At 57.7% G+C, this 56,257-nt stretch carries 55 protein-coding genes and 2 pseudogenes; 33 read left to right on the top strand and 24 right to left on the bottom strand.

The features are described 5' to 3' along the window. Positions 1 to 603, top strand: a complete 603-nt coding sequence (locus tag EDF70_RS30035) for a hypothetical protein (RefSeq protein WP_165932090.1) — start codon at positions 1 to 3, stop codon at positions 601 to 603. Positions 604 to 801: 198 nt separating this feature from the next. On the opposite strand, the gene EDF70_RS21370 is transcribed toward EDF70_RS30035, so the two are convergent. Beyond that, entirely contained in the window at positions 802 to 1,512 is a 711-nt protein-coding gene (locus tag EDF70_RS21370) for a response regulator transcription factor (protein ID WP_132277722.1), read from the bottom strand. After that, positions 1,509 to 2,747: a sensor histidine kinase gene (locus EDF70_RS21365; RefSeq protein WP_132277720.1), complete on the bottom strand. Its 1,239-nt coding sequence runs from the start codon at positions 2,745 to 2,747 to the stop codon at positions 1,509 to 1,511. Before EDF70_RS21365 ends, EDF70_RS21370 begins: the two co-directional genes overlap by 4 nt. Positions 2,748 to 2,988: 241 nt before the next feature. On the opposite strand from EDF70_RS21365, the gene EDF70_RS21360 reads away from it, so the two are divergent. The 5 genes from EDF70_RS21360 (at position 2,989) to EDF70_RS21340 (ending at position 8,376) form a co-directional block, all read left to right on the top strand. Next, on the top strand, positions 2,989 to 3,996 hold the full coding sequence (locus tag EDF70_RS21360) for an ABC transporter substrate-binding protein (RefSeq protein ID WP_132277718.1): 1,008 nt from the start codon (positions 2,989 to 2,991) through the stop codon (positions 3,994 to 3,996). Positions 3,997 to 4,078: 82 nt separating this feature from the next. Next, positions 4,079 to 5,539: a sugar ABC transporter ATP-binding protein gene (locus EDF70_RS21355; protein WP_132277716.1), complete on the top strand. Its 1,461-nt coding sequence runs from the start codon at positions 4,079 to 4,081 to the stop codon at positions 5,537 to 5,539. After that, positions 5,536 to 6,477, top strand: coding sequence for an ABC transporter permease (locus tag EDF70_RS21350; protein ID WP_132277714.1), 942 nt, complete (start codon positions 5,536 to 5,538; stop codon positions 6,475 to 6,477). The genes EDF70_RS21355 and EDF70_RS21350 overlap by 4 nt, the downstream gene beginning before the upstream one ends. After that, positions 6,474 to 7,421: an ABC transporter permease gene (locus EDF70_RS21345; protein ID WP_132277712.1), complete on the top strand. Its 948-nt coding sequence runs from the start codon at positions 6,474 to 6,476 to the stop codon at positions 7,419 to 7,421. The genes EDF70_RS21350 and EDF70_RS21345 overlap by 4 nt, the downstream gene beginning before the upstream one ends. A gap of 37 nt (positions 7,422 to 7,458) precedes the next feature. Next, positions 7,459 to 8,376 carry an SMP-30/gluconolactonase/LRE family protein gene (locus tag EDF70_RS21340; protein WP_132277710.1) on the top strand — a complete coding sequence of 306 codons (918 nt, stop codon included), beginning with the start codon at positions 7,459 to 7,461 and terminating at the stop codon, positions 8,374 to 8,376. Between the two features lie 352 nt (positions 8,377 to 8,728). Here EDF70_RS21340 and EDF70_RS21335 read toward each other — a convergent pair whose 3' ends face one another. The 8 genes from EDF70_RS21335 to EDF70_RS21300 are packed head-to-tail and all read right to left on the bottom strand — an operon-like array spanning position 8,729 to position 17,799. Continuing rightward, positions 8,729 to 9,619 carry a ribokinase gene (locus EDF70_RS21335; RefSeq protein ID WP_132277708.1) on the bottom strand — a complete coding sequence of 297 codons (891 nt, stop codon included), beginning with the start codon at positions 9,617 to 9,619 and terminating at the stop codon, positions 8,729 to 8,731. Positions 9,620 to 9,631: 12 nt separating this feature from the next. After that, entirely contained in the window at positions 9,632 to 11,449 is a 1,818-nt protein-coding gene (locus EDF70_RS21330; RefSeq protein ID WP_132277706.1) for an ABC transporter ATP-binding protein, read from the bottom strand. A 4-nt stretch (positions 11,450 to 11,453) separates the two neighbouring features. Further along, the gene (locus EDF70_RS21325) at positions 11,454 to 12,395 is read right to left on the bottom strand and encodes an ABC transporter permease (RefSeq protein WP_132277704.1); all 942 of its coding nucleotides are present in this window, start codon (positions 12,393 to 12,395) and stop codon (positions 11,454 to 11,456) included. Continuing rightward, on the bottom strand, positions 12,395 to 13,369 hold the full coding sequence (locus tag EDF70_RS21320) for an ABC transporter permease (protein WP_132277702.1): 975 nt from the start codon (positions 13,367 to 13,369) through the stop codon (positions 12,395 to 12,397). The genes EDF70_RS21325 and EDF70_RS21320 overlap by 1 nt, the downstream gene beginning before the upstream one ends. Then, positions 13,366 to 14,346, bottom strand: coding sequence for a nucleoside hydrolase (locus EDF70_RS21315; RefSeq protein ID WP_132277700.1), 981 nt, complete (start codon positions 14,344 to 14,346; stop codon positions 13,366 to 13,368). Before EDF70_RS21315 ends, EDF70_RS21320 begins: the two co-directional genes overlap by 4 nt. Beyond that, on the bottom strand, positions 14,343 to 15,305 hold the full coding sequence (locus EDF70_RS21310; RefSeq protein WP_132277698.1) for a nucleoside hydrolase: 963 nt from the start codon (positions 15,303 to 15,305) through the stop codon (positions 14,343 to 14,345). The genes EDF70_RS21315 and EDF70_RS21310 overlap by 4 nt, the downstream gene beginning before the upstream one ends. Positions 15,306 to 15,340: 35 nt before the next feature. Then, entirely contained in the window at positions 15,341 to 16,222 is an 882-nt protein-coding gene (locus tag EDF70_RS21305; protein WP_132277696.1) for a dihydrodipicolinate synthase family protein, read from the bottom strand. Positions 16,223 to 16,248: 26 nt separating this feature from the next. Next, a complete protein-coding gene (locus EDF70_RS21300; RefSeq protein WP_132277694.1) occupies positions 16,249 to 17,799 on the bottom strand; it encodes an ABC transporter substrate-binding protein in 1,551 nt (516 codons plus the stop codon). A 130-nt stretch (positions 17,800 to 17,929) separates the two neighbouring features. Here EDF70_RS21300 and EDF70_RS21295 point away from each other — a divergent pair, with 130 nt between their 5' ends. Continuing rightward, positions 17,930 to 18,823, top strand: a complete 894-nt coding sequence (locus EDF70_RS21295) for a LysR substrate-binding domain-containing protein (RefSeq protein ID WP_132277692.1) — start codon at positions 17,930 to 17,932, stop codon at positions 18,821 to 18,823. 381 nt (positions 18,824 to 19,204) lie between these two features. Here the strand turns inward: EDF70_RS21295 and EDF70_RS21290 are convergent, their stop codons facing one another. Both EDF70_RS21290 and EDF70_RS21285 read right to left on the bottom strand, forming a co-directional pair. After that, entirely contained in the window at positions 19,205 to 19,687 is a 483-nt protein-coding gene (locus EDF70_RS21290) for a pyridoxamine 5'-phosphate oxidase family protein (protein WP_132278035.1), read from the bottom strand. Between the two features lie 92 nt (positions 19,688 to 19,779). After that, on the bottom strand, positions 19,780 to 20,196 hold the full coding sequence (locus EDF70_RS21285; RefSeq protein ID WP_132277690.1) for an NUDIX domain-containing protein: 417 nt from the start codon (positions 20,194 to 20,196) through the stop codon (positions 19,780 to 19,782). A 188-nt stretch (positions 20,197 to 20,384) separates the two neighbouring features. On the opposite strand from EDF70_RS21285, the gene EDF70_RS21280 reads away from it, so the two are divergent. Together EDF70_RS21280 and EDF70_RS21275 are read left to right on the top strand one after the other, a co-directional pair. Further along, positions 20,385 to 22,067, top strand: a complete 1,683-nt coding sequence (locus EDF70_RS21280; protein WP_132277688.1) for an FAD/NAD(P)-binding protein — start codon at positions 20,385 to 20,387, stop codon at positions 22,065 to 22,067. A 21-nt stretch (positions 22,068 to 22,088) separates the two neighbouring features. Continuing rightward, entirely contained in the window at positions 22,089 to 22,859 is a 771-nt protein-coding gene (locus EDF70_RS21275; protein ID WP_132277686.1) for an MOSC domain-containing protein, read from the top strand. Positions 22,860 to 23,681: 822 nt separating this feature from the next. Here EDF70_RS21275 and EDF70_RS21270 read toward each other — a convergent pair. Next, positions 23,682 to 23,978 (bottom strand): BON domain-containing protein, encoded by a 297-nt coding sequence (locus EDF70_RS21270; protein WP_132277684.1) that lies wholly within the window; start codon positions 23,976 to 23,978, stop codon positions 23,682 to 23,684. Between the two features lie 172 nt (positions 23,979 to 24,150). On the opposite strand from EDF70_RS21270, the gene EDF70_RS21265 reads away from it, so the two are divergent. The 5 genes from EDF70_RS21265 to EDF70_RS21245 all read left to right on the top strand — a co-directional run bounded on the left by EDF70_RS21265 (position 24,151) and on the right by EDF70_RS21245 (position 31,287). Further along, positions 24,151 to 24,354 carry a hypothetical protein gene (locus EDF70_RS21265; RefSeq protein ID WP_132277682.1) on the top strand — a complete coding sequence of 68 codons (204 nt, stop codon included), beginning with the start codon at positions 24,151 to 24,153 and terminating at the stop codon, positions 24,352 to 24,354. Positions 24,355 to 24,910: 556 nt separating this feature from the next. Then, entirely contained in the window at positions 24,911 to 28,348 is a 3,438-nt protein-coding gene (locus EDF70_RS21260) for a response regulator (protein WP_132277680.1), read from the top strand. Beyond that, on the top strand, positions 28,345 to 29,178 hold the full coding sequence (locus EDF70_RS21255) for a CheR family methyltransferase (protein WP_245519270.1): 834 nt from the start codon (positions 28,345 to 28,347) through the stop codon (positions 29,176 to 29,178). The genes EDF70_RS21260 and EDF70_RS21255 overlap by 4 nt, the downstream gene beginning before the upstream one ends. Before the next feature lie 20 nt (positions 29,179 to 29,198). Continuing rightward, entirely contained in the window at positions 29,199 to 29,744 is a 546-nt protein-coding gene (locus tag EDF70_RS21250; protein WP_245519269.1) for a chemotaxis protein CheB, read from the top strand. A 1-nt stretch (position 29,745) separates the two neighbouring features. Continuing rightward, a complete protein-coding gene (locus EDF70_RS21245) occupies positions 29,746 to 31,287 on the top strand; it encodes a response regulator (RefSeq protein WP_132277674.1) in 1,542 nt (513 codons plus the stop codon). A 214-nt stretch (positions 31,288 to 31,501) separates the two neighbouring features. On the opposite strand, the gene EDF70_RS21240 is transcribed toward EDF70_RS21245, so the two are convergent. After that, positions 31,502 to 31,759, bottom strand: a complete 258-nt coding sequence (locus EDF70_RS21240) for a hypothetical protein (RefSeq protein ID WP_132277672.1) — start codon at positions 31,757 to 31,759, stop codon at positions 31,502 to 31,504. 132 nt (positions 31,760 to 31,891) lie between these two features. On the opposite strand from EDF70_RS21240, the gene EDF70_RS21235 reads away from it, so the two are divergent. From EDF70_RS21235 to EDF70_RS21220, 4 genes and pseudogenes are all read left to right on the top strand, one after another. Continuing rightward, positions 31,892 to 32,869 carry a L,D-transpeptidase gene (locus EDF70_RS21235; RefSeq protein ID WP_132277670.1) on the top strand — a complete coding sequence of 326 codons (978 nt, stop codon included), beginning with the start codon at positions 31,892 to 31,894 and terminating at the stop codon, positions 32,867 to 32,869. 80 nt (positions 32,870 to 32,949) lie between these two features. Then, the gene (locus EDF70_RS21230) at positions 32,950 to 33,585 is read left to right on the top strand and encodes a glutathione S-transferase (RefSeq protein ID WP_132277668.1); all 636 of its coding nucleotides are present in this window, start codon (positions 32,950 to 32,952) and stop codon (positions 33,583 to 33,585) included. Between the two features lie 44 nt (positions 33,586 to 33,629). After that, a pseudogene (locus EDF70_RS21225) lies at positions 33,630 to 34,049 on the top strand (glutathione synthase); the annotation flags it as partial. Between the two features lie 218 nt (positions 34,050 to 34,267). Beyond that, positions 34,268 to 34,498, top strand: a complete 231-nt coding sequence (locus tag EDF70_RS21220; RefSeq protein WP_132277664.1) for a hypothetical protein — start codon at positions 34,268 to 34,270, stop codon at positions 34,496 to 34,498. A gap of 162 nt (positions 34,499 to 34,660) precedes the next feature. Here EDF70_RS21220 and EDF70_RS30725 read toward each other — a convergent pair. Further along, positions 34,661 to 34,759 (bottom strand): annotated as a pseudogene (locus EDF70_RS30725) (DUF2934 domain-containing protein); the annotation flags it as partial. A 161-nt stretch (positions 34,760 to 34,920) separates the two neighbouring features. Between EDF70_RS30725 and EDF70_RS21210 the strand changes: the two are divergent. The 6 genes from EDF70_RS21210 (at position 34,921) to EDF70_RS21185 (ending at position 40,478) form a co-directional block, all read left to right on the top strand. Beyond that, positions 34,921 to 35,682 (top strand): SDR family oxidoreductase, encoded by a 762-nt coding sequence (locus EDF70_RS21210; protein WP_132277660.1) that lies wholly within the window; start codon positions 34,921 to 34,923, stop codon positions 35,680 to 35,682. 148 nt (positions 35,683 to 35,830) lie between these two features. After that, positions 35,831 to 36,298 carry a large conductance mechanosensitive channel protein MscL gene (gene mscL, locus EDF70_RS21205; RefSeq protein ID WP_132277658.1) on the top strand — a complete coding sequence of 156 codons (468 nt, stop codon included), beginning with the start codon at positions 35,831 to 35,833 and terminating at the stop codon, positions 36,296 to 36,298. Between the two features lie 274 nt (positions 36,299 to 36,572). Continuing rightward, positions 36,573 to 36,803 carry a hypothetical protein gene (locus EDF70_RS21200; RefSeq protein ID WP_132277656.1) on the top strand — a complete coding sequence of 77 codons (231 nt, stop codon included), beginning with the start codon at positions 36,573 to 36,575 and terminating at the stop codon, positions 36,801 to 36,803. Between the two features lie 92 nt (positions 36,804 to 36,895). Next, positions 36,896 to 37,300, top strand: a complete 405-nt coding sequence (locus EDF70_RS21195) for a cupin (RefSeq protein ID WP_348639729.1) — start codon at positions 36,896 to 36,898, stop codon at positions 37,298 to 37,300. A gap of 63 nt (positions 37,301 to 37,363) precedes the next feature. Continuing rightward, positions 37,364 to 38,653: a DUF763 domain-containing protein gene (locus EDF70_RS21190; RefSeq protein ID WP_132277654.1), complete on the top strand. Its 1,290-nt coding sequence runs from the start codon at positions 37,364 to 37,366 to the stop codon at positions 38,651 to 38,653. 184 nt (positions 38,654 to 38,837) lie between these two features. Beyond that, positions 38,838 to 40,478 carry an alpha-glucosidase gene (locus EDF70_RS21185; protein WP_245519268.1) on the top strand — a complete coding sequence of 547 codons (1,641 nt, stop codon included), beginning with the start codon at positions 38,838 to 38,840 and terminating at the stop codon, positions 40,476 to 40,478. A 21-nt stretch (positions 40,479 to 40,499) separates the two neighbouring features. On the opposite strand, the gene EDF70_RS21180 is transcribed toward EDF70_RS21185, so the two are convergent. After that, positions 40,500 to 42,155: an alpha-amylase family protein gene (locus EDF70_RS21180; protein WP_132277650.1), complete on the bottom strand. Its 1,656-nt coding sequence runs from the start codon at positions 42,153 to 42,155 to the stop codon at positions 40,500 to 40,502. Positions 42,156 to 42,904: 749 nt separating this feature from the next. On the opposite strand from EDF70_RS21180, the gene EDF70_RS21175 reads away from it, so the two are divergent. The 3 genes from EDF70_RS21175 (at position 42,905) to EDF70_RS21165 (ending at position 46,258) form a co-directional block, all read left to right on the top strand. Then, positions 42,905 to 43,774 (top strand): TIGR02587 family membrane protein, encoded by an 870-nt coding sequence (locus EDF70_RS21175; RefSeq protein WP_132277648.1) that lies wholly within the window; start codon positions 42,905 to 42,907, stop codon positions 43,772 to 43,774. 7 nt (positions 43,775 to 43,781) lie between these two features. After that, complete coding sequence (locus tag EDF70_RS21170) at positions 43,782 to 44,192, top strand: hypothetical protein (protein ID WP_132277646.1); 411 nt, start codon at positions 43,782 to 43,784, stop codon at positions 44,190 to 44,192. Between the two features lie 491 nt (positions 44,193 to 44,683). After that, positions 44,684 to 46,258, top strand: coding sequence for a catalase (locus EDF70_RS21165; protein WP_132277644.1), 1,575 nt, complete (start codon positions 44,684 to 44,686; stop codon positions 46,256 to 46,258). Positions 46,259 to 46,575: 317 nt separating this feature from the next. Here EDF70_RS21165 and EDF70_RS21160 read toward each other — a convergent pair whose 3' ends face one another. From EDF70_RS21160 to EDF70_RS21150, 3 genes are read right to left on the bottom strand one after another with little or no spacing between them, the layout of a single operon-like run. Further along, complete coding sequence (locus EDF70_RS21160; RefSeq protein ID WP_132277642.1) at positions 46,576 to 47,148, bottom strand: hypothetical protein; 573 nt, start codon at positions 47,146 to 47,148, stop codon at positions 46,576 to 46,578. Between the two features lie 40 nt (positions 47,149 to 47,188). Beyond that, entirely contained in the window at positions 47,189 to 47,479 is a 291-nt protein-coding gene (locus EDF70_RS21155) for a hypothetical protein (protein ID WP_132277640.1), read from the bottom strand. A gap of 26 nt (positions 47,480 to 47,505) precedes the next feature. Further along, complete coding sequence (locus EDF70_RS21150; protein WP_132277638.1) at positions 47,506 to 49,569, bottom strand: prolyl oligopeptidase family serine peptidase; 2,064 nt, start codon at positions 49,567 to 49,569, stop codon at positions 47,506 to 47,508. A 270-nt stretch (positions 49,570 to 49,839) separates the two neighbouring features. On the opposite strand from EDF70_RS21150, the gene EDF70_RS21145 reads away from it, so the two are divergent. Beyond that, on the top strand, positions 49,840 to 50,466 hold the full coding sequence (locus EDF70_RS21145) for a TetR/AcrR family transcriptional regulator (RefSeq protein WP_132277636.1): 627 nt from the start codon (positions 49,840 to 49,842) through the stop codon (positions 50,464 to 50,466). Between the two features lie 33 nt (positions 50,467 to 50,499). Here EDF70_RS21145 and EDF70_RS30665 read toward each other — a convergent pair whose 3' ends face one another. From EDF70_RS30665 to EDF70_RS21130, 4 genes are read right to left on the bottom strand one after another with little or no spacing between them, the layout of a single operon-like run. Continuing rightward, complete coding sequence (locus EDF70_RS30665; RefSeq protein ID WP_281033629.1) at positions 50,500 to 50,805, bottom strand: SDR family NAD(P)-dependent oxidoreductase; 306 nt, start codon at positions 50,803 to 50,805, stop codon at positions 50,500 to 50,502. After that, positions 50,727 to 51,206 (bottom strand): SDR family NAD(P)-dependent oxidoreductase, encoded by a 480-nt coding sequence (locus tag EDF70_RS21140; protein WP_207908286.1) that lies wholly within the window; start codon positions 51,204 to 51,206, stop codon positions 50,727 to 50,729. The genes EDF70_RS30665 and EDF70_RS21140 overlap by 79 nt, the downstream gene beginning before the upstream one ends. A 15-nt stretch (positions 51,207 to 51,221) precedes the next feature. Further along, entirely contained in the window at positions 51,222 to 51,977 is a 756-nt protein-coding gene (locus tag EDF70_RS21135) for an SDR family oxidoreductase (protein WP_132277634.1), read from the bottom strand. Then, a complete protein-coding gene (locus EDF70_RS21130) occupies positions 51,974 to 52,804 on the bottom strand; it encodes an SDR family NAD(P)-dependent oxidoreductase (RefSeq protein WP_132277632.1) in 831 nt (276 codons plus the stop codon). Before EDF70_RS21130 ends, EDF70_RS21135 begins: the two co-directional genes overlap by 4 nt. 112 nt (positions 52,805 to 52,916) lie before the next feature. Between EDF70_RS21130 and EDF70_RS21125 the strand changes: the two genes are divergently transcribed. The 5 genes from EDF70_RS21125 to EDF70_RS21110 all read left to right on the top strand — a co-directional run bounded on the left by EDF70_RS21125 (position 52,917) and on the right by EDF70_RS21110 (position 55,948). Then, positions 52,917 to 53,849: a LysR family transcriptional regulator gene (locus EDF70_RS21125; protein WP_132277630.1), complete on the top strand. Its 933-nt coding sequence runs from the start codon at positions 52,917 to 52,919 to the stop codon at positions 53,847 to 53,849. Between the two features lie 131 nt (positions 53,850 to 53,980). Next, positions 53,981 to 54,364: a hypothetical protein gene (locus tag EDF70_RS30205; RefSeq protein WP_207908285.1), complete on the top strand. Its 384-nt coding sequence runs from the start codon at positions 53,981 to 53,983 to the stop codon at positions 54,362 to 54,364. A 27-nt stretch (positions 54,365 to 54,391) separates the two neighbouring features. Continuing rightward, the gene (locus EDF70_RS30200) at positions 54,392 to 54,910 is read left to right on the top strand and encodes a hypothetical protein (RefSeq protein WP_207908284.1); all 519 of its coding nucleotides are present in this window, start codon (positions 54,392 to 54,394) and stop codon (positions 54,908 to 54,910) included. A 307-nt stretch (positions 54,911 to 55,217) separates the two neighbouring features. Continuing rightward, positions 55,218 to 55,517 (top strand): hypothetical protein, encoded by a 300-nt coding sequence (locus tag EDF70_RS21115; RefSeq protein WP_132278033.1) that lies wholly within the window; start codon positions 55,218 to 55,220, stop codon positions 55,515 to 55,517. Then, positions 55,517 to 55,948, top strand: a complete 432-nt coding sequence (locus EDF70_RS21110; RefSeq protein ID WP_132277628.1) for a type II toxin-antitoxin system VapC family toxin — start codon at positions 55,517 to 55,519, stop codon at positions 55,946 to 55,948. Before EDF70_RS21115 ends, EDF70_RS21110 begins: the two co-directional genes overlap by 1 nt. Positions 55,949 to 56,131: 183 nt before the next feature. Here EDF70_RS21110 and EDF70_RS21105 read toward each other — a convergent pair. Further along, positions 56,132 to 56,257: integrase core domain-containing protein (locus EDF70_RS21105; protein ID WP_165932087.1), on the bottom strand; the 126-nt coding region annotated here is incomplete at its 5' end.

Raw genomic sequence — 56,257 nt, 5'->3', positions numbered from 1 at the left:
GTGAAGGAAAGCGAGGTGGCTCAAGCCTTGCGCGAGGTTGCCCAGCCCTTCCCCGGTCGCGGGATCGATCTGTTCGGTGAGAATACCGAAATTGTTGCGGAGTTTTTCAAGCAGCTGAACGCGCATATCCTCGGCGCGATCGACCTCCCCGAGAAATGCATAGGCTCCGACCAGCCAACAGCAGCAGGCGACAAAATCCCCCTCTTCTTTGCAAACATCGCTGTTGCGATGGACAAGCGGCCCGACAGCGAGCTCTCGCTCAATAGCGTCTCTTTTCCTACGCAAACGATCGTCATGCTCAAAGCCGAAACATGTTGTCAGCAGGAGTGCGGCATCAAGCTTGTCCGTTCCAGCAAAGAACGTGTAGGCCTGCTGCGTCTGCGACCAGCAGTGCGCGTTTGGATCGTCCGTGGGTCATTGAGCATGGAAACAATGACAAGCGAGGACTTTGGAAACTCCTGTCGCATCGCGGTCAGGGATGTTTCGATATCCAGTCCGGGAAACAGAAGGTCGATGACAATCAGCACCGGTGGTGCGCCACGCCGCGATGCCTCCAAAACATCGTTAAAGGTTCCCGCTTCTACGATCTCTGCGTCTGGATAAATCTGACGTATGAGTTGCGAAAGACCGCCCCGGAATACGGGATGATCATCCCCGATGACAACACGTTTGTTAGGCACTATCTGCACTCCCCCCAGATTGCGAACCCGCAAGTCGCGTGATCTTATGTCATATGACGACAGTTCGTTGCATTAGCACATATGTGTTATTGACCGGTGGAGGTTCGACAATCTGTTCCGATCAGTCCGCATCGTCCTGCAGGTCGCGTTCGGCGCGCTCCACCGCACTTGCATTGAGGACGCGCCGCATCAATGCGACAGCAACCGCACGCGTGCGAAGATTGTAACGGCTCTCGTCATCGCCAGTCTCCTGATAGACCTCGAGTTTTTCATAGAGCTGCTGTAGACGGTTCTGCACGGTACGCAGCGACAGCTTTTTTCGGCTTGCGATGGTCTTGTCGGTCAGCCCCAGCGCAACGTCGACAAGAATCTCGTATTCGGCATCGCTCAGCCCGTGTCCTGACCCCATGCCTTTCTGCTGGATGCCACGCACTTCGCGGTCGATCACGCATTGCGATTCCAGAAATACGCTGCGCAAAGCCAGTTTCAGGCGCTCTTCCGATGTCGATTTCAGCACATACCCGTAGGTCGCGCCTTCCGGAACGATACGCGAAACACCGCGGACATAGGCCTCATCAGAATAGTTGGACCAGAACAGGATTTTTGTATCCGGTCTTTCCCGCCAGATGGTGCGGGCGGCCTCTATGCCGTTGCGCTCGCTCATCTGCAGGTCCATCACAATGAATTCAGCGCGCAGCTTTCGCGCCTCGATCTCGCCCAGCCGACCGTTTTCGCTCTCCAGCACCGCATCGCATTCGGGTAGCGCCGTGCGCACCGCTTCATTCAGATAGGAGCGATGCAACGCATCGTCCTCCACGATGAGAACCTTCATTCTGCCGCCTCCGTCTTCAGCGCATGCCTCAACGGAAGTGTCACCTTCACCATCGTTCCCTGCCCGCCCGGATGTGCCGCCATCTCCAATCGCGCAGAGATCAGCCTGGCCCGCGTCTTCATATTGTCGATACCCCGACCTGGCAGATCGCGATGCGATACCAATCCGCCTCCGTCATCACTGACTTCAAGGGAAATCGCGCCTTCGTCGGCACTCAACGTCACGATTACCGTGTTCGGCTGTCCATGGCGGATGGCGTTGTTGACCGCCTCCTGCACGATGCGAAACAGCGCAGTCGCAACGGTTCGGTCGAGATCGACAAGCGCCTCGCCGGCCAGATCGATCACCCGCCAGCGTACCGGCAGCCCGCTTTCGCGCACCGAGCGCTCCAGATGATTTTCGATAGCCTCCGCCACACCGAATAGCTGAAGCACCGTGGGCTTGGCCTCCTCGATGATCTGACGCAGATCATGCATACATTGCTGCAAGGCGCGACAGAACGGCACCAGTGTATCGCCGTGTATGGTGCCTTTTCCGGTCAGCCGCTCGATGCGGCGGGTGAGGCGTGTCAGATCGGCCAGCGTCTGGTCGTGCAGATCCATGCCGATGCGTTGCCGCTCCGCCTCCAGCGCCTCGGTCAGCTTCAAGGCCCCCAACCGCAACCCCTCTTCACGTGCTCTTGCCTCGGTTTCGATCACGGCCGAAAGCTTGGCCTGTTCTGCGGCCCTCAGCGCGAAGAAATAGGGCGCCAGAAGATCCGCCACCGCGCGCGCCTTTTCGACATCCTCCCTATCGTACCGATCGCGCTGTCGCGACGAACAGCTCAGCGCGCCGATGACATCGCCTTGCGCCTTCAAGGGAACATGTACCCGACTGCGCAGCGAAAGCTCGACGATCGGGCTGGAAAAGGCACCTACGAAGTGAAAACGCGGATCGCTGCACGCATCGGTCGCCAGAAGAAAATCCACTTCGCCGGCCAGCAAGGTGCGGATCGGGCTGCCGCTCAGGAGCGCCGGCGGCTGCCTGCTCCAGGCGGTTTCGAGCCCGCTTTCATAGGCGATATGGTATTTGCCGTGGACCATCTTGATGCAGACATCGAGATGGTCGTGCGGAATGATATGCCGGATTTCCTCGGCCACCGCCTGGATGATCGAATTGAAATCCAGTTGCCCAGCCAACAGCCTGGAAATGCCGAGATAACGGTCGAACAGCGCATCGCGCCCGAGATCGATCATGGTTTGGACCTCCTCCGAGTCCTTGAACGTCATTTAGCGCCAGCTTTTTCAGCTTGTCCTGCGGGAACCCGCAGATCATTGACGTGCTCCCGCAAAAGCGGTGCTCGTATGCGCCTATACAACGTGAAAATTCTCCTCCATTCTCGATTTACTGAGCAAGAGGGGCTCAGGGCAATGATTATCTCCGAACAACCGTTGAGGAGCGGCCCGGAGATTTTTTGGGAGCTTTTGGGAGGAAATCATGACCATCAGAATGATGCTGGCGGCATCCGTCGCCTTTGCTTGCCTTGGCGGCACCGCTTTCGCCGATACGTCGTCCAAGAAAATCGCGCTTTCCAACAACTATGCCGGCAATTCCTGGCGTCAGGCCATGCTGACAAGCTGGGACAAGATCACCAAGGAAGCCGTTTCCAAGGGTGTGATTGCTGCCGCCGATCCGTTTACCACGGCAGAAAACCAGGCGACCGAACAGGCGGCGCAGATCCAGAACATGATCCTGCAGGGTTATGATGCGATCGTCATCAATGCCGCTTCTCCGACGGCGCTCAATGGCGCCATCAAGGAAGCCTGTGATGCCGGCATCACCGTCGTTTCCTTCGACGGCATCGTGACCGAGCCCTGCGCATGGCGCATCGCCGTCGATTTCAAGGCGATGGGCGAAAGCCAGATCGATTATCTCGCCAAGAAACTGCCCAAGGGCGGCAATCTTCTCGAGATTCGCGGCCTTGCGGGCGTTTCCGTCGATGACGAGATCCATGCCGGCATCGAGTCCGGCGTGAAAAAGAACCCGCAGTTCAAGGTGGTCGGTTCCGTCAATGGCGATTGGGCGCAGGACGTTGCCCAGCGTGCCGTTGCCGGTGTTCTGCCGAGCCTGCCGGAAGTGGCGGCCGTCGTTACCCAGGGCGGCGACGGATATGGCGCAGCACAGGCCTTTGCCGCGGCCAAGCGCCCGACCCCGACCATCGTCATGGGCAACCGCGAGGATGAACTCGTGTGGTGGAAAAGCCAGAAGGACAAGGACGGTTACGAGACCATGTCGGTCTCCATCGCGCCCGGCGTCTCGACGCTCGCCTTCTGGGTCGCCCAGCAGATCCTGGACGGCAAAGAGGTCAAGAAGGACCTCGTCCTGCCCTTCCTGCGGATCGACCAGGACAATCTGGAGGATAACCTGAAGAACACCCAGAAGGGTGGCGTGGCGAATGTCGAATATTCGCTCGAGGATGCCCAGAAGGTCATCGCCGGCAAGTAACGCCATCTCCAAGCTGCCGGGGCGAAAGTGGATGCCCCTCGCCCCGGCACGGCCTTGCGACAGACCAACCGATAGCGATCGCATGACAGACCCTTTGAAACGCGAAGAGGTGGTGGCCGCGCGTGCCATCAAGGTCACCTTCGGGGCCGTAAAGGCGCTCGATGGCGCCGACCTCGTGATCCATTCCGGCGAATGTGTCGGGCTCGTCGGCCATAACGGCGCCGGCAAATCGACCATCGTTAATGTCATCAATGGCGGGCTTGAACCGCATGACGGTACGCTGACCTATGGCGGCCAAGCCGTTCACGGCATTTCCGCCGCCCGCACCAATGGCGTGCGTTGCGTGTTTCAGGAATTGTCCCTCTGCCCCAACCTGACCGTCAATGAAAATGTTCGTATCATGCATGCGGAACTGAAAGGCTGGAACTGGCGCGCCCGTGCCGGCGAACTGGTCGTCGCACAACTACAGAAAATCTTCCCCGGCCACGCCATCGATTGCGATAGCACCGTGGACGACCTGTCGATCGCCGAGCGGCAGATGGTGGAAATCGCCATCAGTTTTGCCGGCCTCAACCAGCGGCCGAAACTCGTCATTCTCGACGAACCGACCTCTTCGCTGGATGCCGGCCTTGCCGCCCAGCTGATGGCGTATATCCGCACCTTCATCGGCGACGGCGGCTCTGTCCTGCTGATCTCGCATATTCTCGGCGAAATCCTGTCCACATCAGACCGCATCGTGGTGATGAAGGACGGCCGTGTCGTCGCCGATCGCGCAGCAAAGGAATTCAACACCCACAGCCTTGTCGAGGCCATGGGCAATGTCGTGCGCGAGCAGGAATTTTCGCGCAAGACCACCGAGCAGACGGGTTCTCCGGTTCTTTCCATGCCGCCGCCTCGCGGACACGGCATCGCTTTCAAAGCCTATCGCGGCGAGATGATCGGCCTTGCCGGACTTGGCGGCCACGGCCAGACCGACGCGCTGCTGGATCTTTATCTGGAGCACAACAGCAACTGGTGGCCGACGCGCAAACGCGACATCGCCTTTGTTGCCGGCGATCGCAGCCTCAACGGCACGTTTCCACTCTGGAGCATTCTGAAAAACCTGTCGATCGCCTCGCTCAGTCAGCTGTCGTCGCGAAAAATAGTCGATCGCGCCCGTGAAGACGCGCTTGGCGCGGGCTGGAAACAGCGCATCGAAATCCGCACGCCTGACATCGCAAACCGCATCCTGTCGCTTTCGGGCGGCAACCAGCAAAAAGTGCTGTTTGCCCGCGCGCTGGCAACCACGGCCTCAACGGTGCTGATGGATGACCCGATGCGTGGCGTCGATATCGGCACCAAGCAAGAAGTTTACGAGATCCTCCGCTCCGAGGCTGCCAAGGGCCGTACCTTCATCTGGTATTCGACGGAAATGGACGAAATCCGGCTTTGCGACCGCGTTTATGTCTTTCGCGAGGGGGTGATCGTTGCCGAACTGGTTGGTGATGAGATCAGCGAAAAGAACGTACTTGCCGCATCCTTCAGTGAAGGAGAAGCGGCATGAAGCTTTCCTCCGGCACGATCCGCCTGATCATTCCGGCCGCATCGCTGGCATTGCTTCTGGCCGCCGTCTTTTACATGCAGCCGCGGGCGATGAGCTATACCGGCCTCAACCTGCTGTTCAATCTTGCGGTGCCGATCGCACTGGCAACGATTGCGCAGATGCTGATCATGTCAGTCAACGATCTTGATCTGTCGATGGGCACATTCGTCAGTTTTTGCGCCTGCGTGGCAGCCACCGTTTTGCAGACCTCGCCGCTTCTCGGCGTGCTGATCTTCATCGGCGCAATCGCCGCCTATGCCGGCATGGGCGTGCTCATCCACGTTCGCGAACTGCCGTCGATCGTCGTCACGCTCGGCATGAGTTTCGTCTGGGGCGGCCTTGCCGTCCTCATTCTGCCTTCGCCCGGCGGTACCGCCCCCTCCTGGGCGCGGGCGATCATGACCGCCAAACCGCCGCTCGTGCCAATGGCCATCGTCGCCAGCATCCTGATCGCCGCCGTGACCCACTACATCGTCATGCGCTCGTCCTTCGGCGTGCTGATGCGCGGCACCGGCGGCAATGACCGCTCGGTGGAACGCGCCGGCTGGTCGGTGATCGGCATCCGCGCCGCCACCTATGCGCTGGCCGGACTGTTCGCCATCCTCGCCGGCATCGCGCTGGTCGGCCTCGCGACCTCCGCCGATGCCAATATCGCTCTGCGCTACACACTGCTGTCGATTGCGGGCGTCATTCTCGGCGGTGGCGAATTCGTCGGCGGCAAGGTTTCGCCGATCGGCGCCGTCATCGGCGCGCTGACGCTGACGCTTGCCGGCTCATTCCTCTCCTTCATGCGCATATCGCCGGATTGGCAGATCGGCGCGCAGGGCGCGATCCTGATCGTCGTGCTGGCACTGCGCCTTGCCCTCAACCGGCTGGAAAAGCGGGAGAAACATCAATGACGATACAAAAATTCATCACCGAAAAACCCTGGATCTGGTCATTTTCCGCCACCATCACCGTCTGGATCATCACCGTCCTTTTCACCGGCGGCGCCAGTTCTTTCGGACTGTCACAGGCAGCACTGACATTCGCTGCTTTTTCAGTCATCGTCGGCATCGGCCAGATGTTCGTCATCACGCTCGGGCCGGGCAATGTCGACCTCTCGGTCCCCGCCACCATGACGCTTTCGGGTACACTGGCACTGAAACTGATGGATGTGCAGGACGGCATGATCATCGTCGGTCTGCTGGCCTCGATCGGCGTTGGCCTGGTCATCGGCTTGGGCAATTACATCCTGATCAAGCTCCTGCGCATTCCGCCGATCATCGCCACGCTGTCGATGAGTTTCATCGTTCAGTCGGTGGCGATCTGGAGCAATCGCGGCCTGCGCATCAAGCCACCGGAAACGCTCGCGAGCTTCACGACATCAGGCCTGTTCGGCATTCCCAACATCGCGCTTGTGGCGCTGGTTCTGTCGGCTATCGCCTGGGTTCTGCTGGAAAAATCCATCTATGGGCGCTGGATCTCGGCGATCGGCCAGAGCCGATTCGCCGCCCGCATGGCGGGTATTCCCGTCGATGGCACGCGACTTGTCACATACATGCTCTGCGCGGTGCTGGCTTCCGTCTGCGGTTATCTGCTCGCCAGCTTTTCCGGCGGCGCCGCGCTCAACATGGGCTCGGAATACCTGCTGATGTCGATCGCCGTGGTGGTGATCGGCGGAACCGCGGTTGCCGGAGGCAATTCCAACATTCCGGGCATATGGGGCGCATCGCTCTTCATGTTCCTGGTGGTGTCCATGCTCAATACTTACGGTTTCGGCGCTGGCATCCGCCTCATGCTCACCGGCTTCATCATCATCGCGGTCATCCTGCTTGCCGGCGGCAAGCGCTCGAGCCGCTGATCACCCGTTTCGAACATATCGATTGGACTTAAAGACCATGCCGCAGCCATCTTCCATCTACGAGATCCATGACGACCGTTTCCGCCACCTGATTGTCGGGACGTCGGATCTGGAGGAACTTTATTCCGACTGCCGATGGGCTGAAGGGCCAGTTTGGTTTGCAGATCTCGGCTGCCTGATCTTCAGTGATATTCCCAATCAGCGCATGTTGCGCTGGACGGAAGGCAGTGGCGTATCGACCTATCGCTCGCCGTCAAACTTCGCCAATGGCAACACGCGCGATCGGCAAGGCCGGCTTGTCACCTGCGAACATGGCGGCCGGCGCGTGACCCGCACCGAAATCGACGGTTCGATCACCGTGCTGGCCGACAGCTATCAGGGCAAACGCCTGAACTCGCCCAACGATGTGGTCGTCAAATCTGATGGCAGCGTGTGGTTCACCGATCCCACCTACGGCATCAAGTCAGACTATGAGGGATATCGCGCCGAGCCGGAGCAAGCGACACGCAACGTCTACCGGCTTGATCCGGCAAACGGCAGACTTGATGCCGTCATCACCGATTTCGGCCAGCCCAATGGCCTTGCGTTTTCGCCGGACGAAAAAACGCTTTACGTTGCGGATTCATCCTCCAGCCACGACACCAGCGCGCCGCGCCACATCCGCGCCCTAGATATGGCCGAAGACGGTCATGTCTCCAACAGCCGCGTGTTCTGCGAACTCGACAACGGCCTGCCGGATGGATTTCGCCTCGATGTTCACGGCAATCTGTGGACCAGCGCAGGCGATGGCGTGCATTGTTTCGGGCCGAATGGAAAGCTGCTCGGAAAAATCCTTATTCCGCAGACGGTCGCCAATATCACCTTCGGCGGGCCACGCAAAAACCGCCTGTTCATAACGGCAACGCGGTCGCTGTATGCCGTCTACACCGCGACCAACGGCAGTTCTATCGGATAAATGCTCCATGGCCGCTTCGCTTTTATCCGCCGTCAGGGCCGGGAAGCGGATAGAAGACGAGCTTCGGTTGCTTGCAGGGCGGGACAGGCAGCCGCCAGCGCGGCTTTCCAAAGGGCGGCCTCCCGCTGGCGGCCAGCAGGCAGTCACTCACCAATTCGTCACGGATCCATCCCGACGCTTCAGGTGCGTGGCCTCCCAGAATTCGAAACTCTGCCTTGCCAGCAACTCTTCGTTCACCTCGATACCAAGGCCCTAATGCGCTGCTCGCCAATCATATTGGCGCATTAGTGTCGATGTCGATCCCCATCAGACGTTGAACACATTTTTTAAGAGTCCTCACAGATGGGAAGCGTTAAGATCTCGTATCGGTGAGAGCAAGCTGTGTTTCTTGAAATGATGGGATGCTGCTTTGGCTCCCTGCCCGAGAGCACGCCAAACCAGCGGCAACCGATGCTCTTTGCATGGCCACCTTCAATGGCAGGTCGCGATCAAGCGCAGACGCCAGTACTCCGACAAAACAATCGCCAGCCGCCGTTGTATCCTGAACATATACCGACATAGCAGCGATGCGGACATTTTCTCCAAAAGCACACGCTTCCGCGCCATCACCGCCGAGTGTACGCAGAACACCGGTATCGAGGTGCGCAGACAGTGCTTCCGCCGAAGGGCCGCAGCCAAGCCAACCGGCCAGTGCTTCCGCCTCATCCTCGTTGACCACGACAAGATCACACAGCGACAGAACCTGTTGCGACAAGGGAAAGGCAGGCGCCAGATTGAGGATCGAGGTCGCCTTCACGGCAAGCGAACGGCGGATCAGCTTTTCCACCTCGGCGACATCATTTTCCATTTGCAGGAGAACGATGTTCGCCCGCGCGAGCAGGCCTTCCTCCACCATATCCGAAGACGCCGCCAGATTGGCGCCGCTTGCGACAACGATCATGTTGCGGCCATTGGCGTCGATATGGATCGAGGCATTGCCGGTTGGCTCCGTGACACGCGCAACCCGGCTGATATCCGTGGCAGCGGACAGGTTCTGCAAGCCAATCTTGGCCAGGCTATCATCGCCGACAGCACCGACCATGACCACCTCGGCGCCATCACGCGCCGCCGCCAACGCCTGATTGGCGCCTTTGCCACCGGATTCGGTACGAAACTTTTTGGCAAGCAGCGTCTGGCCAGGTTGCGGCATGTCTTCGACCTCGTAGACGAAATCGACATTGATGGAGCCGAAGGTGATGATCATGGCATGTTCCCCTTACGCGACCTGCACGAAGTGACCTTCGCCGGCTTCTTCATAAGTGCGCTTCGGGGCTACATAATCGGCGGCGCGGAACGGGCTTTTGATCTCGTCATTGGAGATGCGGCGCGTCTGCCGACGTGACGGATCAGCGATCGGCACCGCTGCCATCAGCCGCTTAGTGTAGTCGTGCTGGGGGTTTTCAAACACGGCCTGACGCGGGCCGATCTCGACGATTTCACCGAGATACATGACCGCGACGCGGTGGCTGATACGCTCCACAACGGCCATGTCATGGCTGATGAAGAGATAACCGAGGCCAAGCTTTTCCTGCAGGTCGAGCATCAGGTTGATGACCTGCGCCTTGACCGAGACGTCGAGCGCCGAAACGGACTCATCGGCGATCAGCAGTTTTGGCTCCAGAGCAAGCGCACGGGCAATGCAGACACGCTGGCGCTGGCCGCCGGAAAACTCGTGCGGGAAACGATCCGCCATCGAAGCGGCAAGACCGACACGCTCCAGCAGCTCGCCGACACGCTGGCGGGCATCCGATGCCTTGACCAGACCATGGCTGATGATCGGCTCGGCAATCGCCTGACCGACACGAATGCGCGGATTTAGGCTTTCGAACGGGTCCTGAAAGATCATCTGTGCTTCACGGCGAATATCCGTCAGTTCCGATTTTCCGGCTTTCAGCACGTTTTTGCCGTCGATCTGCACTTCACCGGAGACAGGGTCCGTCAAACGAATGATCGAGCGTCCAGTCGTGGACTTGCCACAGCCGCTCTCGCCGACCAGCGACAGGGTTTCGCCCTGACGCAGTTCCAACGACACGCCTTCAACGGCATGGATGCGGCCGATCGTTTTGCGCAAAAAGCCCTGCTTGACCGGGAAACGGGTGATTAGGTTGTCGACCTTGAGGATCGGTGGCTGATTGCGCTTGACGGTGTCTTCGGTCGGCTTGACCGGATGGATTTCGCCCGTTGCCATGTCGACATGCGGGAAGCGCAATGGCCGATCCTTGCCCGTCATCGAGCCCAACTGCGGCACGGCTGACAGAAGCGCGCGGGTATACGGATGTTTGGCGCCGGCAAACAGGTCATGCGTGGTGCCGGTCTCAACCTGTTCGCCGCGATACATGACGACGGTGCGATCGGAAATTTCCGCGACCACACCCATGTCGTGGGTTATGAAGATAACGGACATGCCCTCCTCTTCCTGCAGCGTCTTGATCAGCTCGAGGATCTGCGCCTGGATGGTGACGTCGAGCGCCGTGGTCGGCTCATCGGCGATCAGCAGCTTTGGATCGCAGGCAAGGGCGATGGCAATAACGACGCGCTGGCGCATGCCGCCCGAAAAATTCATCGGGTACTCATTGAGGCGCGATTTTGCCGACGGAATACGCACCTTTTCCAGAAGCCGCACGGCTTCCGCCTGTGCTTGGGCTTGCGACATGCCGCGATGCTGGCGCAGAACCTCGGTGATCTGATCGCCGATCTTCAGCACCGGATTGAGCGAGGTCATCGGTTCCTGAAAGATCATGCCGATGCGGTTGCCGCGGATTTTCTGCATGTCGTCGAGCGGGATCGACAGAAGGTCCTTGCCCTCGAACTCGATCTTGCCGGTGACGCGCGAATTGCCGGGCGACAGAAGCCGCATGATCGACATGGCGGTGACGCTCTTGCCGGAGCCGCTTTCGCCGACGACTGCGACAGTTTCCTTCGGTGCGATGTCGAAGCTCACGTTGTTGACGACATTGCGCCACTCGCTGCCGACCCGGAAGGCCGTGTTGAGGTTGGAAATCTTGAGAATTGGACCAGTGTTGGTATTGCTCATGATCTTAGCCCTCACGACGCGGATTGAGGATGTCGCGCAAGGAATCGCCGATCAGATTGATCGCGACGATGAGCAACAGAAGCGCGATGCCCGGAAAGAAGCTGATCCAGTAATCACCGGACAACAGATATTCGAAACCGTTCGAAATCAGCAGGCCGAGCGACGGTTCGGTGACCGGCAGGCCGATACCGAGGAAGGACAGCGTCGCTTCCAGCATGATCGCGTACGCGACACGCATGGTGGCGACGACGATCAGCGGCGGCAGGCAGTTCGGCAGGATATGCCGGAACAGGATGCTGCGATCCGGCAGCGCCATGGAGCGGGCGGCATCGACATAGGCGCGCTTGCGCTCGATCAGCGCCGAACCGCGGATCGTGCGGGCGTAATAGGCCCATTGGGTCACGACCAGCGCCAGAATGATCTTGTCGACGCCCTGTCCAAGGATGGCGAGAAAGATCAGCGCGATCAGGATTGCCGGAAAGCTGAGCTGGATATCGACGATACGCATCAGGATCGAATCCGTGCGGCCACCGACATAAGCACTTGTGAGGCCGATCGACGCGCCGATGACGAGCGCGATGGCGGCACTGGAGAGACCGACGAGAATACTGGTGCGCAGGCCGTAGAGAATGGCGCTGAACAGGTCACGGCCCTGCGTATCGGTGCCGAGCAGATAGGTCATGCCCGACATGCTTTCCGAACCGGGCTGCAAACGCCCGTCGAGAATATCCAGCTGCGCCAGATCATACGGGTTTTGCGGCGCGATCAGCGGCGCAAAAACGGCGGCGAGAATGAAGATCGTTACCAGCACGATGCCGAGCAGCGCCAGCTTGTCATGCAGCAGGGCATAGATGACTTCGCGGGTAGGAGAGCGCGAGGCGGATTTCGCGCCGCTGTTGGCGGCTGTATGCACCGAAGTGGTCGAGGTCGAATTGTTGTCGGTCATCACGAGTTCCCCTCAAGACGGACGCGGGGATCGACGATTGAATAGAGGATGTCGACCAGCAGGTTGATGACGCTGAACATCACGACAGTGATCATCAGGTAGGCGAGGATGACGGGGCGATCGAGAACGCCGATGGCGTCTATGATCAGCTTGCCCATGCCCGGCCATGCAAAGATGGTCTCGGTGACGACGGCAAAGGCAATCAGAGAACCGAGCTCGAGCCCGATGACGGTGATGAGCGGGATCAGCGTGTTCTTCAGCACATGCACGGTGACGATACGGCGTTCCGTCAGGCCTTTGGCGCGCGCGAAGCGGACGAAATCCAGCTGCATGGTTTCCATCACGCCGGCGCGGGTAAGGCGGATGACCAGCGAGATCTTGAACAGCGCCAGATTGAAGGCCGGCAGAAACAGATGCGACAGGCCATCCCACGTGAACACCGAGAGCGGCACGCCGAGCATATTGACGGTATCGCCACGGCCGGAAGACGGCAGCCAGCCGAGATAGACACTGAAATACATGATCATAACCAGACCGATCCAGAAGGTCGGCAGGCTGAAGCCGAGGATCGAGAAGGTCATGATCGACTTGGAAATGAAACCTTTCGGCTTCAGGCCGGCATAAACACCCAGCGGAATGCCGATGACCAGCGCCATGAACAATGCGACGAAGGCCAGTTCCAGCGTTGCCGGCATACGGTTGAGGATCAGCGTCAGGGCCGGCTGATTGAACACGAAGGAATTGCCGAGGTCACCGGACAACGCGCGGGTCAGGAAAAGCCAGTATTGTTCCCAGACCGGCCGATCGAGGCCAAAGGACTGGATGACCTGAAGACGTTCCGCCGGCGTCGCCGTCGAACTCAACAGCACGTCAACCGGATTGCCGACCAGATAGAGGCCGGCAAAGACCAGAACCGACATGACGAGGAGTGTGAGCACGGTCTGCAGCGACCGGCTTAAGAGATATCCGCTCATGCGTTTGAGCCTCCCAGAGTTTGTCCGTAGAGCGCCACGTCGCCATGGCGGGCAATGCGCTCGATCAGCAATTCGATGAACCCGGTTTCGTCGACATCGGTGACGACGGTGGCATTGGCCGGCCGATCCATCTTCTTGTAGAAATCGGCATAGGTATAACCCATCGTCAGGCCTGTGACCTGGACGCCGACAAAAGCCTCGCGGCTGGTGAACAGTTCGGGGCGGATGAGCCAGGCGATCGTCGTCGCGTCATGGATCGGCCCGCCCGGACGACCGAAGCGTTTTTCGTCGCTGCGGTCGAAGGTCGTGAAGAGATTGTAGAGTGCCTCACCCGCCTCGCCGCCAGCGCGAAATCTTTCGAAATGCTCGGCAGTAAAAAGAGCCTGAAAGGTCATGTCGAGCGGCATCAGCACGATCGGTACGCCGGACTGGAAAACGATTTCGGCCGCATGCGGATCTGCATAAATATTGAATTCCGCCCAGGGCGTGCGGTGACCAAGTGCCGTAAACGCACCGCCCATGGAGACGATCTGGCGGATACCGTGCGCCACATCCGGATGCTGGATCAGCGCCAACGCGACATTGGTCAGCGGGCCGATAGCACAGATGGTGATCTGCTCGCCTGCCGCTGCGGCAGCACGTGCCGAACGCACGATGAACTGGATCGCGCTCTCTTTCGAAGGCACGATATCGCCCGCCTTGACCAGCGTATCATCGAACGAGCCGATGCGGGCATATTTGCCAAAAACCTGCTCGCGGACCAGCGGACCACTGGCACCGGCAAAAACCGGCACGTCACGACGACGGCTCACGCCCACCAGCTTGCAGGCATTCGTCACGGTATGTTCGAGCGAGACATTGCCGGCCACGATCGACAGGCCGAGAACCTCGATTTCCGGCGAGGCAAGCGCCATCAGGATGGCGGCGGCATCGTCCACGCCCGGATCCGCATCGATGATGACCTTGTGGATACTCATGCGACAACCTTTTCGTCGGCGTAACGCGACAGGCGCTCGAGGAAAAAGGCGATCACGCCTTCCGCATCGACCTTGGTGACGATGTCGGCATTCGGCTCCAACCCGCTCTTGCCGTACCAGTCGGCAATCGTCTGGCCCATGCAGAGCTCGCTTTCGTATTCAACGAAAACGCGGGCCTTCTGGGTTTCAAACAGGTGCGGTGCAAGAATATAGGCCATGACCAGCGGATCATGCAGCGGACCACCACGCGAGCCGTAACGGCGCACATCGTTGCGATCCCAAAAGGCCATGAGTTCGGCAAGCGTTGCGGAAATGCGGCCGCTGACGCGCGAAAACTCGGCGACATGTTCCGGCTTCAGCATCACCTGATGGGTGGCATCGAGCGCCAGCGCCACGATCGGGATACCACTGGAAAACACCACATGCGCCGCATGCGGATCGGCGAGAACGTTAAATTCCGAAGTCATCGTGCGGTTGCCCGGCTCGCGATAGGCACCGCCCATCATGACGATACGCTCGATACCGTTTGCAAGCGCAGGCTTCATGCGCAGGGCGACGGCAACATTGGTCATCGGGCCAAGGCAGCAGAGCGTGATGCGTTCACCACTTTCGGCGGCCTTGCCGAGCGTTTCGACGAGGAAATCAACTGCGGTCACGTCTTCCGCCTTCTTGACCGGCTCCGGCAACGTCGTGTTGCCGAGGCCCGTCTTGCCGTGAAACTGGCCATGGATCGGCTCGCGCAGCATCGGCCGGAAACAGCCGGCGTAAACGGGAATGTCGGTGCGCTGACCAAGCTCGCAGACCTGCAGCGCATTGCGCACCGTACGCTCCAGCGGCTGGTTGCCGCTAACCGGCGTGATGCCAAGGATGTTCAGTTCCGGCGATACGAATGCGGTCAACAGTGCAATCGTGTCATCGATACCGGGATCACAATCGACGATGATCGAAATCGGCTTCATAAAACAATGCCTCAATGTCTGTGGTATAAAAAGCTTCAGAGCGCGCCGACATCGCGCAACACGCCGGCAATTTCCGCGCGTGCCGCCTCATTCAGCGGCATTTGCGGATGCATGGGGCCGCCTACGGCAAAACCCTGCAGGTCGAGCGCCGTCTTGATGCAGGCGGCGATCGAGTATTTCGCAAAGATCTCGTTGACCTTCCACATCGGCCTTTGCAGATCCATGGCGCGTGTCCAGTCGCCGGCCTTGGCCGCCTCGTAAAGCGCAATGCTTTGCTTGGGCACGATGCAGGCAGGCCCCGCCATCCAGCCGACGCCGCCGATCATCATCACGCAGACCGGAATGTGGGCGGAGGCGGCAAACACCTCCATCCGGCCGTGGGTGCGCTCGATGATGGAGAGGAGACGTCCGGTATTGGTGGAGGCGTCCTTGATGTAACGGATGTTGTCGATGCGGCTCAGTCGTTCGATCACCGGCAGCGACAGGTCCGACCGCTGGAACTGCGGATTGGTGTAGAGCACCACCGGCCGTCCCTTGGCCGCCTTGGCGATCGCCGTAAAATAGGCCTCCACACCCTCGTCGCTCACCGGGAAATAAGCTTCGAGAATGGCCAGAATGCCGTCTGCCCCAGCTTCGACCATGTATTCCGTCTGTGCGAGGGCATCGGCGGTCGAGGTCGACGCCACGCCGGCGACAACGGGAACCCGGCCGCGATTGGCCGAAATCACCGTGTCGACGACGCGACGTCTCTGGTCTTGGGAGAGATAGGCAAATTCACCGGTGCTACCGAGCGGAGCGAGACCATGCACGCCCGCATCGATCAGGTGATCCACCAGATCCGTCAGCACACCCTGAATGACCTCGCCGGACGGACCGATCGGAGAAACGAGATAGGGAAAGACACCGCTGAAAGACATGGTGGACCGCTCCTGTTTTTTTTCGATCAGTTCGGCTTCACATAGTAGGGAAGCGTGTAACCATCCGAGCGACCGGCATAGTTGATGTCGCTCTTCACCGCCCATGTGTTGGCGAGGTAGAAGACCGGGATGACACCGAGATCGCCCATGGCGATTTCCGTTGCCTTCTTCAGCAGTTCCTCGCGCTTGGCATCGTCAAGCGTCGAACGCGCTTCGTTCAAAGCCTTGTCGAATTCCGGGTTGGAATAACGGCCGCGATTGCCCTGACCGGCCTTTTCGCCATAGGTCTCGAGGATCGGCCCGAGAACACCCGAAGCTTCGCCGGTTTCAACGGCCGCGCCGCCCATGATGAACGAGAATTCGAGGTTCGAGGCGCGGGTGAAATAGACGCTGCCCGGCAGGGTGGCGACTTCGGTCTTTACGCCGACACGGCTGAAGAACTGGCCGATCGCCTGCGCAACCTTGCTGTCGTTCGGGTAACGGTCGTTGGAGGCGTGGAATGTCAGCGCAAAACCATCCGGATAACCGGCCTTGGCCAGCAGTTCCTTCGCCTTGTTCGGATCATAGGCATCGACCTTGATGGCCGGATCATACCCGAAATAACCTTCCGGCACGACCTGTCCGGCCGGCACGCCCTGGCCGTCCATGATGCGATCGACCAGCGCTTCGCGGTTGATCGACAGCGACAAAGCGCGGCGAACATCGGCGTTCAGCAGCGGGTTCTTGCCATCGGCACCCTTGGCGAACGGCGACTGCTCGCGGTTCTGGTCCATGTGCAGATACATGATGCGGTTGCCGGCAATGTTGACGACCTTCATCTGATCGGAGGCTTCCAGACGGCGCGTATCGGCAGTCGGGATGTTCTCGATCATATCGACATCACCCGAAAGCATGGCGGCAACACGGGCGCTCGGGTTCTTGAAGACGCGGAACGTCACCTTGTCCCACGGGGCCTTTTCGCCCCAATAGGTGTCATTCTTGGCGACAACGACATTGTCGTCCGGCGACCATGAGACGAACTTGAACGGGCCGGTGCCGATGACACCCTTGCCGGTGTTCATGTCACCGGTCGGCACCTTTTCCATCTCGGCCGGCAGGATGGCGATGCGACTAAGGTTGTTCAAAAGAAGAGGTGTCGGGCCGGATGTCTTGATTCGCACGGTCAGCGGATCGACGGCGGTGACTTCGGTAATCGCCTTCACATAAGCCGCAAACGAGCTGGGGCTATTGGTCGATGCGAGCGGAATGCGCTTGATGCTGGCAACCACATCTTCAGCGGCAAAATCGCTACCGTCGTGGAATTTCACGCCTTCACGCAGCTTGAATTCCCAGGTCGTGTCATCAACGATCTTCCAGGACACAGCCAGCGCCGGCTGGATCTGCTGCTTGTCGTCCTGATTGACGAGGCCATCGAAAATGTTGCGCGCCATCGCGCTGTTCGGGCCAACGACATAGAATTGCGGGTCCATGGACGTCGTCGAAGCGGACAGACCAACGGTCAGATCCCGAGCCTGGCTTGCGAGCGGCATGGCAAATACAGACGCTGCCAATGCGGCTGCGAACACACAAAACTTCATAATGGGGACTCCTCCGAGTTGTCCAGTCCGCACTCTCCCTGCGGGTAAACTTCAATTAACGTTTTACCTGACAAAAGAAAAATTGCATTTTGTACTTAATTCATGCCGAGATGTTATGGGAGGGTAGAAATTGAAACTGAAACCTAGGCAGGTGGAGGCTTTTCGGGCGGTTATGATGGCGGGCGGTATAACGGCTGCTGCCGACGCGATGAACGTCACACAGCCAGCCGTCAGTCGCCTCATCCGTGACCTTGAGGACATCGTGCAGATGACGCTGTTCGAGAGGGTGGGCGCCCGGTTGGTGCCGACGGCGGAGGCGACGCAGTTCTATCGCGAGGTGGAGCGGCTCTATCTCGGTCTTGACCAGATCGCGCAGGCTGCTGATGATATCCGCCTGCACAAGAACACGGTTCTGCGGATTGGCAGCGTCACGTCTCTCGTTCGGCCATATCTTCACAGGGCGATCATCGATGTGATCGGCGACCGACTGCACATTCCGCTGGTCATCGATGTCGAGAACAGCCGTTACATCTGGGACATGGTGGATCAGAACCGCTACGATCTCGGGCTTGTTTTCGGATCGCCCCGGATGGCCGACAAGAATGCCGTGCTTCTGCACAGTTCGAATGCGGTCGCGGCCATGACGATGGATCACCGTCTGGCATCCCGTCACGTCGTCACTCCCAACGACCTTCTCGATGAGCGCGTTCTTCTGCCCGGTCGAAACTCCCCATTGAGGCTAGCGCTCGATCGCGCCTTTTCGATAGAGGAGCAACAGCCCATCAGCACGATGGAGACGTCGATGCTGAACTGCTGTTACTTCGCGGCAGCAGGCATGGGCGTCGGCCTTGTCGACCAAACCAGCCTTCGCTCGGCCGGAGCGCAGGTTGTGGCGATACCATTCGAGCCGAAAATCGAGGTATCTTACTACGCAGTACGACCCGTCGGCGCTCAGAGAATAGCTGTTCTTGATGAGCTGATCGCAAGGATGCGGAGCATGATGAGCGTGGAAGAGCTCACATAGAGAGGAGGTCATGACGAGATCGAACCGGCGGCATTAGTGAGACACATATTAATGCTCGCGCTTTCAATCATTTAAGCGTTTTGATTATACTTGTGATCGTATTAGATAGGAACCCGTCGAATTCTCCTCCCATCTAAGAACAATCCTGACAGGGGGCCTCGAAAGCGTTTGTGTTAGATTTTAGTCAGCAACTTTGATTGTAGTTGGTGAAGATCTCCAACGCGCGATACCTTGAGCGAGTGCAGGTGAGCGAGCAACCGCTTCAGGCAATAGGCATCGCGGCCCTGGCCGGCTTCGTCTACGGAATGGTTCGCTAATTCCTATAAACAGCGATGCCGAACGGCTCTTCGCGAGCCGTTCGGTTTCTGTTTAACCTGCGGCTTACATCGTCACTTTTGCGTTGTCGCCAAGATCAGGGCGAGCACTGCTGACCGCAGCTGCTGCCATCTTGATGTAGCTGATGACAGTGCCCGGACTATCCCAATATTCAGCCGAGGACGGAATCACTTTGAGAATTCGGATCGTTGGATCCTCGGCACTATCCCACCAAGCTTTGGCCGGCGTCGCCCAAAGGTCGCGGATTTTCTCGCGATCGTTCTGGATTTCGGCCGTGCCGGAAATGGAAACATATTTTTGGCCCTTGGAGTCTGCGAATGCCAGGCAGACGTTTGGAGAACGAGCGATCTCCTCATCCTTGTGACTGGCTACGTCCGTCAGAAAATAGACGGCGTTCTGGCTGCGATCCGCGTAGGCGGACATTGGACGGGCATGCAGGACACCGCCACTTTGCGTCGTCAGCATGCAGAAGCCGATCTTGTCGATCAGTTCCCAAACCCTTGCAGTATCGTCACTCGCTTCAGTCATAAAAATCTCCTTCGTTGCGAAGGACAAACGAGACAGATGCAGCGACGTTCCCGTAGAAACTCCGACGACAGGACTGTATGCTCATGCGGTCGTCATTGCCGGAGTAGCTGAACCTGACGCAGACTGTCGATCAGCACTTTTCTATAGTCCGGCATTGCCAGTTCAAGCGCGTCGATTTCGTCGACAGAAAACCAGCCAAGTTCCGAATGTTCATGGCCAAGCAATTCAGCGGAACCGCCGGTCCATTGCCTGACGACGTAGATGTGAAACGGTGACTTCTGCTTCTCATCCTCATCTTCATACAGGATGGCGATCTGATTGAATGCGAGGGGTGTCAATCCGACTTCCTCCAGGCATTCACGAACAAGGGCGATATCGAGGCCCTCGCCTTTTTCCGCATGGCCACCAACCATATCCCATTTGTCTGGCGACCATTTTCGGTGATGGGCGCGCTTCACAAGCAGGGCCTTCTCGCCGTCTATGAAAATCGCGCATACAAGCCGAGCCATTGTTTCCCCTGCAAATTGGATTGTGCTGTTTCCAGGCCAAGGACAACAGATCCATCTTCATCCGGTTCCACCGCATATTTGACCCGTGGTCAGTCTGGAAACGTACGAATTCCCTCCCCGCCGGAACAGCATGCGACGGTCGCCGTTAGATGAGGGTGCCGCGATGGGCGGCGCTGGAGTAATGGCGTATGCGCAGCAGAATTTGCATAATCGGTTCAGGTCCCACCGGCATCTTCACGCTAAAAAACCTTATCAAATCCACCATTCCGCTCACCATCAGCATATATGAGGCCGAGCAGAATGCGGGAAAAGGCACGCCTTATCTTCCCGACGCCAATGATCCGGTCATGCTTTCCAACATTCCAAGCATCGAGATCCCGATGCTTCCTGAAACGCTCGTTGATTGGCTGAGCCGTCGAAGCGACAACTATCTCGCCATGTTCTCAATCGTGCGATCAAACATCAACGGGCGAGAATTCTATCCTCGGCTGGTCCTTGGTGACTATTTCCAGGATCAATTTGCGACGATCCTAGCGGACGGTCGCAACCATGGCCACGTTATCGAAGTGCACAGCGGCCACCGGGTGAACGACATTGCGCTCGACACAGACGATATCCGTATCAGGGTCGGTTCACCTGACGAAGAATTCGACGCGGTGTTCGACCACGTCGTGATGGCAACTGGACATAGCTGGCCAGCGCATACCGAAATCCGGCCCGGCTACTTTTCCTCCCCGTGGCCGGCAGCGGCGCTTAAATCGGCAGGCCATGGCCGGCTTGGGGTACTGGGCACGTCATTGAGCGGGATCGATGCGCTGTTGACGGTTGCATCGTCGCGTGGATCGTTTGTCCTTGATGGTGCTGGCGATCTGCAATTCCAGCCAGCGGCTGCCTACAAAGATTTTTCGGCTGCGATGATGTCGCGCAAGGGACTGCTGCCGGAGGCGGATTTCTACTGTCCCCTTCCGTATTTGAACCCTGCCTTCTGCACGCAGCAGGCAGTCGACAAAGAAATAGCATCTGGCCCATCCGGATTGCTTGACAGGATCTTCGATCTTTTCCGCAAGGAAATCACAACAGCAGATCCGAACTATGCTGCCGAGATTGGTTTGAGCCTCGTGACAGTCGATACCTTTGCGGACGCCTATTACGGTCGACGTTCGAAGGTCGATCCCTTTGTCTGGGCCGCATCCAACCTGGCGGAGGCCGAGCGCAATATCGAACGGCAGTTCACCGTTCCGTGGCGCTACGCGATCCTTATCACACATGAGATCATTGCGCGGGCTATCCCGCATCTCAACACCGATGACCTGCGGCGCTTCAATCGCTCATTCAAGAGCATCTTTGTCGATGAATATGCGACCGTACCGCATCTATCGATCAAACGGCTACTGGCGCTCCGAAATTCCGGCCGGCTCGAGATTATCGGGCTGGAAGAAAGCTATGAGATCGAAACGGGCGACCTAGCGCGCGGCGCACAGATCAACATCGGAAGCAGAAAGGAAGTGTTCGACACATTCATCGACGCGACCGGTCAAAGCGCACTTTCGGCGCAGGACCTTCCCTTCCCGACATTGCTGAAACAAAGCGGCGTCAGGGCGGCTGCTACGCCCGAGCCCGCGAACCTTATTAGTGATGACGAATGTGCGACATTCAAGCGAACTGGCGGGATCGACGTCGATGACTGTTATAGACCTCTTAAAACCGCGCCCTTAACCAACCGGCTCTATTGTGTTGCCATTCCTTTCCTCCTGCACAAGCACCCATTCGTCCAGGGTATAACCAGCGCCGCCGAGCTTGGCGAAACCGCAGCACACGCCGTCCTGGAGGATCTCTTGAGTGCGCAAGCGCCTGTGCTGCTGTCAGCCTGAACGGCAGAGGGAACAAAGCCGATGTCCTCGCATTGGCGAATTATGGAAACAATCGGTACCATCAAGGAAATATGGCGCTACCCGGTCAGTTCGCTGGGTGGCGAGTTATGCCGCGAAGCGATAGTCGGCTCAAGTGGCGTTCATGGCGATCGTCAATACGCTCTATTCGACCCGGTTTCTGGGGCCGTGGCAGCGCCAGAAAAAGAGCCGAGATGGCGCCCGGCACTCTTCCTGAGCAGCGCCATCGATGCGGATGGGCCCAAGATTGGTTTCCCGGACGGGTCCTGGCTCTATCTGACAGATCCGGGCCTGCGGAAGATGCTGGGTGGACATTTCGGGTTTGACGTTGCGGTCGGCCGTTATGGAGGAACTGACGGGCGAACCGCATCGCTCCCGCAGGTGAGCAACCGCTACAGTCTCGCTCCTATCCACCTCGTAACAACCGCCTCATTGCAAGAACTGGAAACGATCGTGCCGACATCTCAAATCGATCGACGTCGATTTCGCCCGAACATCCTCGTTGAAGTGCAATCCGAGACAGGTTTTGCGGAGATGCGGTGGATCGGTAAAACGGTCCATCTTGATGGCTTGGTGACCAAAATAACGGAGCCGGCAAAGCGCTGCGGCATGACGCTGGTTGCCCAGCCAGGATTGGACGAACAGGCTGAGATTCTCAGGTCAATCGTTCGGCATGCCAGCAGATCTTTGGGTGTGTATTGCGAGGTCAAAGAACCTGCTCGGGTCCGTGTCGGGGCTTCGGTTTCACGAAGCGCATTGACGAAACCCGCATGACGAACAGAGACCCGCGGTGATTTGTTCTTGCAAGCGTTCGACCCACCGATCAATGATGTCGAAGAGGAGCAAGGTTCGAGAGTTGGCTTGTCGAGCAACAAAATTTCAAAATGTACACCGGAAGCTGAATCCCGCTGGCGTGATCATCTTGAATCTCTACCGCGAGGGACACCACATGCGCGCGACACTGGAGTCCGCGATGTCCAGGCACCGGGACCTTACCGATCTGAGCGATTTGGCCCAACCATCTTATTCACGATCGAATGGAGATCTCGTGAAGCCGCAGTTGCTTATACACCCAGCGACCGCGTGCTCTCCGATAACAGTCACCCTATCGCATCTTTGAATGCCGTCCGGGCGACTATCGGGATTTCGGGAACCGATCCAGATACGCATTGGCTGCTATGACTTGGGCTGAGTGACGATCCATGTCATCGTCGCCCGTGCCTCCAATGTTGCCGGTCACCCTGAAATCGGATACCTCCCAGCACCATCGAGCAACCCGGTTTCCTTTAAGGCCATCGGCCCAGACTTCGGCGCGCTTGTCGCCCTGGTAAAAACCTAACCAGCGATCCGAGCCCGGCGGCTGCAACCATCTAAACGAATTATGAGACAAAGCTTTCCCGTAATTGCATATGCAACAAGAAGCATAGAGGCATTTTCAGATGCTGCATCAGCCAAACGGGGTTTGTACGGTATTAGACAGTGCTGGACTTTGCCACTCTCACTGTCCCACGATAGCATTGCGGACTAAAGGAGTGGGAACTGCACAGCTGAAAAGCCCACTCCAAATGGGCCTCTCAGCGGTATCTCATGGCTGTTTCAGCCTAACATGAAAGACACGTCGCTTTTGTGCTTGGGCACAACGATCAGCTGGCAGATGATATTGTCCCTCCCGGCAATCTCAGAAGCGAGACGAACGATTTTTGAAAGCTCTCGACCCGATGGGACCGTACCATCAAGAATAATGTGTTGACCGCTCTCCTCGACGAGAACGTCGCTGCAATCGACGTCTTCCAGGTATCGCATCTCAGCTTCGATCGCCGGCTTACCACAAGAGGTTCCGGTCTCGCGGGAAAAACCAAACGCAGCACCGGCATTGAATGTATTGAGAAACATTGGAAACTCCGGTAAAACATGAACCTCAGATGAATAAAACATTCAAGTCTGGTTTAGGTTCCTAAGCCACCGAGAAATTGTCCCGAATTCCCCCTATCATTTTATGGGTATGCCGCTAATTTAGCGACAGGCGATAGTTGTTCTGCGTTCCCGCCGCTAATACGGAGGCTTTATGAACCAGGACGATTTGGCTTCGCTGTCGATCACTGAGATCGCACAGCAACTTGCGGCACTTGCCGCTGCCCTCAGAGAGCTGGCGAAAACACCAATCTTTGACAAACCGGCAAACGACGATGAAGCTGAAGTGGTAAACAGCATCGACTTTTCGGCCGTCGCCGCTGGCGCGCATCGACGCCATGCTGTTTCCGCTCATTGACCTACGTCGCCACGTTCGCGCGAGGTTTGGAGGGGGGGGGGTAGCCGAATGTTATGACCCATGCTCGCAAACTCTCGGCCGCAATAATACGCCGCCCCACGCGCTTCCAACGCAACCGTCACGTCCGAGCCAGCACGCCGGGACAACTACAGCCGTAAGAAAAGCGTCAGGTTGGCGTCAGAAGTTCGGAAAAACACGAACCTGACAGCTTTCCATCTCCTATCGCGCAGCCTCCCGAGAAAAAAGATATCGTGCGCGGAACATTCTTCGTGGCTATGCGTTCAGCGGCTGGATGTGAGGCATTATCAAAAAAATGAACAACTTTGGAATGTTACAGATAGCTCCGGTCTGCGGGATATTTTGCGGTGAAGCAATTTCGGCGTTCTCCCCGGGCGCCGCTATTTTCAAAACCGGATGCTATCCGGCGAAAATTGCCAAGAGTGACTTTCCAGAAACCTGGTTGCGAAGCCGCCTATGAACCCCATCGTTGCGACCACATCACATTCCCGCTAACGATAGCGCCATCTCAACCTCCCCTCCTCATTTCGAGATTTTCATGAAAACGTCCAATGCTGCGGCGCCTTCAAGGCGGACCCTCGGACTCGACCCATCGGTGTCCGTCAGCCTACTGACCGCGCTGGCGTTTTTCGTCATCAGCGCCGGGGTTTCCTGGTACAATGTGCAAACCTTGCGCGCGAACAATCAGCGTGTCGTTCACTCGCATGAGGTCATCGTCGGGCTATCGGACCTTCTTTCCTACATCCAGGACGCCGAAACGGGCCAACGAGGCTTCCTGCTCACGAACAGCGACCGATATCTCGAGCCCTACAACACGGCGATCAATGCCATTCCAAGGCGCCTGGAGGCGCTTGCGGGCTTGATCAGTGACAATGCTTCACAACAGCAGAGGCTCGCGACGCTCAAAGAGCATGTTGATGGCAAACTGTCCGAGTTGCGTGAGACCATTGAGCTTCGGCGCACGCAAGGCGCCGAGGCGGCGCTTGCGGTCGTCAATTCAGACCGCGGCAAGGTCGAGATGGATGCCGTGCGCGCGCAACTGACCGCGATGCGGCAGGAAGAGGCTCGCCTCCGAGGAACCCGGCTCACCGAGATGGAAAGCGCATACACGACAGCTTTCGCCAGCAGCGTTCTCGCTGGTCTGCTCGGCGTCCTGCTGACGATCGCAATCGCAGTTCTGGTGCGTCAGGCGACACTGTCGAGGCGACGGCAGAACTGGCTGCAGTCCGGTGAAGTCGCATTGAACACGGCCGTGACGGGCGATCGGCGAACCGAAGACCTCGGCGACAGCATTCTCGATTTCCTCACCCGCTATACCGGTGCTGTTGCCGGCGCCATCTTTGTCAAGGACGATGATCAATTCCAGCGCGTCTCGACCTGGGGCGTTCCCAATAGTGCAAGCATACCGGACCATTTCAAGGCGAAAGAAGGCTTGCTCGGCGAAGCGGTCACAGCAGGCAAGCCGATCATCATAGAACACCTGCCGGATGGATATCTTGCGTTCGGATCGGCGCTTGGCGCCGACAAGCCACGTCATCTGATGATATCACCCGGCAGCATTGATGGCGCGGTGAACTCGGTCATCGAGCTTGGCTTCCTGCGTCCGGTCGACGACTCCATCCTTACCCTGCTTGACCAGGCATCCGCCTCCATTGCGACGGCCGTACGGTCGGCGAAATATCGCAGCGATCTTCAGAACCTCCTACGCGAGACGCAGCGGCAGGCGGAAGAGTTGCAGGTGCAGGGCGAAGAGTTGCGGGTCTCCAATGAGGAGCTTGAGGAACAAGGTCGGGCACTGAAGGAATCACAGGCGCGGTTGGAGCAGCAGCAGGTCGAGCTCGAGCAGACGAACTCGCAGCTCGAAGAACAGGCCCAGCAGCTCGAAGGCCAGCGCGATGACCTAGAGCGGGTCAACGCTTCCGTTCAGCTCAAGGCGCGTGAGCTTGAACAGGCAAGCCGCTACAAATCCGATTTTCTCGCCAACATGTCGCATGAGCTGCGCACACCGCTCAACTCGTCGCTCATTCTGGCGAAACTTCTCGCCGACAACCCAGACGAAAATCTGACAGGCGAGCAGGTCAAATACGCCCAGACCATCCAGTCGTCGGGCAACGATCTCCTCAACCTGATCAACGACATTCTCGATCTCTCCAAGATCGAGGCAGGCCATGTCGATATCAGGCCGGAGCCGGTGTCGCTCGAAAGGATGGTCGGAAGTTTGAGACAGCTGTTCGATCCGGTTGCAAAATCGAAGGGGCTAGGCTTCGAAATCGAGATCGCTCCCGAAGCACCGGCGGTGATCGAGACCGATCCGCAACGTCTCGAACAGGTCATCAAGAACCTGTTGTCGAACGCTTTCAAATTCACCGAAAAGGGCAAGGTCGTCCTGTCGCTCCGCATTGCCGCCAACGACCAGCTGGCACTGACGGTCACAGATACCGGCATCGGCATCGCCGAGGATCAGCAACGCAATATTTTCGAAGCCTTCCACCAGGCCGATGGCACAATCAGTCGCAGATTCGGTGGAACCGGGCTCGGCCTGTCAATTTCAAGAGAATTGGTCCGGTTGCTGGGCGGCGCCATCCATCTTGCAAGTCGGCACAATCATGGCAGCACCTTCACGGTGATCATTCCGGTCTCTTATGACCCGTCGCATGTCGTGTCGCGCGATATCCGCACCGCCGATCAGGTCGCCACGCGCAAGCCAGAGGTCATGGAAGAAAAGCCGGCTCCACACGCACACAGCCATCAGTTCGTCGAAGACGACAGAGCTGTCGCAAGCGACGGTCGGCGTACTCTGCTTGTCATCGAAGACGACGACACGTTTTCATCGATCCTGCGTGATCTCGCCCGCGAAATGGGGTTCCGTGCGCTTGTCGCGGGAACGGCGCATGAGGCGCTGGAGCTTGCCAAACAGCATATGCCGCACGCGATCGTGCTTGATGTCGGGTTGCCGGACCAATCCGGCCTGTCGGTCCTCGACCGCCTGAAGCGCGATGTCCGCACCCGGCATATTCCCATCCACATCGTTTCGGCAGACGACTATACGGAGACCGCGCTTTCGCTCGGCGCTGTCGGCTACATCATGAAGCCGGTTCAGCGCGAGCAACTGGTCGAGGTCCTGCATAAGCTCGACGCAAAACTGTCGCAGGGCGTTCATCGCGTCCTGATCGTCGAAGACAACGAAGTCCAGCGCGAGGCCGTCGCCAAGCTCCTGACATCCCATGAGGTGGAGACGGTAAGCGCCGGAACTGCAGCCGAATGCCTGACGCTTCTCAAGGAGCAGACATTCGACTGCATGGTGCTCGACCTGTCCCTGCCCGACGCATCCGGTTATTCCCTTCTGGAAACGATCAGCGGTGACAGCAGCCATTCCTTTCCGCCGGTCATCGTCTATACGGGGCGTGTTCTGTCTGCTGACGAGGAGCAGCGGCTGCGCCGTTATTCCAAGTCCATCATCATCAAAGGCGCCAAGTCGCCGGAACGCCTTCTCGACGAAGTGTCCCTGTTCCTGCATCAGGTCGTGTCCGAATTGCCCGACGAGCAACAGAAAATGATCCGCAAGGCGCGTAACCGCGATGCGCTCATGGAAGGCAGACGAATCCTCATCGTCGAGGATGATGTCCGCAATGTCTACGCACTGACCAACATCCTGGAACCGCGTGGCGCTATCATCGAAATCGCCCGCAACGGTCAGGAGGCCCTCGACAAGCTTGAGCGGGCCCAAGGTGATCCGGAAAAGGCTGTCGACCTTGTGCTGATGGATGTGATGATGCCCGTCATGGATGGTCTGACGGCAACCCGCGCCATCCGCAGGAATCCTGAATGGAAAAAACTTCCGATCATCACCCTGACGGCCAAGGCCATGCCGGATGATCAGCAACGGTGCATCGAGGCCGGCGCCAACGATTACATGGCAAAGCCGCTCGACGTGGAAAAGCTGCTCTCCCTCGTACGCGTGTGGATGCCCCGGTGATCGAGACATTCGAGAAGGTCGAGGATATCGAAATCCGGCTGCTGCTTGAAGCGCTTTACCTTCGCTATCATTACGACTTCCGGAATTACGCCACGGGATCGATCAAACGCCGTTTGCGCCAGGCGCGGGAACAACTGGGATTCTCAACGATCTCGGCGATGCAGGAACGCGCCCTCCATGACGAAACCATGTTGCCGCGGCTGCTCGGCTATCTGACCGTCCAGGTCAGTGAAATGTTCCGGGATCCGGGCTATTTCCGGGCTATCCGCGAGATCGTCGTGCCGCATTTGAGGACCTATCCCTCGCTCAAGATCTGGATTGCCGGCTGCAGCGGCGGCGAGGAACTCTATTCACTGGTCATCCTGTTTCGGGAGGAAGGACTGGAAGATCGGACGATCTTTTACGCCACCGATATCAATCAGGATGCATTGCAGATCGCCGAAGCCGGCGTCTACGATGTCGATCGCATACAGCTGTTTACCGAAAACCACCGCAAATCCGGAGGCAGGTCTTCCCTGTCCGACTATTACAGCGCCGGTTATGGGCGGGTGTCGTTTGATCGGACATTGCGCGACCGCGTGGTGTTTTCCGATCATAGTCTTGTGACAGACGCGGTCTTTGGTGAAATGAACCTGATCTCATGCCGTAACGTCATGATCTATTTCGACAAAGTGTTGCAGGATCGCGCAGTCGGTCTGTTTCGCGATTCACTTGCGCGTAAGGGCTTTTTGGGCATCGGCGCCAAGGAAAGCCTTCGATTTTCGGCACATGCAGACGACTTCAGCGAATTTGTCCGCCAGGAAAAAATATATCAGAGGATCGGCAAATGATACCAACCGATCCAAAAGCGGTGGTGATCGGAGCGTCTGCCGGCGCGCTGGAAGCTCTGACAAGCATCCTGCCCACGCTGTCAGGGGATTTTCGCCTACCCATCATGGTCGTCGTGCATATCCCGCCCGACAAGCGCAGTGTGCTGGCAGAGCTTTTTCGCGCCAAATCCAGCATCGAGGTCATAGAGGTTGAAGACAAGGAGCCGATCCGGCCGGCAACGGCGTACTTCGCGCCACCGGATTACCATCTCCTTGTCGAGGACCAACGAACCTTGGGCCTGACCAACGAAGAGCCGGTCCTGTTCTCCAGACCTTCAATCGATGTGCTGTTTGAAAGCGCCGCAGACGTCTACGGAGCTGCGGTCGTGGCCGTGCTTTTGACGGGAGCAAATCACGATGGCGCCAGAGGCGTTTTTGCAATCGCGAGGGCGGGCGGCCATGTCATCATCCAGGATCCACAGACTGCATTTGCCGCTTCAATGCCCGAAGCGGGCCTGGCTTTATGCCCCGACGCGACAGTCTTGTCGCTCGACGGCATATCTGAATATTTGAGGAGGATCGGCTGATATGGGCCAGGTTTCGTTTCTTTTGGTGGACGATCTCGAGGAGAACCTCATCTCTCTAGAAGCCCTGCTTCGTCGTGATGGCCTCAACTTGCTAAAGGCCCGCTCCGGCGACCAGGCGCTGGAGCTTCTCCTGGAACAGGACGTGGCGCTCGCCCTGATCGACGTTCAGATGCCCGGGCTTAATGGCTTTGAACTGGCCGAACTGATGCGTGGAAACGAACGCACGCGTCGGGTGCCGATCATTTTCGTCACGGCTGGGAATACGACCGATAGCCGGTGGCGGTTTCAGGGCTACGAGGCGGGCGCCGTCGATTTCATTCAAAAGCCGATCGAGCCGGATGTCCTGCGCAGCAAAGCGGAGGTTTTTTTCGAGCTTTATCGCCAGCGCCAGCAGATCGCAGCCCAGCGTGACGAGTTGCAACAGCAGGCCGAGGCGCTGAAGGATGCCGATCGTCGCAAGGACGAGTTTCTGGCCACGCTGGCGCACGAATTGCGCAACCCGCTGGCGCCGCTGCGTAATGGACTCGACATTCTGCAACGCAATCCCGGTGGCGCGAATGCCGCCGAGATCCGCAACATGATGGATCGACAGCTAGTCCATCTCGTCAGACTTATCGATGACCTTCTCGATGTATCGCGTGTCAGCCAGGGTAAAATCGAACTTCGGAAATACACGGTGCGCATGGATGAAATCATCAGGACGGCCGTGGAATCCAGCCGACCCATGATTGACGGTGCCGGTCACAAGCTGACAATCGCGATGCCAAGCGATGTCGTGTGGGTGGACGGTGATCAGGTGCGACTGTCGCAAGCGATCTCGAACCTATTGAACAATGCGGCCAAATACACGCCCGAAGATGGACTGATCGATCTCCATGTGACCCATGACGGACAGCAAGTGGCTATTCGGGTCACTGACAACGGCGTCGGCATTCCGTCAGACATGCAATCAAAGGTCTTTCATCTGTTCACGCAGATCGAAGATCATTTGCAGCGATCGCAGGGCGGATTGGGTATCGGTCTTGCACTGGTCCGGAAACTTGTCGAAATGCACGGTGGCTCGGTTGACGCCTACAGCGCCGGACCCGACAAGGGGAGCCGGTTTACGATCAGGATTCCCATGACGGCTGCGCCAGAACAGCCGGAAGTGGCCACTCAGCAAAATCAGGAAACGGCATCCTTCCGGTCGCTTAAAGTGCTTGTGGTCGATGACAATCCGATTATCGCCGACACGCTGGGCATGATGCTGGAAGACATCGGCCACGAGTTCGAAGCAGTCCATGATGGCCGTGAGGCTCTGGATGCCGCCCGGCACTACCGTCCCGATGTCATTCTGCTCGATATCGGTCTTCCCGGGATGAACGGTTATGAGGTCTGCAAGGCCTTTCGCGGCGAGCCCGAGTTCAAACATACGCCGATCATCGCACAGACCGGCTGGGGTCAGGATCGCGACAAGGAGCTGGCAATTGAGGCCGGGTTTGATTTCCACCTGACAAAGCCCGTCCCCCTAGAGCAACTCCAGAAGGTGTTTGCCGCGCTGTAGGCCGCTTCGACCTTCGCAGACGGTTCAGTGGCTATCCGGGAACGCTCGACATCTTCGTCATGCGGCGCTTGATCTGAGCACGCGTCCTTCCCGGCGGCCCGCATTCTCCGCAGGTGCGTTAGCGTCTTTCCCTTTGATCGCTTCATTTCCGAGCATCGCTGCGGTGTAAGCTGACGCCTGCCCCATCAAGGTGCTCGAGCATCACGCGCTCCGCTCAAGAATCCCGGCCGATGTCATGATCGAGTTTGAGGACTGAACGCAATGGCAGAGTATGGACCACCGTACCGTCTGCCAAAGTCACCTCGAACGCATCGCCATCCACCCATTCGCCTTGACGAACCTTCGCAGCCAGAAGCTCTCGGGCTGCGAGCCGTGCTTCGTCCAGCGCGGCGGTATCCGAGGGCAGTTCCGCTCCCTCCGGATCCTTTTCCAAAATGCTATTGATCCGATAGTTGAAGAAGTATCTCGGCATTGCAGCTCCCTTTGATGTGACACGATAATGCCAAGGCACTCGCATGGGTTCCTTTGCCTCAAAACCATCGCAGATTATCCGCGAAATAATCTGACCGGCGGAACCGCATCGCGGCCAAGGAATTGAGCTTCCATGAAAAATCTGATCATCTTCACCCTCACCATGGCTGCTGCTCTTTCCAGTGCTGCCGCCGCACAGACGCTGTCGATCGAAACAATCAATGCCACGCCCATTGTCGAAATTCCTGCTGACAGGCCTGCCCAGCCGCCGGAACTGCCAGACCCGGCCATGATCCGCCTGCAGGTACTTCTTGATCGCGCCGGAGCATCCCCTGGCGTGATTGACGGGAAGTATGGTGCGAATGTCAGCAAGGCGATTGCCGCATTCGAAGCAATGAGCGGCCTGCCGATCGATGGCAAGTTGGATGATGGCGTTTTCGGGCAGCTGGAGGACGGTAGCCCGGTTGTCGGAAACTATCAGATCTCGAGTAAAGACACGCAAGGTCTGGTGGATGCCATCCCGCAGGACTATGCGGATCAGGCATCCATGGAGCATCTGGGCTTCACGAGCGTTGCCGAGCGTTTATCGGAGCGCTTTCACATGGATCCCAGATTGTTGAAGACCCTGAACCCGACATCCAGGTTCGTCGCAGGTGAAACAATCGTCGTCACAGCACCCAACAAGCCAAAAACAGGCATCGTCACGCGCATCGAGGCACATCGGCGCACAGGGCAAGTGGTCGCTTACGCCGAGGACGGAAAAATCCTGACAATCTATCCGGCAACCATCGGCAGTGACGATAATCCTACACCTTCCGGATCCCACAAGGTGGAAGGTGTGGCACGCATGCCGGATTACACCTACAACCCAAAAATCAATTTTCAGCAGGGCGGCAACAAGAAGGTTCTGAAGCTGCCAAGCGGTCCGAACAATCCCGTCGGAACCGTCTGGATCGATCTTTCCGAGCCCACTTACGGAATTCATGGCACTCCGGAGCCGACGCTCATCGACAAGGCTGGATCACACGGATGTATTCGGCTGACGAACTGGGATGTGGAGGAACTGGCAGGCATGGTGAAGCCGGGTGTGATGGTCGATATCGTTGAATAACCTTCGACATCAGGGTCGACCACCATGCATTGGAAGAGCACGCAATAGTGTCGAGGTATCGTACCTCGTAGGGAGTGACCATGTTTATCCTGCACCATCTCAATAACAGCCGTTCGCAGCGTATCATCTGGATGCTGGAGGAATTGGGATTTCCCTATGAGATCCGCTTCTACAAGCGCGATCCCCAAACCATGCTCGCTCCACCAGAGTTGCGGTCGATCCATCCTCTCGGCAAGGCGCCGATACTGGAAGACCGGAATTCAACCTCGCCTGTCACTTTGGTGGAAACCGGGGCAATTTGCGAATATCTGGTGGAAAAGGCCGGTGGACGGCTCGGCCCCCCCAATGACGCCATTGGACTACTTCGCTATCGACAGTTTCTCCATTATGCGGAGGGTTCGGTTATGCCGATGATGCTTGCAAAACTCGCCGTCAGCCGAGTGCCATTACTGGGAAAAAAGGGCGCCAAACGCATCCAGCCGATGATCGATCGCCATCTTGATTACATCGAGCAGGAACTGTGCGATCGACCCTGGTTTGCAGGAGACGTAATCACGGCCGCCGACATCATGATGAGCTTTCCGGTTGAAGTGGCGAAAGGTCGCGCCGGACTTGACGCATCAAGGCCCGCGACGATGGCCTGGCTCGACAGGATCCATTCTCGTCCGGCCTACCGGATGGCGCTCACCAAAGGCGGCGAATATGCTTACGCCTGATGGATAGGGCTCGATCGCGGAGTATGACCAGCGTATCTGATTGCCGAGGCTACCATCCCGATGCGACGGCAGGCGACATAAGGCTGTTTCTGATGAACGGTCGCCCGCTACAAAGGGACGGCGCCTACGCTGCCCTGCGTCGCGTTCCGGCAAAGGGTGAGGTTCGTTCAAACATGCACGTAGCGGGCACCGCAGCTCCGGCCGAAATCACTCCCAAAATTCTCGAGGTTGCGGAAATGGTGGGACCCAAGCCGATTGGCGACGGCATGTTCCTGGTCGGGCTGGACATTGTTGGCGACAAGATCCTCGAGATCAACGTGTTCAGTCCGGGCGGACTGCAGGATATTGCACAACTGCAGGGCGTGGATCTTTCCGTCGACGTCATCACCGCGCTCGAACAGAAAGTCGAGATGCGCAGGAACTACGCTGGAAAGATCGACAACAGGGCGCTTGCGACATTGTGACAAACGCCGCCGCGGTCGACCTAAAGAATTCGCCGCGGCAATCCTCCTCCCCGCATCCAACAGCCTTTCCTCCGGCGTCTCGAATTTCTTTTCGCGAAGGCGCTGATCAACGCCTCGTGCAGACGATCCTTGTCACATCCACGGTCCAGCCATGAAACTATTTGCCGTCGCTTCCGTTTTCTTCACAAGTCCAACCCGTAGTAATGGCGGAAAACGATATGGGCCGGAAACTGACCAGCGTCTACGACACACTCGTCCGCGGACTGATCGACGGACTGTGCGATCATGAACTCTATGATTTCGTCACCAGCCGATGCGATAGCTCTTCGGACAAGAGAATCTGCCGGGCATCGATAATGGCCATGTCGGACGACCGCGTCAGCGACCGTGATGCGCTGGAACGCGTCTATTCAATCGCCGCCGACCACCGCTTGAGATGTGCGGGCTGAGCCCGCAGGTCAGCAGGTTTAATCCGGCGCGACAGTCGATGGCGGACGGATGTCTGCGGCATTATCCGGCTCGTCCTTGTCATTTGCAAACTCGTCGTCAGCCCGTTGATTGACCTTCGTGACATCGTCGCTCTCCTGGTCGGCCAGATTATCGGGGCGTTCCGCGCGCTGCCAGTGATCGGCATGTGCACCGTCCGGACGGCCCTCGTCCTCCCAGATTTTATAGGCACGTTCGCGTTGCTGTTGTTCTTTGTCGATCATTGAAATTCCTCCCTGATGCCATCGAAGAACTGGCCCGCGACGTCCCGGTTCCCTGCGCACCCGAACGTGATGTCAGTTGTAGCAGCACAGCCCTTCAGGTGGGAACACTCTAGCCGTCACCCCGTTGCCATTCGGAGGATCATTCAATGCGGAGACATTCCATGCAGAGATTTGAAAACCAGGTTGTTATCGTTACGGGCGCCGGCTCCGGCATCGGCAAAGCCACCGCATTGCGGTTCCTTGATGAAGGCGCTCGCGTCGTATTCGTCGGCCGGGAAAAATCAAAGCTCGACAAAGCCGCCAGCGGATTTCAGCAGGACCGCGTATTGATCGTCGAAGCGGACGTTTCCATCGAAAGCGATGCGGAAAAGATCGTCAAGGAAACGACTGACCGTTTCGGTAGGCTCGACACGCTAGTCAACAATGCAGGTGTCCATGCGCAGGGCAAGGTCGATGAGCTCTCGACCGATGCTTGGCGCAAGGTCATGGCAACTGATCTTGATGGCGTCTTTTTCATGAGCCGGGCCGCCCTGCCCCACCTGAAATATGTCGGCGGCTCCATCGTCAACACCGCATCGGTGTCCGGCACGGGTGGCGACTGGTCGATGGCCGCCTATAACGCCGCCAAGGGCGGTGTGGTCAACCTCACCCGCGCGATGGCGATGGATCACGGCAAGGAAGGCGTGCGCGTCAACGCTGTTTGCCCAAGTCTCAGCCGCACCGAGATGACAGAAGACATGATGAGCGACGAAAAACTGCTCGAGAAATTCAACGAACGCTTCGCGCTGAGAGGGCCCGGACAGCCGGAACACGTCGACTCCGTCATTGCCTTTCTCGCCAGCGAGGATGCGTGTTTCGTAACCGGGGTGAACCTGCCGGTCGATGGTGGTGTTTCAGCTTCGAACGGGCAGCCGCCCCAGTAATGCAAAAACACAAGGGGCGCTTCAGCGGGCGGCCGGAGCCCCACAACCAATCGTTCCCGCGAAGATCCCTTGGCTAAGCGGTGCTTGAGTTGGAACATCTCCAACGGCTTCGCCGTTCAGCCTTCATCCTCTAAGCGAAAGGCTGAAAATGAGCGTTATCAACGAGTTCAAGGCATTCATCGCGCGCGGCAACGTCATGGACCTCGCTGTCGGTGTGATCATCGGCAGCGCCTTTGGCGGCATCGTCAAATCGCTGACCGATGATATCATCATGCCGGTCGTCGGAGCGCTGTTCGGCGGCTTCGACTTCTCGAATTACTTTTTCCCGCTGTCTTCCGCCGTCAACGCGCCGACACTTGTTGCAGCCAGGGAACAGGGCGCAGTATTGGCTTACGGCAATTTCATAACCGTGCTCATCAACTTCATGATCCTTGCCTGGATCATCTTTCTGATGGTCAAGGGTGTGAACTTCCTGCGCCATCAGGTCGAACATCACGAGAAGACCGGCGAAACACCGCCAGCACCGCCGCCGGCAGACGTTCGCCTCCTGACGGAAATTCGCGATCTTCTGGCCCGCAAGGAAGCAGAGCCCACCTACCCGACGGCCAAGCTCTGATCCGACTTCATCCATATCGGCGGCCGCGAGCTCGTCTTGGGATGGTGGTCGCCAAATCAGAACTTGGCGGCCTCCATCCATTATGGCCGCACGCATATCCGCGTGAATTTGGCGCACCAAGCAGCGCAAGGCCTAGTTTCCAAGTGCAACTGGGGACCGCTTTCGTTTTGCTCATTAGGAGGGCGCTCGCCTGGAAACGACCTGTATAACCACCGTTGGAACCAGATTGGCGGACGCTCGGTTTCATCACGGACGCTCATGAAAGGAGAACCAGATGGAGAATACATCAAAACGCCTCGCGGATGACTATCGGACCCTTGGTGGCCGCAGAATTGCGGTGATCGACGACAATCTCGGGTCTTCGCGCGAATGGGACGGAGATCCACCGGAAGCTGCGCGGTTCTGGGACGACCATATCGCGACCCTGCCGGAGGAAAAGAAGCGGGATGTGGAAACGTTTCTTCCTTCAGTGACCGAGGCAGACGGCGCAGAGGGTTCGAAATGACGGTTCAGACGCTGTCTTTTCGCGAAAGCAGCTTCGTGCCGAACAATCAGCGCTTTCCCGTCCTCGTTTAAAAAGCTGCGCCCTTGCACGGTATGGCTTTTGAAACACTCTTTCGTTCTAACGGATGGGGCCGCCTGTGGACCAATGGCGTCTTCGATTACCAACACTATCATTCCACCGCGCATGAAGTTTTGGGCATTCAAAAGGGCAATGCGAGCTTGCTGATCGGCGGACCGGACGGCGCGGCCATCACAGTCGAAGAAGGAGATTGCCTTCTCCTACCGGCCGGCACCGGCCATATGAACCTTAGCTGCTCTGGCGACTTTCAGGTCATTGGCGCCTACCCGCCGGGTCAGGAAGCCGATCTCCTGACAACTTTTGCCTCGCCGGAGCATTTGAAAACAATATTGTCGCTGCCGGCACCATCGAGCGATCCGGTTTTGGGCAAAACAGGGGGCGTCACGGATCTGTGGCAGGGTAAGCCCTTACCGACATGATGGAACCAGGCGATCTCACCGATTTTCCTGTCAGAAACGTTCTTCTCGCCTTATAAGCGCGACATGGTCAAACGAGCGGGCAGTGCCGATCTTCCACTTCACGGCGGGCGCGTGCCGCGCTGGCTTGGCGAACGGATGACGCGGCTGGGCGCCGTCATATCGGAAGCCATCGTCATCCATTATGGCCGCGACGAACTCCTGCGGCGTCTGGCCCATCCCTTCTGGTTCCAATCGTTCGGAAGTGTCATGGGGATGGACTGGCACTCTTCCGGCATTACGACCAGTGTCCTCGGCGCTCTGAAGCGCGGCCTCAACCCCATGGCAAACGAACTTGGTATCCATGTCTGTGGCGGTCGGGGACGGCATTCACGAAGGACGCCAGACGAACTTGTCGCTATTGCGGAGCGCGCTGGTCTTGACGGCCAGGGGCTGGTAAGTGCCAGCCGCCTCGTGGCAAAAGTCGATAGCGCAGCCGTCCAGGACGGATTTGACCTGTACCTTCACGGTTTCATCGTCACCGATACGGGAAAATGGGTGGTCGTTCAGCAAGGAATGAATGGCGACAGGCGGCAAGCACGTCGTTATCACTGGCTGTCGGAGGGAATGACCAGCTTCATCGATAATCCGCATTCCGCAATCGAGGGCAGGCAGCAAGGCAATATCGTCAATCTGGCCGACCACAGGGCAGCACCGTCGCGTTTGGGCCAACTCGATTTGCTCGCGACATTCGGTCCCGATCGCATCCTACGTGAGTTCTCGGCGCTGGAGCCGCCAACATCGCCACGGGGACCGGCAGAGCAACCGTCGCTTCCACATCTGATCATGCCGGATCATCACGATGTGCGGCAGTCCGATATAAACATGCGGCGTCTTCACGGCGCGATGGCAGCGGCGGCCGACCGTGGACCAAAGGATTTCGAGGAACTTATCTTGACACCGGGCGTCGGTGCGCGAACGGTTCGCGCGTTAGCGATGGTCTCGGAAGTGGTGCATGGAACACCGTGCCGCTTTTCCGATCCGGCTCGCTACTCACTGGCCCATGGTGGCAAGGATCGTCATCCCTTCCCGGTTCCGCTAAAAGTCTATGACGAGACGATCCGCGTTATGAAATCGGCGGTCGGAAAGGCTCGTCTGGGACGCGAGGAGGAATTGCAAGCCTTGCAAAGGCTCGACGCCCAAGCACGGCAGATGGAGCGGTATGTCACCGGGCCAGATCTGAAGGAGATCGTTGCCGGGGAGTTCGCGCAGTCGCACGACCGGGGTGGCCGCAGTGTTTTCGGGTGGGAGCGTGATGCTGCCGAGCACCGGGGCTCGATGAACCGCGACGAAGAAATCGGGAAAAAATCCGGTTGAGGTACAGACTGTCCGCATAGCTCAGCATTGCGCATTTCAAGCGACACATGGGGCTTGAGCGCGCCGCCCTCCACCACCGTGTCGCGATGGCGGAACATCTGCATTGGGACGGTGTTTCCCATCGATATGTCGTCAGGACGGGAGCCGATGCGTGGACCAGATTACAGCCTTAACAGAACCTGGATTGCCACTGAAAGAATGGTGGCACACAGCAACGGCCTACCAGATTTACCCTCGCAGCTTCAGCGATTCGGATGGTGACGGCATCGGAGACATCGCCGGCATCATTTCCCGGCTGGACTATCTCAAAAACCTTGGCATCGACGTGATCTGGCTATCTCCTATCTATCGTTCGCCGATGGATGATAACGGCTATGATATTTCCGATTACCGCGCCATTGCGGAGGAATTCGGCACCCTCGACGATTTCGATCGCCTCGTTGCTGAGGCAAAGGCCCGTGGGATCGGGATCATTCTCGACCTCGTCGTCAACCACACATCCGATGAGCATCCCTGGTTCGTTCAATCGAGGACGGGCGTGCAAGACAATCCATATCGAGATTTCTACATCTGGCGCAAACCGCTAACGGATGGCGGCCCACCGAACGATCTGCAGTCATCTTTCGGCGGCCCCGCGTGGACATTCGATGAAGCAAGTGGCGAATACTATCTGCATCTGTTTTCCCGTCGTCAGCCGGATCTCAATTGGGAAAACCCGAGGGTTCGCGCTGAAATCTACAGCATGATGAACTGGTGGATTGACCGTGGTATTGCCGGTTTCCGCATGGACGTCATCGATTATATCGGGAAGGACGCCGACCAAAAAATCGTCACCGACGGTCCGCAGCTCCATACCTATCTTCAGGAAATGAATGCGGCGACTTATGGCCACCGCGATCTGCTGACCGTGGGCGAGACGTGGAGCGCGACCCCGCAAACGGCCATGCTCTATTCGAGCCGGGACCGGGCCGAACTGTCCATGGTATTTCAGTTCGAGCATGTCACGCTGCAATGGGACGTGCTTTACGGAAAGTGGCGGCCAAAACCGCTGGATCTTGTCGCTCTCAAGACGGTCCTGGGCAAATGGCAGCGTGCACTGGAGACGGATGGCTGGAATTCCCTTTTCTGGGGCAACCATGATCTGCCAAGGGCGGTGTCCCGTTACGGTGATGCTGCGGGGTATAGGGTGGAATCGGCCAAGATGCTGGCAACTGTGCTGCATCTCCTCAAGGGAACGCCCTTTGTCTATCAAGGCGAAGAGATCGGCATGACCAATGTGCCGTTCACGACGATAGAACAATATCGCGATATCGAGACACTCAACATGCACAAGCTGCACCTCGATGCCGGCCGGCTGGCAGACGATTTTCTCAAGGGCGCGAACGAAAGCAGCCGCGACAATGCCCGTACGCCCATGCAGTGGAGCAATGAGGCCGCAGGAGGATTTTCGAGCGGAATTCCATGGATTGAAGTCAACGAAAACTACAAATCCATCAATGCCGCCGACTCGGTCGCCGACACGAGTTCAATCTGGCATCATTACCGACGGCTCATTGCCTTGCGTAAAACCCACCCGGTCATCGTCTACGGCAAGTTTGAATCCTGGCTTGACGATGACCCGAATGTCTTCGTTTACTCAAGAACGCTGGGGACGTCCTGCCTTGTTGTGATCGCCAATTTCAAACCACAACCGCAATCGATCGAAATACCCGCCGACATTCGTATCATAGGCGTATGCCTGAGCCATAACTACGAACCACGCGAGCTTGGAGCACCGCGGCTTGAACTCAAGCCTTACGAGGCCTTCGCCGTGCTGCAGACCTAATAGAAAAGAAGCTCAGATGATTCAAACATCGCTGCGCTTCAGCAGGTAGTCGAGACCACCCGCACGATACCAGCGATAGCCGTAGGGCTCGATGACCATATGATGTCGCCCCTTCCCGTCGGTACGGCTATCGCTGCCGTCGGAGATATCGATGAGCAGGTCGCCACCTTCGCCGGCTGCGAACTCGATTTGCATCGGTCGATCATGAAAATTATGAATGGTGATGACGGCGTTGTTGCGCCAGTCGTATCGCATGGCAAGCACGCCCGCATCACCACAACCGAGAACGCTGAATGTCCCCCAGCCAATCTCCGGCGCTTCCTTGCGCATACGGATCATCCGTTCTGTCCAGTTGAGCATGGACTCGGGATCACGCCTTTGAAAGGCAACATTCAGGTGATCGTAGCCGTAAGGCCCTTCCGATATTACCGGCAGGACCGGGCTGTCGCTTTTCGTGAAGCCGCCATTCGGTTCGTTTGACCATTGCATAGGTGTGCGCGCGCAGTTGCGCTCCGGCAGATCGAGATCATCGCCCATGCCGATTTCGTCGCCGTAGCGGAGTACCGGGGTACCGGGCAGCGAGTACATGAGGCTACATGCCAGTTTTAGACGGCGGATGTCGCCGCCCAGCATTGGTGCCAGACGGCGGCGAATACCGCGGTCGTAAAGCTGCATGTTCTTATCCGGGCCGAAAGCCGAAAATACCGTCTGTCGCTGTTTTTCCGTCAGTCGGCCAAGGTCAAGCTCATCGTGATTGCGCAGGAAGATACCCCACTGCCCAGTCTGCGGTCGTTCCTGGGTTTCGTGCATTGCCTTGGCCAGAGGACGTGTGTCGGCGCTGGCGAGCGCATAAAACAGCGCCTGATTGACGTGAAAGTTGAACATCATCTGCATCCGGTCGCCGTCCTCACCGAAATACTGAAGATTCTCTTTCGGCACCACATTGGCTTCGGCAAGAATGACGCTGTCGCCCATGCGCCATTGCAGAAACTCGCGGAAACTGCGCAGCATGTCGAACTGTGGTTTTGACCTCTTCACGTCCGCGCCCTTCTCGGCGATGACAAACGGCACCGCGTCCATGCGAAAGCCGGAAACGCCGAGCTGGATCCAGAACCCCATGATCTTCAGGAGTTCGGCCTGCACATGCGGGTTGGCTGTGTTAAGATCCGGCTGGAATTCGTAGAAACGATGGAAGTAATATTCGCCGGAACTTTCGTCCCGCGTCCATGTCGATTTCTGGACACCGGGAAAGACCATGCCCTCGTCGGCATTGTCGGGCCTTTTTTTTGACCACACGTACCAGTCGCGGTAGCGGGAATTCTTGTCGGCGCAGGCCTGTTTAAACCAAGGATGCTGATCCGACGTATGGTTTACGACAAGGTCGATCAGGACCCTGATGCCGCGCTGTTTCGCACCATGAGTGAACTCGACAAAGTCACCGAGTGTTCCATAACGAGGATCGACATTGTAATAGTCTGAGATGTCATAGCCGTCGTCGCGGCCCGGTGACGCCTGAAACGGCATCAGCCAGATTGCGTTGACACCGAGGCCCGCCAGATAATCCAGCCTGCGCTGAAGACCCTGGAAATCTCCGACCCCATCGCCATTGGCGTCCATGAAGGTTTCAACAGAGAGGCAATAGACGATCGCGTTCTTGTACCAGAGGTCGTTGATCACACAGGGGCCCTCCCAATCACAGCCGATACGCTGGCAAGCGCATGACTGCGTGATTGGTTCCATGCATCGAAGTCCCGAGCCCGCCAGGTCGGCTTTCCGGCAAAGATTTCGACAGTTGCGCGAAGAGCCAAAGCCCATCCCCATATCGCCAGGCATCGTCATACGCAGATTGCCTCTCGGCCGGGCTTGCGGAAATGTTTGCTGAAAAGGCATTCGCGTGAATCCGGGCGCCTCCGGCCCGATCTGGAACCCATTATTCCGTCCACCTGCCGGCCGAAAAAGCCGCGAAGATCGGACAACAGACCTAATCGGCCGCACCGGCCAGCCTGCTGGAGGAGCCTACTTCCTTTTGGCTTCTGAACGTAGAAGCGACATGACGGGTGCCTTCATTCCGGTCACCAGCGGCAAGATCACGCCCTATCACCCGCGCCGGTAGGGAAAGCTGATTCTATGGCCTCGTTGGTCCCTGCGGGGGTGGAAATAGGTCACCGATGTTGCATCACAGTTTCGGCTTTCTGGATGGATTTTTCCGTTATAGAGCCAGTTTGGCGCCACGGCCGGCGTCCAAGGATCGTGGGACAGATTTCTCATTACGCCCGTCGAGAGGCATTCCACCAATACGCATCATACAAGCTGCCTGGAGGTTCCCTCCGACTCTTTGCGCTGTTCATCCCCCATTTGCTCTGGACCCCAATGCCGCTGCCTCTATTTTGGTCTGGTGGGAATTCTTTGCTTAGAGGAAAAGCGGCATGGATATTGCGACGACGCGCGAGGATTTTAACACCCGCAAATTTTTCGCAGGGATTGCCCGCGGTATCGCGGGAGCCCTCCTTTTCGCGCTGCCGATGCTTATGACGATGGAGATGTGGCAGCTGGGCGTCTACATCGACCGCACCCGGCTCCTCTTGCTGCTCCTCGCCAACATCCCTCTGCTGATCATTCTCGCCGACAGGGTGGGTTTCGAAGAGACGTCGACATGGCGGCAAGCAGTCCGGGATGCCAGCATTGCCTATGCTCTTGGTATCATTTCCTGCGCATTGATCCTGGTCGCGATGGGGGTCATCAAGCACGACCAGTCAGCGCACGAGATCATCGGGATGATCGCGCTCCAGGCCGTTCCCGCGAGTATCGGTGCGATGCTGGGTCGAAGCCAACTTGGTGGGCAGTCGGTTGAGGAAGGTGTCGAGGAGGAAGGTGACGATGGCGACCCTGTTCACGAAGGGGAGACAAGCTACGCCGGTGAGTTGTTTCTCATGGCTGTCGGTGCCCTGTTCCTCAACCTCAACGTCGCGCCCACGGAAGAAATGATCCTACTGTCATATAAGATGACGCCTTGGCACGCCCTCGTGATCATCGCCGCCTCGTTGGCGGTGATGCATGGTTTTGTATACGCCCTGTCTTTTAGGGGCAGCCATGATCTCGCCGAGGGCACACCGAGTTGGCATGCCTTTGTCCGTTTCACATTGCCTGGGTATCTGATCGCTGGTTTGATTAGTGCCTACTGCCTGTGGACGTTTCACAGAACCGATGACATCGGATCCACTCAAACCCTGATGACCATCGTGATATTGAGCTTCCCCGGCGCCATCGGCGCGGCGGCCGCTCGCCTGATCCTGTGAGGCTGCAATGACAAAAATCTCCAATGATAAAAACATTGAGCCCGGTGCCCCTCACTGGATCGAATGGATAACAGGCGCCGTCTCAGGAATCATCGTCCTCGTCGTGATCGTCTGGATAGGGAAGGATGGGGTGATGGACCGAGACACGTCACCCAACCTTCATGGAAACGTTGTGAGGACAGAAGAGCGCAGCGATGGGTTTCAGGTTCTGTTCGAAATTCACAACGATTCTAGTGCAACTGCGTCCCAGGTGAAAATTCGAGGTGAATTAAGAGAGCGGGCTTTGGTTCTGGAAAGCTCCGAAACCGTGTTGGACTTCGTTCCTGGGCACTCGAAGGTCGGTGGCGGGCTGATTTTCCAGCAGAATCCGGCTGGGAAGGACCTAAAGGTCAGAGCAACGGCTTTTGATGAGCCGTAGCTCGATAGCGGTTAAGGCCCAAACTAAACTGCCAAGCAAGGTCTAATATTTTTCGATCTGGACTGCGGTTGTTCGCGAGTATTCGATTGAATCTTGGAGTGCTTCAGATAAAGTTCTTGAAGAGATTCGAACCGACGACATACGAACGGAAAATCGCATTCTTTCAGCACGAGAGCCAACACCGCGCTGCTTGAATTATTGATCCGACTGCATTGTCATTCCCTCGCCCTTATCTGCTAAGTTGCCACGCAATGGGAAGCGCCTGGATTCTCGGCATGAAAAGCGGGCGAGCAATAAGCTCACGTAAAATGGATGCTATTGACTGGGAGGAAAGGCTCGACGCAGATAGCGGTGCCGATGTCATTACGATCACGCGTCCTTTAATTCTGGTCTGGAGCTGCGGCCATCCCGTCCAGTAGTCGCTATGGAACCTAGCGCTCAAGCTGCCGTTTTGTAGACCTATCCCCAACACACACTCCGAGGGCAGGTCCATGGCAGACGAAAAATCCGCTCCCCGCACGACAACCGATGCAGGTATTCCTGTACAGAGTGACGAGCACTCACTCACGGTAGGAAAAAACGGCCCGATCGTACTGAACGATCACTACCTGATCGAGCAAATGGCGAATTTCAATCGAGAGCGGATCCCTGAAAGGCAACCCCATGCCAAGGGAAGCGGCGCGTTCGGCCATTTTGAAGTAACGAACGACATACGAAGATTCACCAAAGCAAAATTCCTTCAACCCGGAGCAAGGGTAGAGACGGCAGTTCGCTTCTCCACCGTAGCTGGTGAGCGCGGTAGCCCCGACACTTGGCGAGACCCACGTGGTTTTTCGGTCAAGTTCTACACAGAAGACGGTAATTTCGACCTGGTCGGCAATAATACGCCGATTTTCTTCATTCGCGACCCTATGAAGTTCCAGCATTTCATCCGCAGCCAAAAGCGCCGGGCCGACAACGGACTGCGCGACCATGATATGCAGTGGGACTTCTGGACGCTTAGCCCTGAAAGTGCGCACCAGGTCACGTACCTTATGGGCGATCGCGGCGTGCCAAAAAACTGGCGCGAGATGCACGGCTACGGAAGCCACACCTATATGCTTATAAACGAAACAGACGAAAAGTGTTGGGTCAAGTGGCATTTCCACACCGATCTGGGCGACGGTAACGCGCATCTGACACAAGACGCGGCTGACAAGATGGCTGGGCAAGACGGAGACTATCACCGTCGTGACTTGTTCGACCACATTGCCAAAGGCGAGTTTCCAAGTTGGACGTTGAAGTTCCAAGTGATGCCGTTCGACGATGCAAAGACATACCGGATCAACCCATTCGACCTCACCAAGACATGGCCGCACGAGGATTACCCTCTGATCGAGGTAGGCAAGCTAACCCTCGATACGAACCCAGTGGATTGGGACACCCAAATCGAGCAACTGGCATTTGAACCCAACAACATGGTGCCAGGCATTGGACTGAGCCCTGACAAGATGCTTCTCGCGCGCGGGTTTTCTTATGCCGACGCACACCGTGCCCGCCTCGGAGTGAACTATAAGCAAATCCCCGTGAATCAGGCTAAGGCAGCGGAAGTCCATTCTTATTCCCGTGCCGGGCGCGGCCGGACGGTGAACGCACTTGATCCGGTCTATGCTCCCAACTCATACGGCGGCCCTGGCGCACAACCGGAAACAGGAGGAGAGGCAACATGGTTTGCCGATGGCGACATGGTGCGAGCAGCCTACTCCTTGCGCAAAGATGATGACGATTGGAGCCAGCCCGGCACGCTCGTACGCGAGGTCATGGACGACGCGCAACGTGAACGCTTCGTCAAAAATGTCGCAGGGCATCTCGCCGACGGGGTAAGTGAGGCAATTTTGGTGCGTGCCTTCAATTACTGGCGCAATGTCGACAAAGAGATTGGTGACCGAATTGAGAAGGCTACCCGCGATTTGCTCGGCGGCACCTCGAATTCTCCAGGGATGGCGAGCGCTGAATCGATATCGGGATATCAAGGCATTCCCGCGACATCGTCGATCGCCAAAGGTGAAACTCAAAAAACGCTTTGACTGCAAAAAGTGGGTTTGGAGCCCACAAAGTGACTGTCACTTTGTGGGCTCCTATCGCTTTTACATTACACTTCGAGAGCGGTTGCGACTGGGATCGTGTCAGGGAGGCACAAAGGGTCCCTTAGGCCTCGGTTTCAAACCGATAGTTAAATGGCGACGAGACGAGCATCAAGCTCTTGATGGGGATCGAACCATTCACCATCCTAAATCGAGCTATAATTTATTTATATAAAACATTAGTTTACGCAACTTTTTGCATGAGCGATATCGCTCTTAGCATTCCCCCGAAGATGACTGAACGGGTATCAACTTGCTAATCATTGCAGCAGCAGTTCGACGTTCTCCCGCACAAGTTCGGCAAAATAGCGGTCCGTCTCCGATTGCGGCGCAAGCTCTGCGACAAAAGCCTCGATATCGGTGGTGATGCGGTTGCGCAGATCCGGATTGGTAGCATTCGCCTGTTCGATGAGAGCCCGCAAAACGCCCCTAGATGCCGCTTTATGTGCACTCTCGGCGAGTTCGCGCCTTTCTTCGTCGTCCATAACTATGTCGCTCCTGCCTGTTTGTTCGTTCGCATCGATGCCTTCCCAGTAATGGGCGGAAATTCTCCTCCCGGCGAGAAGCAACTGGGCGGCGCGTTTCGGATCGCCGCCCTTGCTCGTTTCCATGTCCGCGCCGCATTGATGTAGAAACAGCTGATGAAGTGCGACCGAAGAGAAATAGCCGTCCCTCATCTTGATGGGTTCGACACCTGCCAACTTGAGTTCATCTGCGGTGGCCCACGCGACTTCGTCGCATGTCTTGAGAATGGCGGCCATCATGGCCCGTTCGTTGCGCCTCAGTATCTCGGATACTCGATCCTTCGCTGAAACCGGCGATCGTTCATTCATCGGACTTGTCTCCTGCTATCGAATACAAAAGCGGTAGCGCTCAATGATGTTCCTCGCGTTTTCTTCTGATCTCCCGCAGCATTCTGAGATTCTCGCGTGCCTGCTCGGCATTGATGAGGGCTCTTTCCTGGTTAATGAGCTGTTCGCGATCGCGGCGATGCTGCTGCATGTACATGCAATCGTCATAGTGTCTGTCGTGTGAGCATCGGTGTCTGTCGTCATGGCGGTCTTCGCCAGCAGTCGTGCAACTTGCCAGCGTCAAGGTGACCAAGACACTTCCGAAGAGAGATGTCGCGGCTTTAGCCAGATGGTTGGTGGGTTTCTTAGTCATTTTCTTCATTCTCCCATTCAAGCGTTTCATTTGGTCGGCAGCGTTTTCAGGCCCGTCCAGTAGGCGGCGAAGGCCCACATGTCGGCATGCTGGGCGATGACCTTGTCGATTGGCATGCCGGCGCCGTGGCCCGCGCGCGTATCGGTGCGCACGAGGCGTGGTTTTTCGCCGAGATCCGCGGCCTGCAGAGCGGCGATGTATTTGAACGTGTGGGCAGGCACGACACGGTCGTCGGCATCTGCCGTTGTCGCCAGAATTGCCGGATAATCCGATCCCTGTCGGATCGTGTGATAGGGCGAATAGGTCATGAGGTTACGGAAGTGCCGTTCTTCTGAAGGACTGCCGAACTCGCCTTTCCATAATCCGCCGCCAGTGAACTGGTCGTAGCGCAGCATGTCCGTGACTGCGACACCCGGCAGCGCCACGTCGAACAGCTCGGGTCGCTGGTTGGTGACGGCACTGACCAGAAGTCCGCCGTTGGACTCGCCCTGGATGGCAAGGCCGTCTTGTGAGGTGATGCCCGTCCGCTTCAGGAATTCGGTGGCGGCGATGAAGTCGTCGAAAGAGTTCTGCTTGTTTTCAAGCTGGCCGGCGCGTTGCCATGCCCGGCCATATTCGCCACCTCCGCGAATGTTGGCGACGGCCAGCACCCCACCCTGTTCCACCCACGCGAGCTGGATCGGATTGTAGATCGGGATCTGGCTGATGCCGAAACCACCATAGCCGTAAAGCAGAGTGGGTGCCGCGCTGGTGACATCCTTGCGACGGATCAGGAACAGCGGCACTTCGGTGCCGTCCTTCGAGCGATAGAAACGCTGCTCGACATGAATGCTGTCGAGGTCAATCGGCAGCTTCGGCTCCGCCCAGGGCGTGACGGCTTTGGAGGCCAGGTCGTAGTGGTAGATCGCTATCGGCGCGTCATGGCTGGTGAAGACGAAGAAGGCCTCCTTGGCGTCGCCTTCCAGAAACCGGGCACTTCCGACCCCGGGCAGATCGACGGTACCGTCCGGCTTTCCATCGAGCGTAAAGCGGCGGATCTCCGTATTGACGTCGATCTGATAACTCGCCAGCAGCGTATCGCCGGCAAGAACCACGGCGTCCAGCACCGCGCCGTCGGCGGCCTCGGCGACGATCTCCTTCGGCTCTGGGTTTTCCTCGGAGAGGTCCAGGGAGACGATGCGCACGCGCTCGGCTCCGTGCGTCGTCGTGAGGATCAGCGTGCTGCCGCTATTGCCGATGACGGACCACGCGGAATCCATGTCCGCCACGACAGTCCGGGGCGTCCAGTCGCTCGCCTCGAGATCGACGACGGTCAAAGCGCTTTCGCTCGTGCCGGGCGTCGAAGAAATGGTCAGGTAGCGACCACCGGAAACACGGTCCGCTCCATGAAGCAGTTCAGGGCGATCAGGTGTCGAGTAGATCAGGCGATCCTCGGCCTGGCCCGTACCCAGCTTGTGGAAGTAAACGGCGTGATTGGCGACGACCGATCCTTTGCTTGAGCCCTTTGCGGGTCTCGGCATGCGGGAATAAAAGAAGCCCGATCCGTCGGGCGCCCAGGCGAGGCGGGTAAAGCGCGCGCCATCGAGCGCATCGCCGAGTTCCTTGCCGCTCTCGACGTCGAGCACCTTGATGGTCCGCCAGTCGGTGCCGCCTTCCTGTACGCCGAAGGCGACGTAGCGGGCGTCATCGGACACGCTCCAGTCGGTCAGCGCGTCGGCACCGTCTTCCGACCACGTTTTGGGATCGATAAGCACGCGACTTTCGCCGAAGACGCCGTCACGGACATAGAGGGAGGGCTGGTTTTCATTCCCCTTGATGACGTTGAAGAAGTATCGGTCGCCGCGCTTGCGCGGCACGGTATAGCGATCGTAATCGAGCAGTTGCGCTATTCGCTTGCGAAAATGCTCCCTGCCGGGAAGCGCGTCGAGATGCTTACGTGTGACCGCATTCTGCGCCTCGATCCAGGCCGCCACGGCGCGGTCGTCCGGTGCATCATTCTCGAGCCAACGGTATGAATCCACGACAGTCCGGCCGAAATGCTCCTCGGTCACGTCGATGCGTTCGGTGGGCGGATAGGTGATTTTCCGCAAATTATCCTCCATGGGCTGGGCGGACGCGTTGTGAATCTGGAAAAAAAAGGGAGATGGCAATTGCTGCTGGTGTTCTCATGGGTGGCCCCGGCGGGAATAGGTTGATGGCGCAAAGCCGAATGTATTGACATAGGCAAATCGGATAATGGCACTTAGTGTCATTATTGTGGTGTGTAATTGTTCCGATGCGCGTCCTTCGGCGAATTTGAGCCTTAAGGAAATGTCATTTTACGCCATATAAGCTACAGAATTCGTGATTTGGAGACGCAGATGAGCAGGACAATTCGGGACGGGGCCCATATTGAAGTGGCACGAAGTGCTGCGCGCCTGTTTCTGGAAAAGGGGGTAGCCGGCACGAGTGGGGACGAGATCGCCGAGACGGCGGGCATATCCAAGCGGACGTTGTGGCGTTACTTCCGCACCAAGGAGAGCTGCATTGAGCCTCTCTTTGCCCGCATGTCGCAAAACCTTGCTGCAAAGCTTCAGAAATGGCCGCTCGATATGACCGTCGAGCGCTTTTTGGAGATCAATTACGACATGAGCAAAATAGACGCTCAAGAGATCGAGGACAGCAAGCTTGTTGTGCACCTGATCGCGCGGCTGGACGAAGAACCTGCGCTTCTGGAGCCTTGGTTCATGTCCACCCGCGCGACCGAAGACCTGATGGCTGGCGTCATCGCCACCCGACTAGAACTGTCTCCCTCCGATTTCGAGGTGAGGCTTTGCGCGGCCACCGTTGCGGCCGCCATGCGGGTCATCGACGAGACCATCAGTCGTGCCGCGGTCAAATACGGACAGGTTCCGACTTTGGCCGAGAGCAACGATCGACTGGCCCAGGCCATACGCCGCGCCAGCACCTTGTCATTCTGCGATCCCGTGACGCCTCGGGGGCGGTAGTCACCGCCATTGTCACATCGCAGGCCGCAAAGCTCACCAGTCTAGATGGTTGTCCTGGTAATCCAGATAGAGGTTTTCACCGGAAACCATGTGTCTTTCGACCACATCGGCAACACCGAGCACACTTGGCTCGATTTCAGTTTCGGCCTCGACACTGCCATCCAGCGTTCCCATGGCCGTTTTCACGCAGCCCGGATGCACTGACAGCACGGTCAGCCCCTTGTCGCGGTTTTCGGCGTAAATGCCGCGCGCCAACATGTTCAATGCAGCTTTGCTTGCCCGATAGAGTTCCAGGCCGCCTTCGACATTGATAGAAATGCTGCCGCGGTGTGACGACATGAATGCCATTGTGCCACCAGGCATGACGAGCCTTTCCAGCAAATGGCGGGCCAGCCGCATCGGGCGAATGTATTGGTGAGCATGATCTGCGCAAACTCGGCGTCCGTCGCTTCGAGGACATTCTGGTGCGATGCGCCCCAGATGCCCGCATTGAAGAAAATGACATCGAACCGGCGATCGTCAAGTGATGACAGAAATGGTGCAATCTGCGCTGCATCCGTCACGTCGATGAAGGCCGTCGCCAAGCGGGAAGGATCACTGTCTCCGATCCGCTGTAGATCATGGATATCCGCGCCCTGCCTTGCTGTGCCAACAACGGACCAGCCGCGATCAAAGAATTGCCTGGCCAGACCGAGGCCGAGGCCACGTTCCGCGGCGACGATCAGAATGGACTTGGTCATGATTGTCTTCTTCTCTCAAATTGCGGTGTAGCCGCCATCCGCCATCACCAGCGCACCCGTCATGAATGCGGATGCTGGTGACGCGAGGAAGCCGATAACTTCCGCAATGTCGTTTGGCTGGGCGACACGCCCGATGGGATGGGCGCCGCCGTAACCCGAAAGGGCAGACCTGCTATCTTCGACGATACCGTCCAGAATATCGGTGACGACGACGCCGGGCGCGACGGCGTTGGCCCGGATACCGCGGTCGCCGTATTCGACGGCGATAACTTTGGTAAGTTGGGCGATCGCACCCTTCGAGGCGGCATAAACCGACGTGTCCTTCATGCCCACCGCCGAAACAATCGAGTCTACGCTGACGACGACCCCTGCCCCCTGGGCGATCATGACCTTCACGGCCTCTCGGGAATGAAGAAAATTGCCCCGCACGTTGACTGCCATGATCTGATCCCAGTCGGCGACGCTCATGTCGATCAGGGTTTTGTTAATAGTGCGGCCGGCATTGTTCACCAGAATGTCCACCGAGCCGAAACGTTTGAGCGCAAGAGCGATGGTGCCGGCAGCCGTCTTCTCCTCGCAGACATCGCCGCAAAAAGCCGCGACGTCGTGCGCGGCAAGGTCGCCGACTGCAGGACTGACATCACTTGCCACAACGCAGGCGCCCCTTGCCTTGAGCAGTTTTACCGTCGCCAGACCGATGCCACGCGCAGCTCCCGTCACAACGGCGACCTCGCCTGAAAGGTCAAAGCTTGAACCTGTCGCCGTGCTCATGGCCTGTCCTCATAATCCGTGCTGCGCGTGGTTGCTTCCCAGACGTCGATCTCATCGACGATTTGGTCGAGTTTGGTACGGGCCCGCTGTAAAGCATCACTTCCGAGAAGGAGATGCAGCGGCGGATTGGCTGCGCGAACCATTGCGATGATAGCCTTGGCGGCACGCTCGGGATCGCCCACCTGCCGACCGGCTGCGGCATTGAATGCCGCATCGCTGCGCCCGATCGTTTCGGCATAGGCGCCATCGGCCTCGCCGCTCTTGCGGATCGAGTGGGGGGACAGAAAATCCGTCCTGAAGGCACCGGGCGCCACTGCCGTTACCTTGATGCCAAGCGGCGCAACTTCGAGCGACAGTGCGGCAGACATGCCCTCCAGAGCGGATTTGGCAGCAGAATACATGGCCGAGCCGGTCGATGGCGCACGCCCGGCGATCGAAGTGATGTTGACGATATGACCACTCTTCTGCCGGCGAAGATGCGGCAAGGCGGCCCGGATGATACGGAACGGCGCGATGACATCCACCGCAAACAGCCGTTCGACCTCTTCATCGGTCGCACTTTCAAGCGCACCGAGGAGACCGTAACCCGCATTGTTGACGATGACGTCGATCTGGCCGACACGCTCGTAAGCTTCGGACACACAGGCTTCCGCCGCACCTGTCTCTGCAACATCGACAGTCAGCACGTAAAGCGTGCCCGTCTGGTGATCGATTGAAACTGGTCCTTTTCGCACAGTGCCGATAACCGTATCGCCTTCGGCCAAAGCGGCCTCAGCCAAGGCACGGCCAAGCCCGCGCGAAATACCCGTGATGAACCAAGTCGTCATGATGTGCTCCTTTGAATGGATGCAACTAAAATGAGACATGGCGCCAAACTTTATAATACGGTAAAAAATTACAAACCTTATTAGCCAAGCTAATCAATTTCCGAAAAAGATCATGACCAAACTTCTCGGCAGTCAGGACTACAATCAGCTTCGCGCCTTTATCGCGGTGGCAGAATGCCTCAGTTTCAGCCGTGCGGCCGAACAACTGGACGTCTCGCCCTCGGCGCTGAGTCAGATGGTCCGCAATTTTGAAGATCATGTCGGCGTGCGGCTCTTGCACCGCACCACGAGAAATGTGTCGCTGACCGAGGCGGGAGAAAATCTCTTTCAACGGGCGCAGCCTGCAGCGCTCGAACTGGGCGGCGCCATAACGCAGGTCAGGCATTCCGGTGAAAGGCCCGCCGGCACTGTCAGGGTCCATACTTTCCGGTCCGCAGCGCGGAAATACATCGACCCAATTCTGAAAAGCTTCACCGACCGATATCCCGACGTGATGCTTGATATCACTCTGGATGACGAGGTCATCGATATCGTCGCAGAGGGTTACGACCTTGCCCTTCGCATTGGAGAAGTCATCGAAAAGGATATGATTGCGGTGCGCCTCGGGCCGGACCTACGGCAGATCGCTGTGGCAACGCCGGATTATCTGCAACGGCATGGGCATCCCGATCATCCGCGCGATCTTGTCAACCACCGATGCATCCGCTGGCGCTGGCCGGGCCGTCCGACACCCTATGCCTGGGAGTTCGTCGAAAACGGCAACTGGTTCAGCGTCACCGTTGATGGTCCGCTGGTGTTCAGCGACAAGGAAAGCGCTCTGAAAGCGACTTTGAGCGGCATCGGCATTGGCTTTGCGATCGAGGACACCGTGACGCCTCATATCGCAGCCGGCCAATTGATTCCGCTGCTGACACCATGGTCGGCACCCTTTCCCGGCCTGTTCATCGGCTATCCGCAGCAGCGTCAGATGGCACCGGCACTGCGCGCCTTTATTGACGCGCTTCGGGCCGGCTCCTCGGACATGGAACGCCAGCAACCGGTATGAGCTTAGTCGCCCGAATGTCTGGACCTGTCTGATCAGCAACCGCCGCGAATGCCGAACAATCGGAACAAACCTCCACTGACGACCTTTTTCCGATGACCCACGAACGTTCCGTCGAAGAAAGGACATGCCTTATGACTACGGCTCCAGTACTGTTGATGGATGGCTCTGGTTCGATTGGCAGACGAACCGCGGATGCTCTGCGCAACGCTCACCGTGAGCTTCCGTTACTGATTGGTGGCCGTGATCTTGGCAAGGCCCGCAAGGCCGCAGATGAGATCGGAAACGCGGAAGGTGTCTTCCTCGACTCCGAAGCCCCGGATTTAGGTCTTGGAGATCGACCGGTTCGCGCTGTGGCCATCTTCTATTCGGACGAACGGCTGGCAAGCCTCGGCTATGCGCACGCGCGCAACATACCGCATCTCGGCATATCGTGGGGTGTATTCGAGATCGCGCCCGAAGTCGCTGTCTACATGCACAGACCCGAAGCATCGGCGATCGTGCTGGGTTACGAATAGCTTGTGGGTGCCACGACTGTCGCGACCTTGGAATGCGCCAAGGCATTCTCACGAATTGACACTATCGTCATCAACGCTCTCGTTGACGAGGAGGATGGCGGGGGGCCGGCCGTCGCGGAAGATTTCGAGCGCCTGAACAAGATGTTGCCATCCGCACTGTCCAGTCGCGACGGTGCCTGGATTTGGCGCAGCCCGGACAAAGCCAGAACCAGCTTTCGCGCCATCGATAGGACGGTGATTGAGGCGTCAGGCTTTTCCTCCCTCGATGTTGCCGGTCTGGCCGCGGAAACCGGTGCGAAAAACGTGGAATTTAATATCGCCACAGCGGTCAGTTCATCGCGCCGCCGCGGCGAACCGAAATCGACGGAAATCATCCTCGAGTTGGCGGGAGAAAGCCACTACGGACAAAGGCTGCAAAGCCGTCATGCGGTATTTCATCCTGGTGGTGCCGCAGCACTAACGGCGCTCGGCACAAGCATGATCATCGAAAGGCTGGCAGGTCTGGACGGACCACCTACGCAGCCCGGCCTGTATTTTCCGTATTAGGTTCTCGATCGTTCTGCTTATTTAACTTGGCTCAGAGAACAAGGTGGTAATCTGGTCGCACTTGAGGTTGGGTGAGAGTTCGGGGCGAGTTTGCAAGTCGATGAAATCGGCGCTGGCGCTTGGTCGCCAGCGCATGACTTTTTTCGCTCGGACAGAAGCGCTATTCAAAGGTCTTGATGATATTGCGACCACTGACCCACGATTGTCATGTATGCGGCTCATCAGCCAAGCCCACCCATCCTATCTCCAGACGACTTGCAGAGACCATTGTGTCCGGCTATATTACTGGAAATATCCGGAGGATGCGATGGGTAGCTCTCAGACACGCGCAATTCAGAATTACAGAAGCCGCTTGGGCGATCGCGGCCTTGCTCGTTTTGAGGTGCTCGGGCGGGACAGTGATCGCGGTTTAATTAGATCACTCGCTCGCAGATTGGCAGAAGATGGTCCAGAAGCAGCCAATCTGCGTGCCGTTGTCAGCGAAACGCTTGCCGGAGAGCCGCCTAAAAAAGGTGGCATTCTAGCGGCTCTCCGTCGATCACCGATGGTTGGAGCCGATCTCGACACCGCCCGTTCACGCGAAGAAGGTCGCGCGATAGATCTGTGATGCGGTATTTGCTCGACACCAACATTCTTAGCAATATCACCAAACCAGAGCCTTCGACGTCACTGATGGCATGGATGGCCGAGCAAGCGGACGAAGATCTATTCATCGCTTCGCTTACTGTCGCCGAGATATACCGAGGAATACTGGAGAAGCCGGCGGGAAAGAAGCGAGCCGCCCTCGAAGCTTGGTTTGTCGGCAATGAAGGGCCGCAATCGCTTTTTGCTGGTCGCGTGCTTCCGTTCGACGAAAAGGCAGCTCTGATCTGGGGCGAGCTAATGGCACACGGAAAGGCGACGGGCCGCCCACGGAGTGCCTTGGACACAATCGTTGCTGCCATTGCGCAATCCAATAGCTGCATCGTTGTCACCGATAATGAGCGAGATTTTCAGGGGATCGACATTATCAATCCCCTCCGTGCGACCACAATCTGAGTCAATTGCCAAAGTTTGCTCTTGATGAAGTCGAACCTTTGGCCCACCTATTTCTCATGAACTGAGAGGCAGGGGATCGGTGCCCTCGCTTAGAATTGCAAGATATCGTCGATAGCTGAACACGCGGCCGCGCTTGCGGCCAGTGGTAATCCCCCCGTTTTTAACGGGGCTCCGCAGTAGAATTCACGCGGCCATTTTCAGTTTCTGTGCGGGCGTTATGCCGCCGATGCCCATATTGGGCCGTTCGTTGTTGTACGTCCATAGCCACTGCGTGGCGAATTCCTGTGCCTCCTCGATGCTTTCGATGAT

The organism is Neorhizobium sp. JUb45, assembly GCF_004343585.1.
Classification (GTDB): domain Bacteria; phylum Pseudomonadota; class Alphaproteobacteria; order Rhizobiales; family Rhizobiaceae; genus Neorhizobium.
This window is presented reverse-complemented; position numbering and strand designations above follow the sequence as displayed.

What these genes read in the sequence shown, in the direction of transcription:
- EDF70_RS21370 (WP_132277722.1), bottom strand. Translation starts at nt 1,512, where the DNA reads ATGAAGGTTCTCATCGTGGAGGACGATGCGTTGCATCGCTCCTATCTG.
- EDF70_RS21365 (WP_132277720.1), bottom strand. Translation starts at nt 2,747, where the DNA reads ATGATCGATCTCGGGCGCGATGCGCTGTTCGACCGTTATCTCGGCATT.
- EDF70_RS21360 (WP_132277718.1), top strand. Translation starts at nt 2,989, where the DNA reads ATGACCATCAGAATGATGCTGGCGGCATCCGTCGCCTTTGCTTGCCTT.
- EDF70_RS21355 (WP_132277716.1), top strand. Translation starts at nt 4,079, where the DNA reads ATGACAGACCCTTTGAAACGCGAAGAGGTGGTGGCCGCGCGTGCCATC.
- EDF70_RS21350 (WP_132277714.1), top strand. Translation starts at nt 5,536, where the DNA reads ATGAAGCTTTCCTCCGGCACGATCCGCCTGATCATTCCGGCCGCATCG.
- EDF70_RS21345 (WP_132277712.1), top strand. Translation starts at nt 6,474, where the DNA reads ATGACGATACAAAAATTCATCACCGAAAAACCCTGGATCTGGTCATTT.
- EDF70_RS21340 (WP_132277710.1), top strand. Translation starts at nt 7,459, where the DNA reads ATGCCGCAGCCATCTTCCATCTACGAGATCCATGACGACCGTTTCCGC.
- EDF70_RS21335 (WP_132277708.1), bottom strand. Translation starts at nt 9,619, where the DNA reads ATGATCATCACCTTCGGCTCCATCAATGTCGATTTCGTCTACGAGGTC.
- EDF70_RS21330 (WP_132277706.1), bottom strand. Translation starts at nt 11,449, where the DNA reads ATGAGCAATACCAACACTGGTCCAATTCTCAAGATTTCCAACCTCAAC.
- EDF70_RS21325 (WP_132277704.1), bottom strand. Translation starts at nt 12,395, where the DNA reads ATGACCGACAACAATTCGACCTCGACCACTTCGGTGCATACAGCCGCC.
- EDF70_RS21320 (WP_132277702.1), bottom strand. Translation starts at nt 13,369, where the DNA reads ATGAGCGGATATCTCTTAAGCCGGTCGCTGCAGACCGTGCTCACACTC.
- EDF70_RS21315 (WP_132277700.1), bottom strand. Translation starts at nt 14,346, where the DNA reads ATGAGTATCCACAAGGTCATCATCGATGCGGATCCGGGCGTGGACGAT.
- EDF70_RS21310 (WP_132277698.1), bottom strand. Translation starts at nt 15,305, where the DNA reads ATGAAGCCGATTTCGATCATCGTCGATTGTGATCCCGGTATCGATGAC.
- EDF70_RS21305 (WP_132277696.1), bottom strand. Translation starts at nt 16,222, where the DNA reads ATGTCTTTCAGCGGTGTCTTTCCCTATCTCGTTTCTCCGATCGGTCCG.
- EDF70_RS21300 (WP_132277694.1), bottom strand. Translation starts at nt 17,799, where the DNA reads ATGAAGTTTTGTGTGTTCGCAGCCGCATTGGCAGCGTCTGTATTTGCC.
- EDF70_RS21290 (WP_132278035.1), bottom strand. Translation starts at nt 19,687, where the DNA reads ATGACTGAAGCGAGTGACGATACTGCAAGGGTTTGGGAACTGATCGAC.
- EDF70_RS21285 (WP_132277690.1), bottom strand. Translation starts at nt 20,196, where the DNA reads ATGGCTCGGCTTGTATGCGCGATTTTCATAGACGGCGAGAAGGCCCTG.
- EDF70_RS21280 (WP_132277688.1), top strand. Translation starts at nt 20,385, where the DNA reads ATGCGCAGCAGAATTTGCATAATCGGTTCAGGTCCCACCGGCATCTTC.
- EDF70_RS21275 (WP_132277686.1), top strand. Translation starts at nt 22,089, where the DNA reads ATGTCCTCGCATTGGCGAATTATGGAAACAATCGGTACCATCAAGGAA.
- EDF70_RS21270 (WP_132277684.1), bottom strand. Translation starts at nt 23,978, where the DNA reads ATGTTTCTCAATACATTCAATGCCGGTGCTGCGTTTGGTTTTTCCCGC.
- EDF70_RS21265 (WP_132277682.1), top strand. Translation starts at nt 24,151, where the DNA reads ATGAACCAGGACGATTTGGCTTCGCTGTCGATCACTGAGATCGCACAG.
- EDF70_RS21260 (WP_132277680.1), top strand. Translation starts at nt 24,911, where the DNA reads ATGAAAACGTCCAATGCTGCGGCGCCTTCAAGGCGGACCCTCGGACTC.
- EDF70_RS21245 (WP_132277674.1), top strand. Translation starts at nt 29,746, where the DNA reads ATGGGCCAGGTTTCGTTTCTTTTGGTGGACGATCTCGAGGAGAACCTC.
- EDF70_RS21240 (WP_132277672.1), bottom strand. Translation starts at nt 31,759, where the DNA reads ATGCCGAGATACTTCTTCAACTATCGGATCAATAGCATTTTGGAAAAG.
- EDF70_RS21235 (WP_132277670.1), top strand. Translation starts at nt 31,892, where the DNA reads ATGAAAAATCTGATCATCTTCACCCTCACCATGGCTGCTGCTCTTTCC.
- EDF70_RS21230 (WP_132277668.1), top strand. Translation starts at nt 32,950, where the DNA reads ATGTTTATCCTGCACCATCTCAATAACAGCCGTTCGCAGCGTATCATC.
- EDF70_RS21220 (WP_132277664.1), top strand. Translation starts at nt 34,268, where the DNA reads ATGGGCCGGAAACTGACCAGCGTCTACGACACACTCGTCCGCGGACTG.
- EDF70_RS21210 (WP_132277660.1), top strand. Translation starts at nt 34,921, where the DNA reads ATGCAGAGATTTGAAAACCAGGTTGTTATCGTTACGGGCGCCGGCTCC.
- mscL (WP_132277658.1), top strand. Translation starts at nt 35,831, where the DNA reads ATGAGCGTTATCAACGAGTTCAAGGCATTCATCGCGCGCGGCAACGTC.
- EDF70_RS21200 (WP_132277656.1), top strand. Translation starts at nt 36,573, where the DNA reads ATGGAGAATACATCAAAACGCCTCGCGGATGACTATCGGACCCTTGGT.
- EDF70_RS21195 (WP_348639729.1), top strand. Translation starts at nt 36,896, where the DNA reads ATGGCTTTTGAAACACTCTTTCGTTCTAACGGATGGGGCCGCCTGTGG.
- EDF70_RS21190 (WP_132277654.1), top strand. Translation starts at nt 37,364, where the DNA reads ATGGTCAAACGAGCGGGCAGTGCCGATCTTCCACTTCACGGCGGGCGC.
- EDF70_RS21175 (WP_132277648.1), top strand. Translation starts at nt 42,905, where the DNA reads ATGGATATTGCGACGACGCGCGAGGATTTTAACACCCGCAAATTTTTC.
- EDF70_RS21170 (WP_132277646.1), top strand. Translation starts at nt 43,782, where the DNA reads ATGACAAAAATCTCCAATGATAAAAACATTGAGCCCGGTGCCCCTCAC.
- EDF70_RS21165 (WP_132277644.1), top strand. Translation starts at nt 44,684, where the DNA reads ATGGCAGACGAAAAATCCGCTCCCCGCACGACAACCGATGCAGGTATT.
- EDF70_RS21160 (WP_132277642.1), bottom strand. Translation starts at nt 47,148, where the DNA reads ATGAATGAACGATCGCCGGTTTCAGCGAAGGATCGAGTATCCGAGATA.
- EDF70_RS21155 (WP_132277640.1), bottom strand. Translation starts at nt 47,479, where the DNA reads ATGACTAAGAAACCCACCAACCATCTGGCTAAAGCCGCGACATCTCTC.
- EDF70_RS21145 (WP_132277636.1), top strand. Translation starts at nt 49,840, where the DNA reads ATGAGCAGGACAATTCGGGACGGGGCCCATATTGAAGTGGCACGAAGT.
- EDF70_RS30665 (WP_281033629.1), bottom strand. Translation starts at nt 50,805, where the DNA reads ATGTCGTCACACCGCGGCAGCATTTCTATCAATGTCGAAGGCGGCCTG.
- EDF70_RS21140 (WP_207908286.1), bottom strand. Translation starts at nt 51,206, where the DNA reads ATGACCAAGTCCATTCTGATCGTCGCCGCGGAACGTGGCCTCGGCCTC.
- EDF70_RS21135 (WP_132277634.1), bottom strand. Translation starts at nt 51,977, where the DNA reads ATGAGCACGGCGACAGGTTCAAGCTTTGACCTTTCAGGCGAGGTCGCC.
- EDF70_RS21130 (WP_132277632.1), bottom strand. Translation starts at nt 52,804, where the DNA reads ATGACGACTTGGTTCATCACGGGTATTTCGCGCGGGCTTGGCCGTGCC.
- EDF70_RS21125 (WP_132277630.1), top strand. Translation starts at nt 52,917, where the DNA reads ATGACCAAACTTCTCGGCAGTCAGGACTACAATCAGCTTCGCGCCTTT.
- EDF70_RS30205 (WP_207908285.1), top strand. Translation starts at nt 53,981, where the DNA reads ATGACTACGGCTCCAGTACTGTTGATGGATGGCTCTGGTTCGATTGGC.
- EDF70_RS21115 (WP_132278033.1), top strand. Translation starts at nt 55,218, where the DNA reads ATGGGTAGCTCTCAGACACGCGCAATTCAGAATTACAGAAGCCGCTTG.
- EDF70_RS21110 (WP_132277628.1), top strand. Translation starts at nt 55,517, where the DNA reads ATGCGGTATTTGCTCGACACCAACATTCTTAGCAATATCACCAAACCA.